Source organism: Sporosarcina soli, assembly GCF_042655805.1.
GTDB classification, from domain to species: domain Bacteria; phylum Bacillota; class Bacilli; order Bacillales_A; family Planococcaceae; genus Sporosarcina; species Sporosarcina soli.
This window is the reverse complement of the sequence record NZ_JBHSNO010000005.1, coordinates 1211103-1268773: the sequence shown is the minus strand read 5'-3', so window position 1 is coordinate 1268773 and position 57671 is coordinate 1211103. Positions and strand designations below refer to the sequence as shown.

General features: G+C 45.8%; 63 protein-coding genes (1 of these 63 only partly in view). 41 read left to right on the top strand and 22 right to left on the bottom strand.

Annotation, left to right across the window (positions count from 1 at the left end):
* Window positions 1–84: 84 nt before the first annotated feature.
* From ACFPRA_RS10130 to ACFPRA_RS10085, 10 genes are all read right to left on the bottom strand, one after another.
* A complete protein-coding gene (locus ACFPRA_RS10130; RefSeq protein WP_381433601.1) occupies window positions 85–915 on the bottom strand; it encodes a DUF3888 domain-containing protein in 831 nt (276 codons plus the stop codon).
* 354 nt (window positions 916–1269) lie between these two features.
* Entirely contained in the window at window positions 1270–1569 is a 300-nt protein-coding gene (locus ACFPRA_RS10125; protein ID WP_381433600.1) for a DUF5316 domain-containing protein, read from the bottom strand.
* Between the two features lie 366 nt (window positions 1570–1935).
* The gene (locus tag ACFPRA_RS10120; protein ID WP_381433598.1) at window positions 1936–2391 is read right to left on the bottom strand and encodes a YoqH family protein; all 456 of its coding nucleotides are present in this window, start codon (window positions 2389–2391) and stop codon (window positions 1936–1938) included.
* A 211-nt stretch (window positions 2392–2602) separates the two neighbouring features.
* Window positions 2603–2974, bottom strand: coding sequence for a peptidylprolyl isomerase (locus tag ACFPRA_RS10115; RefSeq protein ID WP_381433596.1), 372 nt, complete (start codon window positions 2972–2974; stop codon window positions 2603–2605).
* Between the two features lie 53 nt (window positions 2975–3027).
* The gene (locus ACFPRA_RS10110) at window positions 3028–3249 is read right to left on the bottom strand and encodes a glycosyl transferase (RefSeq protein WP_381433593.1); all 222 of its coding nucleotides are present in this window, start codon (window positions 3247–3249) and stop codon (window positions 3028–3030) included.
* A 229-nt stretch (window positions 3250–3478) separates the two neighbouring features.
* Window positions 3479–3997, bottom strand: coding sequence for a hypothetical protein (locus tag ACFPRA_RS10105; protein WP_381433591.1), 519 nt, complete (start codon window positions 3995–3997; stop codon window positions 3479–3481).
* Window positions 3994–4260, bottom strand: coding sequence for a hypothetical protein (locus ACFPRA_RS10100; RefSeq protein ID WP_381433588.1), 267 nt, complete (start codon window positions 4258–4260; stop codon window positions 3994–3996). The genes ACFPRA_RS10105 and ACFPRA_RS10100 overlap by 4 nt, the downstream gene beginning before the upstream one ends.
* A 133-nt stretch (window positions 4261–4393) precedes the next feature.
* On the bottom strand, window positions 4394–4621 hold the full coding sequence (locus tag ACFPRA_RS10095) for a hypothetical protein (protein ID WP_381433586.1): 228 nt from the start codon (window positions 4619–4621) through the stop codon (window positions 4394–4396).
* Between the two features lie 154 nt (window positions 4622–4775).
* The gene (locus tag ACFPRA_RS10090) at window positions 4776–5057 is read right to left on the bottom strand and encodes a colicin immunity domain-containing protein (RefSeq protein ID WP_381433583.1); all 282 of its coding nucleotides are present in this window, start codon (window positions 5055–5057) and stop codon (window positions 4776–4778) included.
* Window positions 5058–5172: 115 nt separating this feature from the next.
* The gene (locus tag ACFPRA_RS10085) at window positions 5173–5472 is read right to left on the bottom strand and encodes a hypothetical protein (RefSeq protein WP_381433579.1); all 300 of its coding nucleotides are present in this window, start codon (window positions 5470–5472) and stop codon (window positions 5173–5175) included.
* 244 nt (window positions 5473–5716) lie between these two features.
* On the opposite strand from ACFPRA_RS10085, the gene ACFPRA_RS10080 reads away from it, so the two are divergent.
* From ACFPRA_RS10080 to ACFPRA_RS10055, 6 genes are all read left to right on the top strand, one after another.
* Entirely contained in the window at window positions 5717–6319 is a 603-nt protein-coding gene (locus tag ACFPRA_RS10080; RefSeq protein ID WP_381433575.1) for a hypothetical protein, read from the top strand.
* A gap of 64 nt (window positions 6320–6383) precedes the next feature.
* Entirely contained in the window at window positions 6384–6875 is a 492-nt protein-coding gene (ybaK, locus tag ACFPRA_RS10075; protein ID WP_381433572.1) for a Cys-tRNA(Pro) deacylase, read from the top strand.
* A gap of 35 nt (window positions 6876–6910) precedes the next feature.
* Complete coding sequence (locus ACFPRA_RS10070) at window positions 6911–7543, top strand: YczE/YyaS/YitT family protein (RefSeq protein WP_381433568.1); 633 nt, start codon at window positions 6911–6913, stop codon at window positions 7541–7543.
* 87 nt (window positions 7544–7630) lie between these two features.
* Window positions 7631–8698, top strand: coding sequence for a hypothetical protein (locus ACFPRA_RS10065; protein WP_381433565.1), 1068 nt, complete (start codon window positions 7631–7633; stop codon window positions 8696–8698).
* 20 nt (window positions 8699–8718) lie between these two features.
* Window positions 8719–9951 carry a glycine C-acetyltransferase gene (locus ACFPRA_RS10060; protein WP_370642940.1) on the top strand — a complete coding sequence of 411 codons (1233 nt, stop codon included), beginning with the start codon at window positions 8719–8721 and terminating at the stop codon, window positions 9949–9951.
* 295 nt (window positions 9952–10246) lie between these two features.
* Window positions 10247–11191, top strand: coding sequence for an L-threonine 3-dehydrogenase (locus tag ACFPRA_RS10055; RefSeq protein WP_381433562.1), 945 nt, complete (start codon window positions 10247–10249; stop codon window positions 11189–11191).
* A 534-nt stretch (window positions 11192–11725) separates the two neighbouring features.
* On the opposite strand, the gene ACFPRA_RS10050 is transcribed toward ACFPRA_RS10055, so the two are convergent.
* From ACFPRA_RS10050 to ACFPRA_RS10030, 5 genes are all read right to left on the bottom strand, one after another.
* A complete protein-coding gene (locus ACFPRA_RS10050; RefSeq protein WP_381433560.1) occupies window positions 11726–13078 on the bottom strand; it encodes a YjiH family protein in 1353 nt (450 codons plus the stop codon).
* 610 nt (window positions 13079–13688) lie between these two features.
* Complete coding sequence (gene bshB2, locus ACFPRA_RS10045) at window positions 13689–14369, bottom strand: bacillithiol biosynthesis deacetylase BshB2 (protein WP_381434861.1); 681 nt, start codon at window positions 14367–14369, stop codon at window positions 13689–13691.
* Between the two features lie 17 nt (window positions 14370–14386).
* Entirely contained in the window at window positions 14387–14737 is a 351-nt protein-coding gene (locus ACFPRA_RS10040; RefSeq protein ID WP_381433558.1) for a YojF family protein, read from the bottom strand.
* A 206-nt stretch (window positions 14738–14943) separates the two neighbouring features.
* Complete coding sequence (thiD, locus tag ACFPRA_RS10035) at window positions 14944–15777, bottom strand: bifunctional hydroxymethylpyrimidine kinase/phosphomethylpyrimidine kinase (RefSeq protein WP_381433555.1); 834 nt, start codon at window positions 15775–15777, stop codon at window positions 14944–14946.
* 63 nt (window positions 15778–15840) lie between these two features.
* Entirely contained in the window at window positions 15841–16107 is a 267-nt protein-coding gene (locus ACFPRA_RS10030; protein ID WP_381433552.1) for a hypothetical protein, read from the bottom strand.
* A 111-nt stretch (window positions 16108–16218) separates the two neighbouring features.
* Between ACFPRA_RS10030 and ACFPRA_RS10025 the strand changes: the two genes are divergently transcribed.
* The 4 genes from ACFPRA_RS10025 (at window position 16219) to ACFPRA_RS10010 (ending at window position 18661) form a co-directional block, all read left to right on the top strand.
* Window positions 16219–16986 carry a DUF4230 domain-containing protein gene (locus ACFPRA_RS10025; RefSeq protein ID WP_381433550.1) on the top strand — a complete coding sequence of 256 codons (768 nt, stop codon included), beginning with the start codon at window positions 16219–16221 and terminating at the stop codon, window positions 16984–16986.
* Window positions 16976–17665, top strand: a complete 690-nt coding sequence (locus tag ACFPRA_RS10020; RefSeq protein ID WP_381433547.1) for a uracil-DNA glycosylase — start codon at window positions 16976–16978, stop codon at window positions 17663–17665. Before ACFPRA_RS10025 ends, ACFPRA_RS10020 begins: the two co-directional genes overlap by 11 nt.
* Before the next feature lie 209 nt (window positions 17666–17874).
* On the top strand, window positions 17875–18138 hold the full coding sequence (locus ACFPRA_RS10015; RefSeq protein ID WP_381433544.1) for a YwdI family protein: 264 nt from the start codon (window positions 17875–17877) through the stop codon (window positions 18136–18138).
* Between the two features lie 142 nt (window positions 18139–18280).
* Window positions 18281–18661, top strand: a complete 381-nt coding sequence (locus ACFPRA_RS10010) for a DUF423 domain-containing protein (protein ID WP_381433541.1) — start codon at window positions 18281–18283, stop codon at window positions 18659–18661.
* Between the two features lie 50 nt (window positions 18662–18711).
* Here ACFPRA_RS10010 and gerQ read toward each other — a convergent pair whose 3' ends face one another.
* The 3 genes from gerQ to hemQ all read right to left on the bottom strand — a co-directional run bounded on the left by gerQ (window position 18712) and on the right by hemQ (window position 20693).
* A complete protein-coding gene (gerQ, locus tag ACFPRA_RS10005) occupies window positions 18712–19059 on the bottom strand; it encodes a spore coat protein GerQ (protein ID WP_381433538.1) in 348 nt (115 codons plus the stop codon).
* Window positions 19060–19083: 24 nt separating this feature from the next.
* Window positions 19084–19503: a cell wall hydrolase gene (locus tag ACFPRA_RS10000; protein ID WP_381434859.1), complete on the bottom strand. Its 420-nt coding sequence runs from the start codon at window positions 19501–19503 to the stop codon at window positions 19084–19086.
* A 440-nt stretch (window positions 19504–19943) separates the two neighbouring features.
* Window positions 19944–20693 (bottom strand): hydrogen peroxide-dependent heme synthase, encoded by a 750-nt coding sequence (gene hemQ, locus ACFPRA_RS09995; protein ID WP_381433535.1) that lies wholly within the window; start codon window positions 20691–20693, stop codon window positions 19944–19946.
* Window positions 20694–20869: 176 nt separating this feature from the next.
* Here hemQ and pta point away from each other — a divergent pair, with 176 nt between their 5' ends.
* Together pta and lipL are read left to right on the top strand one after the other, a co-directional pair.
* The gene (pta, locus tag ACFPRA_RS09990) at window positions 20870–21841 is read left to right on the top strand and encodes a phosphate acetyltransferase (protein WP_381433533.1); all 972 of its coding nucleotides are present in this window, start codon (window positions 20870–20872) and stop codon (window positions 21839–21841) included.
* Window positions 21842–21856: 15 nt separating this feature from the next.
* Window positions 21857–22696, top strand: coding sequence for an octanoyl-[GcvH]:protein N-octanoyltransferase (gene lipL / locus ACFPRA_RS09985; RefSeq protein ID WP_381433530.1), 840 nt, complete (start codon window positions 21857–21859; stop codon window positions 22694–22696).
* A gap of 390 nt (window positions 22697–23086) precedes the next feature.
* Here lipL and ACFPRA_RS09980 read toward each other — a convergent pair whose 3' ends face one another.
* Window positions 23087–23722, bottom strand: coding sequence for an RsfA family transcriptional regulator (locus ACFPRA_RS09980; RefSeq protein ID WP_381433528.1), 636 nt, complete (start codon window positions 23720–23722; stop codon window positions 23087–23089).
* A gap of 197 nt (window positions 23723–23919) precedes the next feature.
* On the opposite strand from ACFPRA_RS09980, the gene ACFPRA_RS09975 reads away from it, so the two are divergent.
* Both ACFPRA_RS09975 and ACFPRA_RS09970 read left to right on the top strand, forming a co-directional pair.
* Window positions 23920–25218 (top strand): HD domain-containing protein, encoded by a 1299-nt coding sequence (locus ACFPRA_RS09975; RefSeq protein ID WP_381433525.1) that lies wholly within the window; start codon window positions 23920–23922, stop codon window positions 25216–25218.
* 16 nt (window positions 25219–25234) lie between these two features.
* Entirely contained in the window at window positions 25235–25741 is a 507-nt protein-coding gene (locus ACFPRA_RS09970; RefSeq protein WP_381433522.1) for a YwgA family protein, read from the top strand.
* A gap of 52 nt (window positions 25742–25793) precedes the next feature.
* On the opposite strand, the gene ACFPRA_RS09965 is transcribed toward ACFPRA_RS09970, so the two are convergent.
* Window positions 25794–25979, bottom strand: coding sequence for a 2-hydroxymuconate tautomerase (locus tag ACFPRA_RS09965; RefSeq protein ID WP_239392321.1), 186 nt, complete (start codon window positions 25977–25979; stop codon window positions 25794–25796).
* A 67-nt stretch (window positions 25980–26046) separates the two neighbouring features.
* Here ACFPRA_RS09965 and ACFPRA_RS09960 point away from each other — a divergent pair, with 67 nt between their 5' ends.
* Window positions 26047–26595, top strand: a complete 549-nt coding sequence (locus tag ACFPRA_RS09960; protein ID WP_381433518.1) for a YwhD family protein — start codon at window positions 26047–26049, stop codon at window positions 26593–26595.
* A gap of 705 nt (window positions 26596–27300) precedes the next feature.
* Here ACFPRA_RS09960 and ACFPRA_RS09955 read toward each other — a convergent pair.
* Complete coding sequence (locus ACFPRA_RS09955; protein WP_381433515.1) at window positions 27301–29364, bottom strand: transglycosylase domain-containing protein; 2064 nt, start codon at window positions 29362–29364, stop codon at window positions 27301–27303.
* A 213-nt stretch (window positions 29365–29577) separates the two neighbouring features.
* Here ACFPRA_RS09955 and ACFPRA_RS09950 point away from each other — a divergent pair, with 213 nt between their 5' ends.
* From ACFPRA_RS09950 to ACFPRA_RS09855, 20 genes are all read left to right on the top strand, one after another.
* Window positions 29578–30021 carry a YwiB family protein gene (locus tag ACFPRA_RS09950; RefSeq protein ID WP_381433512.1) on the top strand — a complete coding sequence of 148 codons (444 nt, stop codon included), beginning with the start codon at window positions 29578–29580 and terminating at the stop codon, window positions 30019–30021.
* Window positions 30018–31685, top strand: a complete 1668-nt coding sequence (gene argS / locus ACFPRA_RS09945) for an arginine--tRNA ligase (protein ID WP_381433509.1) — start codon at window positions 30018–30020, stop codon at window positions 31683–31685. Before ACFPRA_RS09950 ends, argS begins: the two co-directional genes overlap by 4 nt.
* A 460-nt stretch (window positions 31686–32145) precedes the next feature.
* A complete protein-coding gene (locus ACFPRA_RS09940) occupies window positions 32146–32823 on the top strand; it encodes an adenosylcobinamide amidohydrolase (protein ID WP_381433505.1) in 678 nt (225 codons plus the stop codon).
* Window positions 32820–33779, top strand: coding sequence for an adenosylcobinamide-phosphate synthase CbiB (gene cbiB, locus ACFPRA_RS09935; protein ID WP_381434857.1), 960 nt, complete (start codon window positions 32820–32822; stop codon window positions 33777–33779). The genes ACFPRA_RS09940 and cbiB overlap by 4 nt, the downstream gene beginning before the upstream one ends.
* The gene (cobD, locus tag ACFPRA_RS09930) at window positions 33766–35424 is read left to right on the top strand and encodes a threonine-phosphate decarboxylase CobD (RefSeq protein WP_381433502.1); all 1659 of its coding nucleotides are present in this window, start codon (window positions 33766–33768) and stop codon (window positions 35422–35424) included. Before cbiB ends, cobD begins: the two co-directional genes overlap by 14 nt.
* A complete protein-coding gene (locus ACFPRA_RS09925) occupies window positions 35421–36248 on the top strand; it encodes a cobyric acid synthase (protein WP_381433499.1) in 828 nt (275 codons plus the stop codon). The genes cobD and ACFPRA_RS09925 overlap by 4 nt, the downstream gene beginning before the upstream one ends.
* 4 nt (window positions 36249–36252) lie before the next feature.
* A complete protein-coding gene (cobS, locus tag ACFPRA_RS09920; protein WP_381433496.1) occupies window positions 36253–37017 on the top strand; it encodes an adenosylcobinamide-GDP ribazoletransferase in 765 nt (254 codons plus the stop codon).
* Window positions 36990–37580, top strand: a complete 591-nt coding sequence (locus ACFPRA_RS09915; protein WP_381433493.1) for a histidine phosphatase family protein — start codon at window positions 36990–36992, stop codon at window positions 37578–37580. Before cobS ends, ACFPRA_RS09915 begins: the two co-directional genes overlap by 28 nt.
* On the top strand, window positions 37532–37933 hold the full coding sequence (locus tag ACFPRA_RS09910; protein WP_381433490.1) for a bifunctional adenosylcobinamide kinase/adenosylcobinamide-phosphate guanylyltransferase: 402 nt from the start codon (window positions 37532–37534) through the stop codon (window positions 37931–37933). Before ACFPRA_RS09915 ends, ACFPRA_RS09910 begins: the two co-directional genes overlap by 49 nt.
* Window positions 37933–38514 carry a cob(I)yrinic acid a,c-diamide adenosyltransferase gene (locus ACFPRA_RS09905; protein WP_381433487.1) on the top strand — a complete coding sequence of 194 codons (582 nt, stop codon included), beginning with the start codon at window positions 37933–37935 and terminating at the stop codon, window positions 38512–38514. Before ACFPRA_RS09910 ends, ACFPRA_RS09905 begins: the two co-directional genes overlap by 1 nt.
* 4 nt (window positions 38515–38518) lie before the next feature.
* Complete coding sequence (locus tag ACFPRA_RS09900; RefSeq protein ID WP_381433484.1) at window positions 38519–39004, top strand: ECF transporter S component; 486 nt, start codon at window positions 38519–38521, stop codon at window positions 39002–39004.
* A complete protein-coding gene (locus ACFPRA_RS09895; protein ID WP_381433481.1) occupies window positions 39001–39684 on the top strand; it encodes a hypothetical protein in 684 nt (227 codons plus the stop codon). Before ACFPRA_RS09900 ends, ACFPRA_RS09895 begins: the two co-directional genes overlap by 4 nt.
* 509 nt (window positions 39685–40193) lie before the next feature.
* A complete protein-coding gene (locus ACFPRA_RS09890) occupies window positions 40194–42344 on the top strand; it encodes a (Fe-S)-binding protein (protein ID WP_381433479.1) in 2151 nt (716 codons plus the stop codon).
* Window positions 42345–42533: 189 nt separating this feature from the next.
* A complete protein-coding gene (locus ACFPRA_RS09885) occupies window positions 42534–43739 on the top strand; it encodes an acetyl-CoA C-acetyltransferase (protein WP_381433476.1) in 1206 nt (401 codons plus the stop codon).
* Between the two features lie 167 nt (window positions 43740–43906).
* Window positions 43907–44758 carry a 3-hydroxybutyryl-CoA dehydrogenase gene (locus ACFPRA_RS09880; protein WP_381433473.1) on the top strand — a complete coding sequence of 284 codons (852 nt, stop codon included), beginning with the start codon at window positions 43907–43909 and terminating at the stop codon, window positions 44756–44758.
* Window positions 44759–44773: 15 nt separating this feature from the next.
* The gene (locus ACFPRA_RS09875) at window positions 44774–45910 is read left to right on the top strand and encodes an acyl-CoA dehydrogenase (protein WP_381433470.1); all 1137 of its coding nucleotides are present in this window, start codon (window positions 44774–44776) and stop codon (window positions 45908–45910) included.
* 153 nt (window positions 45911–46063) lie between these two features.
* Window positions 46064–47203 (top strand): acyl-CoA dehydrogenase, encoded by a 1140-nt coding sequence (locus ACFPRA_RS09870; protein ID WP_381433466.1) that lies wholly within the window; start codon window positions 46064–46066, stop codon window positions 47201–47203.
* Between the two features lie 14 nt (window positions 47204–47217).
* Window positions 47218–47844 (top strand): TetR/AcrR family transcriptional regulator, encoded by a 627-nt coding sequence (locus ACFPRA_RS09865; RefSeq protein ID WP_381433463.1) that lies wholly within the window; start codon window positions 47218–47220, stop codon window positions 47842–47844.
* Between the two features lie 534 nt (window positions 47845–48378).
* Window positions 48379–48957, top strand: a complete 579-nt coding sequence (gene rpoE, locus ACFPRA_RS09860) for a DNA-directed RNA polymerase subunit delta (RefSeq protein ID WP_381433460.1) — start codon at window positions 48379–48381, stop codon at window positions 48955–48957.
* A gap of 284 nt (window positions 48958–49241) precedes the next feature.
* Window positions 49242–50840 carry a CTP synthase gene (locus tag ACFPRA_RS09855; RefSeq protein ID WP_381433457.1) on the top strand — a complete coding sequence of 533 codons (1599 nt, stop codon included), beginning with the start codon at window positions 49242–49244 and terminating at the stop codon, window positions 50838–50840.
* A gap of 95 nt (window positions 50841–50935) precedes the next feature.
* On the opposite strand, the gene ACFPRA_RS09850 is transcribed toward ACFPRA_RS09855, so the two are convergent.
* Window positions 50936–51454, bottom strand: a complete 519-nt coding sequence (locus ACFPRA_RS09850) for a DUF2529 family protein (protein WP_381433454.1) — start codon at window positions 51452–51454, stop codon at window positions 50936–50938.
* 306 nt (window positions 51455–51760) lie between these two features.
* Here ACFPRA_RS09850 and ACFPRA_RS09845 point away from each other — a divergent pair, with 306 nt between their 5' ends.
* The 6 genes from ACFPRA_RS09845 to rho form a co-directional block, all read left to right on the top strand.
* Window positions 51761–52120 (top strand): response regulator, encoded by a 360-nt coding sequence (locus ACFPRA_RS09845; RefSeq protein WP_381433451.1) that lies wholly within the window; start codon window positions 51761–51763, stop codon window positions 52118–52120.
* Between the two features lie 424 nt (window positions 52121–52544).
* Entirely contained in the window at window positions 52545–53402 is an 858-nt protein-coding gene (locus tag ACFPRA_RS09840) for a class II fructose-bisphosphate aldolase (protein WP_381433448.1), read from the top strand.
* Between the two features lie 415 nt (window positions 53403–53817).
* Window positions 53818–54465: a fructose-6-phosphate aldolase gene (gene fsa / locus ACFPRA_RS09835; RefSeq protein ID WP_381433445.1), complete on the top strand. Its 648-nt coding sequence runs from the start codon at window positions 53818–53820 to the stop codon at window positions 54463–54465.
* 135 nt (window positions 54466–54600) lie between these two features.
* On the top strand, window positions 54601–55878 hold the full coding sequence (locus tag ACFPRA_RS09830) for a UDP-N-acetylglucosamine 1-carboxyvinyltransferase (protein ID WP_381433442.1): 1278 nt from the start codon (window positions 54601–54603) through the stop codon (window positions 55876–55878).
* A gap of 73 nt (window positions 55879–55951) precedes the next feature.
* A complete protein-coding gene (glpX, locus tag ACFPRA_RS09825) occupies window positions 55952–56917 on the top strand; it encodes a class II fructose-bisphosphatase (RefSeq protein ID WP_381433439.1) in 966 nt (321 codons plus the stop codon).
* Window positions 56918–57118: 201 nt separating this feature from the next.
* On the top strand, window positions 57119–57671 hold the 5' portion of the coding sequence (gene rho, locus ACFPRA_RS09820) for a transcription termination factor Rho (RefSeq protein WP_381433435.1). Its footprint extends 731 nt past the window's final position; the window shows 553 of its 1284 coding nt (coding positions 1–553); its start codon is at window positions 57119–57121; its stop codon lies beyond the right edge, outside the window.

Sequence of the window (57671 nt, the reverse complement as noted above, 5' to 3'; positions counted from 1 at the left end):
GATTTTTTTACAACCTATTCGAAAGTGGGAGCAGGCGCAGAATAGGGTGGATCTCTTTCTTTTCGGGTTAGTTGAATAAGTGAATTAATCAGTAGGCTTAATTTTACCCCATATATACCATGGTAATTTGTAATCCATTTTCTTACCTTGTTTGCTAGTTTTATCTGTTACTTTCCAATTACCATCTTTCTTTTGTACTTGATAATTTACATTTGTCCCATCAGACTTTTTAAAGAGTATATAACCTGTATTGCCTTTTATAAAGGTTACAGGATCAATAACATTTTTGTTGGGGATTTTTCTCTCAGGAAGCAATATGTTGATTACGATTTCTTCCCCAATATTAAGAAGGGATTTAAATTCATTATTTATTTCTGCTTGGTATTGCAATTGATTGAATGTGTGAGAAGTGTAAGACTCTAAATTCAAATTAAACGACTGTTTTATATCTGAAAGTGTTGCTTTATAAAATTCATTTATATCCTTTTCTAATTCATCGCCCTCATGTTGAAAACTAAGGGGTTTAACCCCAAATGGACTGATATTAAAAGTCATTGTTTCCTTACCATAAGGAGGGTCATGTGCATGTTCAAATGTTGTGACTTGGACTTCTGCATTAAAATCAAAACTACCCTCATGCTCTCTTGTAATACTCAGAATTTTAACATCCTCATATTGTTTGGGATAGCCATAATAATTAATAATTTCTTTGTCTACGGAGGGGAATAGTGTTGTAATCAAAGTATCATAAATAAGTTTATAATCAGGTTGCTCACTTCGGGCATCAAGATTTCCTGAAGTTAACAAAAGATCCTTGTATAAGTCCTCATTCGAGGGGAGGTCCGCAACCACTTGATGGTTATTCATATGGATACTAAGAAGAACAAAAGATAGTATTACCAGGAATTTCTTCATCGAATGCTCCTTAAGATATATTTAACTTGCTTCAGCAGAAGTCCCCCACTTCTATAGGTGGTGGGATGAATGCTAGAAATGCATTCCATTCAGTGGGGGTTCAAACCCCGGCTGAATCAAGTTAAGCCTCCGGCGGATGTCACGGATTTTGAAAGGAGTTAATTGAGCAAGCTCAATTCAAAATCCGGACGCAATAACGCCGAGGCGTTATTGATTTAAAGAGTATTTTTCCCAGAAGTCATTAAATTATTCTTCATCTGAACTGTCCTTTAGTTGAACAGGAAAAAGAGCCGTCTAAGCTGCTCAACAAAGAAGATCGCTCCATTTGAATAGCATAATCGGAAGTCTCAAACCTTAGTTAGTTAAATAATAAAGTAAAACGGCTATTAGAACACTGGGTAAACCAAGAAGCATTGAGTTTAATGTAATTCTGTTTCGTTCCTTCCTGTCTTCTGCTGATTCAGTAGCGAAATTTGCCCTCATTCTGTCTCCACTTACAATTGAACCAGACATTACCATCGAAATACCGATAAAGATGAAACCTATACTTCCTGTAAGCAAATAAGCTTTTTCAATTCCCCATAGAAAAATTGATATTAAAATTCCGATTAGTGATAAACCTATTCCATACAGAAGATACCTCAAGTTTCTCACCCCTCAACTTAATTATACGGTTAACCATCAATTTCGTTTCATCCTCTGTGGTGTAGCGCAAAATTAGAGCTACACCACAGAGGATGAAAATGTCTACAGAACGTGTATTGAATACTGCGGCTGGGAGAGGAAGATCGATCAACAATGGTGCCATGGAGTTCATCCTTTTGTCTGACTCCAACGACTTGGGCTTCAATTGAATGACAAAGGCACTCCTGAATAATCTGCATCGCTACCTAACATACAGAAGGGGGTAGATAGCTTTCGTGAAGTTTCCATCCTATGCAAATGACAACAAAATAGTCGAATTCCTGTATGGCAAGGAATTCGACCCTTCATTTTCGTTCCTGTATAGTACCAGTTAGTTCAACAAGGTTTCAGTATTTTTTCCAGTACAATAGGACCTGTTTTCTTGGTCGTTGTATTGACTGTCCGAACTTTCATGCGAGTAGGTCGCATCATAGGCGAAACTTCATCCAAATTACCGGCCCAAGTAGTTTCTCCATAGTTACTTACTGGGGACAATGGGAAAATCCAACTGATTTCCTTTGGGATATACGCTAATACTTCATAACCATCATAATCCCCGAAACTAGATGGTTCTGGTAAATGGAGGGCATGAACACTTAGACTTGTTCGTTCATCGTTGAACTTTCTTTCAATATTATAGATCAGTGCTACTCCTCTGGCATTTTTAGGTGCGCTTTTTGTTGGTTCAAGTATTGCTGAACAAGGTGGTAACTCTTCGATTTTATTTTCAGAGTGTGTTGGTGAGGAGAGAATTACTAAAACGAAGATAAGGCTAAAAAGCAATTTTTTCAATTCGGATCCTCCATAAATTCGATTAGTATTATTATTCCCCCAAACACCATATTTATTGTATTCAATCGTTCGTTGTTGAACTAACCCGCAACTTTGGTCGAACAAAAAAAGAGCTGTCTAAACAGCTCAACGATCTTCGAGTAAAGCACCATTGGAGAAAAAAGTGACGCTTCTACAACAATCATGCCCAATAGTGGAAAACTAATGCGGATTATAGAACCGTTACGTTATCAATGGACATTTCTTCGCCATTCACTAGCACCAGAATTGTGTCGTGCTTCGAGTCAGTCGTTAAATAATATACATTCCGTTTTATATTTTCATCATGTGGATTCAGTTCGTTAAATAGTATATTTACTACATTGTTTTGTGGGTCTAAGCCGGACTCTATTTCTCCGTTTGAATGAAAAATAACATAAGTACCTTTTGCACCATCATTAATGATTTGGAGTTTGAAATCGGAATCAATATGCTCTTCAATGTTTTGAGGTACATTTTCAATTTCACTAAAACTCAATGTTGACGAATTACAAGCTGACAAAATCAACACAACAAAAAAAACTGAAGCAAACATTTTTTTCATGCCTTCACCTCGTATATTAGTAGTCATTAAGACGAATTACGTGGAACAGAACCTTAATTTTCGCTAGTTTCCGCAGAAATTAAAACAGCTTTTTTATTTTTGAGAATTTCGTAACTGATAAAATAATCTTTGTTTTCTTCAAAAGTAAAATCATTAGTGGAGGAAATATCTATTTCTGTGATTTCTCCTCCCCAATTTTCTATGACGATTGAATTCTTATTTACTTCATTAACAATTGCAAACTCTGCAACTGTAGTATTGCTACTACCAAACAATAAAGAGCCGTCTAAGTAGCTATATGATCTTTCACTAAAGCACCAGTTGAAGAAGCAAATTTTCTTCTATTACAATTATCATAGCCATATTAAGTAGAAAAAAATTAAATTAACTTCCCCGTTTTGGATAAGATAACAAGAAAAACTGAGGTTGATTTTGTTTGGAGAAAAACATTACTAATTGTGCCAATAATAATGATTTTACTCATAATGACAGTACCTAGATAATCTATTTAATGATCAGTTCCTTAATCGTTATATAAAGTCGCCTTGCTATATCCATTATATGAGTTCTGATATTTTGTATTTCATTTAAACTAGAAATCTTTATTTGAAGTTCTGCTATTCCTTTTAAATTTCTGGTTTTTATATCCTCTTTTTCTATATCAAAATCTTGCATAAGCTTATTTGTAAAACTAGTTATTTTATCGTTATTTTTTTTCCCAACATAAAATAAAATTTTAATCCTATAACTTCTAATGGAAATTAAATACTGATTCAAGGCCCAAATAAAATCCTCTTTTTCAGAATCATAATGGCTTGGATCTCCAAATTGTTTGGCTTGCCCACAATGTTGACAAATTGCTAGATAACGGACATGACGTACACCGACACCTGGTTGTTCAACATTCACAAAAACTTCATAGGGGATATACACATCCTGTGAACAAAAACTACAAATAACGGGCTCATTAAAAATCGTAATACGACTTTTTTGGGGGCGTAGAGATTCATCCATACCACTCATTCTTTTGTCACTTCCGTGTATTCAATAATAGTTACATGTTGTTGTAACGTATGATCAAATCGATTCTTTTCTTGAAACATCCGGATATCACCACATGATGTGCAGGAAAATGTTTGCAATGTGAGCTGTTCTGTTACTGGTTCCTCTAAAGGATTTAAATCCATATAAACTTCACGATGCAGAAATTCATCGTGCTGACAAAATAAACAAATTAGCTGCTTGTCACGAATTTTTATTCGATACGTTCCTCTTCTTCTGACCATTCCTTCACCCCTAAATCAAAATACTACCTTTACTACGTTTGAAACGAATGGGGGTTCCAATTTTAAGTAAATTCTCTATTTGTAATAAGAAAAAAAGGCTTTACTCCTTCTTGAAGTAAAGCACCCGTTCAGTTTAAGAACAGCATATTACAGCCTTTTCCATTTCTTTTTCATTTACTAAAACGCTACCATTATCATCAATAATAAAGTCAATCTTGGCATTAGTAAGCCTTTCTATCGCTGAATCAATGCTTTCTTGAGTTTGCGTTGATGAATCAACCCATACGTCATAGCTTTTTTCTTGCGAACAGCCTATTAAGAGAACACTAATTACGGTAAAAAGAATAAATGATTTTTTCAAAAACCCACCTCTTTTATTATAGTTAGTAACCGCATAGAATTTAACGCCATGGGTGGAAAAAAGTTCCTAAACTAAACAGCCCCTTTGGTTCAACAAAAAGAGCCGTCTAAGCAGCTCCGATCTTCAAGTAAAGCACCTGTTAGTTGAAGAAACTCTAACGACTATGTAACAGGTTATTTAATTTAATTAATGCTTCATTTATTTCTTTTCTTAGTTGTTGTTCTGATATTTCGAATGTAGTCTCTTGTCCAGGAAGGCAATCATGCCAGTAACAATCTGCTGATTCAAATACCCCATTCAGAATTTCAAATAAGGGTTTGGCCATTATATCATCCGATTCTTTAAACACTTTAAAATATTGTGTTTGAAATTCATCTGCTGATAACTTCTCTTCTAAAAAATCCACCATCAATTTTTTGTATTTGTTTACGTCCATTTTTCCCCCCCATAATAAGTAACTTTTAATTTTCTTCTCTCTACTGCTTTCTTATTATACTAACCCCTTTAGTAAGATAAGAAAAGGGTGTTTAACCCCTAATTGAGCTGAGGTTTTATTGTGCTAATTGGAGAAAGTAATTCCTTATATCTGTTGGCAATTCATCAACTGCAAGCACTTCTAATTTTTTTGTACCTGGTGAAGTCATGACCACAAAAGTTCTTTCGTCATATTCAAAAAAAGTGAATTGACCTACACGATTTGGAGACGTATCCAAACTATTTATAAATTCAAAATCCGCTTCCTTGAAATTATCTTCATACCCATCTAACATTAACTTCTTTGCGTCTTCAAAGTCATCTGCAAATGAAATTGCTTTAATAAAACCACAATTCCAACAAATAAACCTATCCAATGCTTCCTTTTTTATTGCATATTCACGCCTTCAATTATAAGTATAACCTTTTTCTTTTGATAAATTAGTAGTGATATAGTTTTAGGTTTATTATCTGAGTATCTACTGTTCTCATAATGGTAAAAAGCACTAGTTTAAAAATTCATTAATGCTAGCACTTTCGTTGCGTTTATTGTTTCAATTATAGCGGTTATAATAGAAGAACTAGAATTTTGCGAATATGATTCAACGGAGGTGAGGATCCATGAATGCTGTGATGACCTATGCCAGTGGAAGGGATCCATTGCAACGATATGATGCGGTCCGGCGTAAAAATGCGGAAGCCGCTTATGATCGCCATGCCCGTTACAACGGGGAAAACCAGAAAGTGTTGAAGGAACTTGATGCTTTATTGACAGGTGATAGCGGACCTGCCGCCACGACCCAATCAGATCGTCAACCCCCTCAAACACTTGACGCCGGTCAAGTGAAACAAGTGACGTTTCCGGTGGGGAAGACGCTCGAGGAGACGATCGATTTGTGGCGAGGTGTGCGGGCGGATGCGCTGTCGCAGATGGAACCGTCCACCGCGGATTACCAGCTTGCTGCAACCGCTTCGGCGAAAATCATGCAGACCGAGGCACAGATTGCACTGGAGAAACGGGCGCAATCGGAAGTTGAAGCGGAACTGTTCCATGAAGAGTTGCAAACGGCTAGCGTGGCATCCGGGGACCTTCCCTCTCTTGACCGGGAAGTGCTCCTACTGCAGAAACGATATGATCAAGCCATTTCGTCGTACTCTTTCCATGTACAGATGAAACGAAATGGGTTTGAAATCGAACGTCCGAGTTTTTATAAAATCGCATAAATGATCCGAGGAGGTTGCCTGCCAATGGCGACCTTTTCATATTTGGAAAAGGAGTTAATAGTCCATGGCAAAACAACAGAAAAAAGTGAAAACCAATGCGGTACGCATTTTAGATGGAGAAGGGATTCCTTACGAGCTTAAAACGTACGAGGTCAATGACGGATTGCTCGATGGCGTTTCCGTGGCGGATAAGACCGGTCAGGAAATGGAGACGGTTTTCAAGACGCTCGTGACGATTACAGGGCCCCAAGAACTTTTTGTTTTTCTAGTGCCCGTCGCCAAAGAGCTGGATTTAAAAAAAGCGGCACGGGCGGCAGGAGTGAAAAAACTGGAGATGCTCCCGCTGAAAGAGCTGACAAAAGAAACGGGTTATATGCGGGGTGGCTGTTCGGCGGTCGGGATGAAAAAGAAATATCCGACATTCATTGATCAGTCCGCTGAAAAGCTAGACTATATGATTGTCAGTGCCGGAAAAATCGGCTTGCAGATGAAACTGTTACCGGAACATTTGGCACAAGTGACGGATGCTACATTTCATGATGTACTAAAAGAGTGAGAGGATGTCTGAGAGTTAAAGAGAGAAGGGCGTGTATGAGAAAAGTTTTATTATGGAGATGGGCCTTTTATTTGGTTGGGATGCTTGTCCTTTCCCTAGGGATCTCCATGACTATTAAAGGGCAAAGGCTTGGCATTGGACCTTGGGATGTCCTGCATGTAGGGTTATTCAAAAACTTCGGATTGTCAATTGGCACGTGGAGCGTTTTGACTGGGTGTATCATTGTCATCTCTACGGCTGTTGTGTTGAGGGAATGGCCGAAAATCGGCACATGGTTGAATATGGTGTTGGTCGGGGCTTTTATCGATTTATTCAACTGGATGATTCCCGATATGACTGCGATTTGGGCGCAAATGATCATTTTTGCGGGAGGAATTATCGTACAAGGAATCGGGGTTGGCATTTATATTTGTCCGAATATCGGCGCTGGCCCACGCGATAGTCTGATGCTTGTACTCGTCCAAAAAACAGGTGCCAGTGTAAAGAAAATCCGGACAACGATCGAAGTTTGTGTGGCCATTATCGGTTGGTTATTCGGCGGACCGATCGGCTTTGGGACGGCACTGATTGCATTGTTTTTAGGGCAGGTCGTCCATTATACCTTGCCGCAATGCCGGAAGCTATTAGTTAAAATCATCCATGAGGAGAATGAAAGACTACTATACTGAAATTTTTTTGAAGCATAGGCGATGGAGCCGTGCTTTTTTTTATTGACTGGGCATAGGCTAATCGTATGTAGAGAAAGGATGATGTGCATGTATGGAACAATAACCCAATATATGGGGACAGCCTATACAGGTCTTGGAATCTCCCATAAGTACGATAAATTGATTGCCAATGCGGCCAAAACGGTTTTTCTGAAATGTCCTCCTACCAATACCCTTTCCGATGTGTTAAATGAAACGGCTGCACTTTATCTTAAACGGGGGTTTGACGTTGATAAATTCATGAGTCCTATTCAACCGGATAAAACGGATGCAATCTATGTGAATGGACCGAACTTGCTTGTTTTACAGGCATCGCATCCTGTTGCCCTCGAACCATCGGATTTGGGTGGCAAACATTGCGTCATCAGTTTTTATGATATGTACGATGAAAGTCTGCTGCGCGAGAAAAATGGTGTCATCGTCGAAAAGCTGTCGGAATCGGAAACCGCACTCGAAAAAGCACTCCAGACACTATCTGAAGCGAAGAAGATCCATGATGATTGGGAAGCGGTCAATATCGAGCGCATGATGTGGGAGTTCCATGAAGAACGCATACGAGCTTTGAAAGAAGAGCTGTTTGGCAATATTCGATTGAATAAGTCGGCAGGTGTTTCCCATCGGTTGATCGGTTCATTGACTTCGGCAGGGGCGCAAGATTTCATTCCATCGATTACTAGAGATTTGGAGCGGCGCATGCTCATTAAAGGACTGCCGGGAACAGGGAAGTCGACGCTGATGAAAGCGGTGGGCGCTGAAGCGGAAGAGCGGGGATTCGATGTGCTCTACGGTTGGTGCGGCTTGGATCCGTCCGGTGTCGATCTCATTCAAATCCCCGAACTGTCGGTTTGTCTTTTCGATGCGACCAAACCGCATGCGTATGATCCTGAACGTACGGGAGACGAAATTCTCGACCTCGTGCAAATGTGTGAGGAAAATAAAGAAGCCGATGAAAAGATTAACGTGATCAGTGGCATCTATGCCGAAAAAATGCTCGATGCTTCCGGTTATATGCAGGCCTATGCACAGGCTGAAAATAGTATGAAAATCACGATGGATACCGCTGTTAAACAGCCCGTCTTTGAAAAGAAAGCGATCGCGTTATTGAATTTGATCTGACTTCATTCCAGAGGGGTCGTATGTTACTATGGAGGCATCACCTGTTTGAAAGGAAGATTCCATTGTCTAACATACTCAATACTTTTTTAACGGAAAATTTAGCAGAGCTCCGCAATCAAGGACTCTACAACGAAATTGATCCAGTAGAAGGCCCGAATGGCCCGAAGATCAAAATCAAAGGAAAAGAACTGGTGAACTTATCTTCCAATAATTATCTTGGCCTTGCGACGGATGAAGACCTAAAAAAATTAGCGATTGCAGCGACTGAAAAATACGGTGTCGGTGCAGGGGCGGTCCGGACTATTAACGGAACGCTTGATATACACGTGGAATTGGAGAAAAAACTGGCGGAATTCAAAGGGACGGAAGCGGCAATTGCCTACCAATCGGGCTTTAACTGTAATATGGCGGCTATTTCTGCGGTCATGACGAAAAAAGACGCCATTTTGTCCGATGAGTTGAATCATGCTTCCATCATCGACGGCTGCCGCCTGTCTGGTGCAAAAATTATCCGTGTCAATCACCAAGACATGGATGATTTACGAGCAAAAGCGAAAGAAGCGACAGAATCAGGTCTATATGAAAAAGTGATGTACATTACAGATGGCGTCTTTTCGATGGACGGCAACATTGCGAATTTGCCGGAAATCGTTAAGATCGCCAAAGAATTCGATTTGATCACCTATGTGGATGATGCGCACGGTTCGGGCGTCACTGGAAAAGGGAAAGGGACTGTGAAACATTTCGGTTTGGAAAAAGAGATCGACTTCCAAATCGGTACACTTTCCAAAGCAATCGGTGTCGTCGGCGGTTATGTAGCGGGTTCCCAAGACTTGATTGATTGGCTGAAAGTCCGTTCCCGCCCATTCTTGTTCTCAACAGCACTCCCGGCAGGCGATGTCGCTGCTATCATGGGCGCGCTCGATAAGATTACAGCGTCCACAGAGCTGCATGACAAACTATGGGAAAACGGAAACTACTTAAAAGAAGGACTTGCAAAATTAGGCTTCGATATCGGTGTATCTGAAACGCCGATCACGCCATGCATTATCGGTGAGGAGAAGTTAACACAACAGTTTTCAGCACGTCTGGCGGAAGAAGGCGTCTACGCAAAATCGATCGTCTTCCCGACAGTTGCCAAAGGAAAAGGCCGCGTCCGCAACATGCCGACTGCAGCCCATACAAAAGAAATGCTCGACGAAGCGCTCGCGATCTACGAAAAAGTAGGAAAAGAGCTCGGCGTCATTTCATAATTACGAGAAATCCTGGATAGCCTATGTGCTGTTCGGGATTTTTTGTTGAGGCAAAGTTCAAAGAATCATGCGCATTTTTACTGAAACGAACACATACTAAGATAAACGAAAAATTGTTGAAATTTCCTATTCAAGCGTACTCACTGGAAGAAGTTGTTTTTCACTATAATTTTGTTGTGTTTTTGGAGAGAACGAATTATAGTATATTAAGGTTATAATTAAAGGGTTTTATATTGAATATAAAATTAATGTCCTTCCTAAATATACATATGTTTAAAGTGAGGAGCAGTTGAAAATGAAGAAAATCATGGTAACAGGCGCGCTTGGTCAAATCGGTTCAGAGTTGGTTGCGAAGCTTCGCGCGGAGTACGGTTCGAATAATGTATTGGCAACGGATATACGGGTATCGGATAACAGGGAAGAGGGGCCGTTTGAAAGACTTGATGTGACTGATGCGGATAACATGCACGCGCTTGCAAAAGATTTCGGGGCGGATACGATGATGCATATGGCTGCTTTATTGTCTGCAACTGCGGAGAAAAATCCATTATTCGCTTGGAATCTCAATATGGGCGGATTGATGAATGCGTTGGAAGTATCCCGTGAACTGGATTTGCAATTTTTCACACCGAGTTCAATCGGCGCTTTTGGACCGTCCACGCCAAAACAAGGGACACCGCAAGATACGCTTCAACGCCCAACGACGATGTATGGGGTTAATAAAGTTGCAGGGGAATTGCTCTGTGATTACTACTTCCATAAATTCGGGCTAGACACACGGGGTGTCCGGTTCCCGGGACTCATTTCTTATGTAGCACATCCAGGCGGAGGAACGACCGATTATGCGGTTGATATTTATTACAAAGCATTGCAAGAAGGAAAATACACATCCTATATTGCGGAAGGCACCTATATGGACATGATGTATATGCCGGATGCGCTGCAAGCGATTGTTGATTTAATGGAAGCGGATCCTTCAAAACTCGTTCACCGCAACGCATTCAATGTCACGGCGATGAGTTTCGAACCCTCTCAAATTGCAGCCGCCATCCGTAAACAAATTCCAACCTTCGAAATTGACTACGACGTCGACCCGGAACGCCAAGCCATCGCTGACAGCTGGCCCGACGCCATTGACGCAACCGCAGCAGTGGAGGAATGGGGCTTCAAAGTGGACTATGATTTAGACAAAATGACAGCCGATATGCTGGAAAAATTACAATTGAAACTGAAAGCTTGAAAAGAAGGCCTCGGAACTGGTTCCGAGGCCTTAACTTTATGGAAGGGGGTGTATTCTGTACTTTTGGGGCGCTCATAATCTACTTTAAACGATCAAACTACCGCTGGCATGCTCATAACTTGCTTCAAGCGATCATGCAAAATAGTGTGCGCTCAAACGAGGAAGTAAGTGCTCATAATTTGCCTCAAGTGATCAAAGCGTGAAATGAGTGATCAAAGTTATATTCAAGTGATCAAAGCCCGAAGTGTGCGCTCAAAGTAATCTCCAAGTGATCAAAGCTCGAAGCGTGCGCTCAAAGTAATCTTCAAGTGATCAAACGAGTTAGAGATTGCTCATAGCTCGCATCAAGCGATCAATCAAAGTAGTGGGGGCTCATAGTTCGTTTCAAGTGATCATACAAAACTAGCAAGCGCTCAACCCCAATTCGAAAGCGCTCATAACCTCCCACCAAGCGCTCAATCTCCACCCACAACCGATCACAACTCCAACTCAAAAAGCCTCCGCAACAATGTGCGGAGGCTTTTGATTTCCAATTTAAAATACAAGATGTGCGACACCTGCTACGATTGGTAGTGCAATAAGTGTACGCAACAAGAAAATGAAGACGAGGTCCAAGAAGCTGATTGGGATTTTTGATCCGAGCAGGAGACCACCGACTTCGGACATATAGATGAGCTGAACCACAGAAACTGTGGCGATGACGAAAAGGGTCATCGGTGATGTAATGGAGCCGTCCGCTAAAATGACGGGTAGAAACATGTCCGCAAATCCGACTACCATTGTTTGTGCGGCTTCGGCAGCTTCTGGAATCCCGAGGACAGTTAAAATCGGTTCGAACGGTTTTCCGAAAAACTTGAAGACGCCTGTATATTCCGCAAGAATGAGTGCGACCGTTCCGAATGCCATGACGACAGGAGCGACGCCGATCCACATGTCTAGCACATTTTTCGAACCATCTGTGAAAATTTTTCCGAGGTTCCGACTTTTGTCGGCCGTTTTCAGTGCATTTTCAAGACCGTGACTGACCACGTTATAGCCTTCTGGGAGCCGTTCTTCGTCACCTGTAAACGGTCTTCCATCAACATACTCATTTTTTTTGCCGGCGAGTGGATAGATGCGCGGCATGATAAAGGCCAAGAGCAGTCCCGTGAAAATGACGGTTGCGTAATATTGTGGGAAGTAGGAAGACAAGCCCACTGTATCGATAATGACAATCGAGAAAGTAATGGAGACGACGGAAAAAGTGGTACCGATATTCGCCGCTTCCCTTTTTGTATAAAAGCCTTCCTCATATTGTCTACTTGTCAATAAAACACCGATTGTTCCATCGCCGATCCATGACGTCAACGCATCAATGGACGAGCGACCCGGCAACTTGAAGACGGGACGCATAATTTTCACCATCATCGTTCCGAAAAATTCAAGCAATCCGAAATTCAAGAGCAAGGGCAATAGCATCCCTGCAAAGAAAAATATCGTGAATAAAAAGGCTACAAGCCCATCTGATGACAGAAGTAATCCGCCCGTATTTTCACTCCAAACGGCTTCAGGTCCGATTTGGAATGTCACCATTACTGCAAATACAGCGCCGAGGGCACGTGTGATTGTCCAAAACGGTGAAACTTTAAATAGACTGACGACAAACGACGGTTTTGCGTGATCCGTTTTTACGAATAAAAACAACACGGAACCGATCGCTGCAATGACGATCACAATGAGAGCAGCCATTGGCATAATAGGCTCAACGACAGACGATAATAGATCAGCTAACTTCGCAATGGGGACTTTCCATTCTTCCCCAAACTTTAATGGAATCATAAACAAAATGACACCGATAATCGACGGAATCAAGAAATAGAACCAAGTGGATAATGAAAACTTGTTCACAGTATGCCTCCTACTAAATTCAACGAACGAAATGTATAACTTGAATATTTATACATACTAGCCTTTTTCCAGCGCTTTGTAAATAGTACCTCATCTATTTCCATTTTTAAGTCTATTTAGTATATAGAAAAGCGCAGGACGCCTGCCTATTAGAGGCACGCAGTCTAAGGGCGCGGCGTCCTGAAAGAAAAGTGCCTTAATTTCTGCAAAGAACGCAGAAATATGGCAAATCGAACCCTTCGCTGTTCGATTCGCAACGACTGCATGATCCGCATCGTGCGGACCTCAGGCATAAGACGGAAAAAGAAGGCAGTCTAGAACCGCCGCGTCCTGCGGCAACGACTGCATGACCTACATCCTGTAGGCCTCCGAGGTGTTTTTTGCCTCACAGCCAAAATGGCTTTCAAAGCTGCCAGCCTAAGTTCGCCACTTCCTGTAAGGTGCCTTAATTTCCGCAAAAAACGCAGAAATATGGCCAATCGAACCCTCCGCTGTTCGATTGGCAACGGCTGCCTGACTCACTTCCTGTGAGCCTCAGAGCGTCTGGCGTCCGGAGCCTGGACAATTGAAAAAAAGTTGCAACCAATAGGATTGCAACTTTAGCAGGCGATTATTCGAAGTCATTCGACCATTGATAACTGTAGAAGCGTTCGTTGTTGAGCCATTTTAGTGTCTCTGGATCTTGATCCGCCAATTTTTTCTCTGTTTCGCGCATCATCCAAACGGTTTGGGATGCGTGAGCCTTTAATGTGGCGAGCTTCTTGTCCGCCATGGCGGAAACATCATGGATGATATCCGGTTGACCGAGCACTTCGACGGTGTTGTTGGCAAAAGCGAGTGTGTAGAGGGCTGGCCGCTCTGTCTCCGGGATCCGTCTTACTGCGCGTACGACCGCTCGTGCTGTCGCATCATGGTCAGGGTGAACGGCTAGGCCGGGATAGAAAGTGATGACAAGTGACGGGTTGGTTTCGTCGATTAAATCAGTTATGAGTTGTACCATCTTTTCATCATCTTCAAATTCAATTGTTTTGTCCCGGAAACCCATCATGCGCAAGTCTTCGAGACCCATTGCTTCGCATGCCTTTTGGAGCTCTTCTTTCCGGATTTGAGGCAATGTTTCACGGTTTGCGAATGGGGGATTACCGAGGTTCCTTCCCATTTCTCCGAGTGTCAGGCAAGCGTAAGTGACGGGCACTCCCATTTCGCGATAAGAAGCGATGGTGCCGGAGACGCCGAATGCTTCGTCATCGGGATGGGGGAATACAACGAGTACGTGACGTTCTTTTTTGATCATGCATCTATACCTCCTTAATAAGTGAACGGTGTTTCGCTAATTTCAAGCGCCACCGCCAGTTTTCCGTCGCTGTCCAGTCCGGCCATGAGGAGCCGTCCATATTCGTCGAGCTTATAATGGGTGATTCCTTGAGCGTAAATCCAGCCGGACGGCAATTTCAAGCCGATGCGGTGTGGCGAATCACCCGCCACTTTTCCGAGTTCATATTTGACCACGATATTGCGGATGAACGCCCCCGCATTGAAAAATCCTTCATTGATATGCGTGGCATACGAGCCGTTTGTCGTTTCAAGATGGATATAGACATCTTTATTGGCAAATGAAGTAATTAGTTCCTGTAAATGATCAGGTTTTACTTTTTTCATGCAAAAAATCCTCCTTTACACTGCTACATAGCTTCTTACTAGTATATAGAAGATAAACGTCGAATGCGATTCAGGGGGCTTGAGAGGGGAGGCAATCAAACTACTGCTAAGTGCAATCAAACCTTCAACACATGCAATCAAACTACTGCCGAGTGCAATCAAATTGAAAAAAGGCCGAGAAATCAATTCCCGGCCGCTTGGATGACTTATACTTCAGTTGTTGTAATTTCCGGGGCACCGAATCGGTTTTTAGCACCGTGCATAACCGGGCCAACATAGTCGTTCAGTTTCCAGCCGTTTGCAATCGCAGCTGAAACGAATTTTTTCGCTTCGAAAACCGCATCGCTTACTTCGAGGCCGTTGGCAAGATTCGCCGTAATAGCCGCTGCGAATGTACAGCCTGCACCATGGTTGTAAGGTGCTTCCGTTTTTTCTGCTTCCAGCAATGTGAATGTATTTCCATCATAGAATAGGTCTGCCGCTTTGTCATGATCTAGCTGCTTTCCGCCTTTGATGACAACGTTGCGTGCGCCCAATGTGTGGATTTTCTGTGCAACTCTTTTCATATCTTCGATGGTGCGTGGCGTTTTCATCCCCGCAAGTTGACCTGCTTCGAACAGGTTTGGTGTGACGATTTCCGCTTTCGGTAGCAGGAATTCCACCATCGCGTCGACAGTTCCTGGATTGAGGACTTCGTCTTCCCCTTTACATACCATCACCGGGTCGATTACAACATGGTCAAGGCCTGATTCCGCAATAGCATTCCCAGCCGTTTCAATCACTTCTTCTGTGCTCAGCATGCCTGTCTTAATGGCATCGATGCCTGTCGAAAGAGCTGTTTTGATTTGGGCTTTCAACACGTCGATCGGCAATGAGTACACGCCGTGCGACCAGTTGTTATCGGGATCCATCGTCACGACGACAGTCAAAGCCGTCATGCCGTATGTTCCGTGCTCTTGGAATGTTTTCAGGTCGGCCTGGATTCCCGCGCCGCCTGAAGTATCTGAACCTGCGATTGTTAAAGTCTTTTTCAACGTCATAGTGGGAACTTCTCCTTTTATCTGGAATAAACACTGATTTCATCTTATCAAATAAATCAAAAATTACAATTGTCGAATATTATCCGCTTGTATCAGTCGAATAATGGAATACGTGAGCAAGGCGGCAATACTGAAAATGACGATGGCAGCGATTAGATGTCCATTTATCAAAAGCCCAACAGAAAGGGCAAACAGCACAGTAATGGCAATGCCGAAAAGAACAAGAAAAACGATCAAACCGGCATTTTTAGTGCGTTCTGATAAGTTGTTTTCCTGTTTTGTGGCTTCTGCTATTTTTTTTAATTTCTCCTGTAATTGCCAATTTGCCAACTTGAACACCCCTCTACCATCGTACCATTCCTTTCTAGTTGTTTGAACGGAAATTTTCCTATACTCTTAATGTAGAAGATATTGTCGGAGAAAGGGGAAAAGAGGGTTGAGATGGCGAAAGATAAGAAGCTGGAAGAAATAGAGCAATTGTTGAAAGAATTGAAAGCGTCCAAGGAAGAGACCGCTGTGACGATGGATACGGTGAGAAGGCGTCCATTCGGTTTTTGGCGTGGATGGAAACTGTTATTTTCAATGTGGAAACGAACCTACCTGATCATCGCGCTCCTCATTTTGCTACTGATCCTATCGTTGCCATTTGTGGCATTTTATATGTTGAAACAAGGCAGTACATTTACCGAACAGAAAGGTGTGTTCCTTGAACAGATCCAAGACTTGAAAGAACTGGCAACCGCAGAAGCGTATACGAAAGTGATCATCGAACGGCAAGATAATACGTTGTTCGGGCAAAGTATCGGCCTGAATCTGCCGGGGACGAAACGGCAGTTACTCGTCGTCATTCCGGGCTCGGTGAAAGCGGGCGTCAATCTAGCCGAGCTGACGGAAAAAGACGTGACCATCGATGAGGAGAACAAGACGGCGAAGCTGACATTGCCGCCCGCCACTTTTTTAGGAGGGGCCGAAATTTACTTTGATCAAGTCGAAGTGTACTCGTATGAAGGGCTGTTCCGTGAAAAAGCGAATATCGAAGAAGCGTACGAGCTTGCGGCAGAAGCGAAAAAGCTCATCTTAGAAGAGACAGCCGGACAAGGTGTGTTACGCATGGCACAGCACAATGCAGAAAAAACATTGCGCGAGATGTTTTCATTCGCAAGCTATGAGGTAACGATTGAATTCAAGGAGTCGAGGAATGTTGAGTAAAAATTTTTTCGGGAATGATTGGGATACCATTCTAAAAGACGAATTCGGGAAGCCGTATTATTTGCAACTGCGTCAGTTTTTGAAAAAAGAATATACGGAACAAATCATTTATCCGCCGATGGACGATTTGTGGACTGCTTTCAAGCTAACCCCTTACAATGATGTGAAAGTGGTCATTTTGGGGCAAGATCCTTATCACGGACCAGGACAAGCGCATGGGCTCAGTTTTTCTGTGAAGCCCGGCGTGAAAATCCCACCTAGTTTGCGAAATATGTTCAAAGAAATGGAAGCGGATATCGGTTGCCGGATTCCGGGAAATGGTACGCTTACAGGTTGGGCGGCACAAGGGGTACTGATGATGAATACGGTTCTAACTGTGCGACAAGGAGAGGCGCACTCGCATCGAGGACAAGGATGGGAAAACTTCACAGACGAAGTCATCCGCCAGTTGTCGGAACGGGAACAGCCGATCATCTTCATCCTTTGGGGACGCCCTGCGCAGGAGAAGAAAAAATTGATTGATACAACACGCCATGCCATCATCGAATCCGTCCATCCGAGCCCGCTCTCCGCAAGCCGAGGATTTTTTGGGAGCCGCCCTTATTCAGCAGCGAATCGGATTCTGGAAGCGTGGGGGGAAACGCCGATCGACTGGTGCCAAACAAGTCTCAGCCATTGACGTGAACAGTCCGGCTGTGAAAAGAGGTGATCCGCGATGCCGGTGAATTGCTTTCAATGTCGCCATTTCTTTGTGACATGGGATCAACGGAATCCGCGCGGTTGCAAAACATATGGCTTTAAAACGAGGGAAATGCCGTCTATGGTCGTCAAACGATCTTCTGGCATGGACTGTTTGAAATTCGAACAGAAGAAAAGGGAGGAAAGACGATGATTCCTTATAACCGGATTATGGAAGAAATGGAGCGGCAATTGCATGTAGCGAAACGATCGGGCGATGAGCAATCAATGCGCGAAGCGTTATCTGCTATCCGATCACTTTGCGAAGTCGCGCTTGGCGGGGAAGTGAGGCGGGAAGAGAAGATTGTCCCGAGAATGCTACCAACCAGTCAAACTGCTCAATCCATTTCTTCACTGGAAAGCAAGCCGCTCGTGGAAGAAGATGCAAATGGCGGTTCGATTTTTGATTTTTGATAGGTGGAAAGTCTTTGTTCGCTGATAAAGCTGGCTAAAGCGCTGATAAATGATGTGGGAGCGCTGATATAGTGACCCGGAGCGCTGATATTGCCGGTGGGAACGCCGATATTCTTAAAATCACAAGAAAGTAGGAGAAATCATGCCATTTTTCATTATTGCAGGAGCTGTAAACGCAGCGATTGCCGTTGCATTGGGAGCATTCGGTGCGCACGCACTCAAAGAAAGACTATCCGAACGCTATTTAGCCATTTGGGAAACCGCAGTTCAGTATCAAATGTTCCATGCGCTTGGATTGATCGCCATCGGGATTCTGATGAGCTCATCGCTGCTTGGCGCGACGACGCAACTCAGTTGGGCAGGATACTTGTTGCTTGCCGGAATTATCTTTTTCTCGGGTAGTCTTTATATTTTAAGTCTGTCCGGCATCGGGGTTCTTGGTGCCATCACACCGATCGGCGGCGTTGCGTTCATCGTTGGATGGATTATGCTCATCGTGGCAGCTGTCAAATATACACAATGAATGCAAAAATCTTCCGCATGCCAGATCAGGCAGACGGAAGATTTTTTTATTCACGGCTGTTGTGGGAAGTATCTCACTTCTTGATCGAACTCGGCATAATCGAAATAGATCATCGGGAAAAGGAAACGGTGTCCCGTTGCTTCATCACTTAAAATGACATGGTCACGGCCTGCAGCTTCTACCATACCTCTAACCGTTTTTGTATTTTTACCACTATCCAACGCATGCTCGAATGAAAAGTGGAAAGTGCCAGGAAGTCCTCTGTTTAAACGTAAAATATTCTCGATGTATGATTCTTCCCGGCCAGGTATGCCAGGAGGCCTCCCGCTCGGAATTGTCACTTGTGGCGGTGCGACATGTTGATTTTGATAGGTAGGATTCCAATAATATTGGACCATTTCTTCATCCTTTCCAAGTTAAATTTAGATCATGGGGCAGTCTTGCGTCGTTGGAGAATAGAAGCAGTGCGACTTGAATCTACCTGTGTTCCATTGGTTATACCATTGGGCAGGACAATCTCCCGCAGGCATGAAAAACCATAAGGAACGTTCTCCAGGGGTGAAGCGTTCGCCGTTGATGACGCGTCTTGCTAAGTTTCGATCATGCTCACGGGCACGTTGGTAAAAGTAGCTTTTGGTTGTCGCTTCAAAGCCTCCTGGACGTTGGAAAACCATCTGTTGCAACGTTCGGATATCGCCGAAATCGAGACAGTCCGCGCGTACACGATTCACCCCGACATTGCCGACTAACAGCATACCTAAATTTCCATCCCCCTCCGCTTCGGCGCGCATCAGGCGTGCAAGCAGATCCAATTCAGCATCCGTGTACTTAATCACTGCCACGGCACAACCCCCTTGCATTCACCATATGCAGCTTGGTCATCCATCATGACCTGAAAGATTAATTTCGCCTCGGCGAAATTAAGGCACACTCCTTTTAGGACGACGCGAACTTAGACTGCCTTCTTTAACTCCTTTCAAAATCTGTGACATCCGCGGGCCTACAGGATGTAGGTCATGCAACCGTTGCCAATCGAACAACGAAGGGTTCGATTTGCCGTATTTCTGCGTCCTTTGCAGAAATTAAGGCACTTTCTTTCAGGACGCGGCGAACTTAGATTGCCTTCCATTCTTCGTTCAGCGGGCGTTTGAACATTCACTAAACAAGAAACAAAACTAGATTCATCTCGCCACATAATGAGATGAGATCATTTGCTGAATGAAGATAAAAAAACGGTAAGCTGGCCGAGGCCAATTTACCGTTTGGTTATAGCTGAATTAAGTTAGATTTGGAAGAAGGTTTCTTTTTTATCGCCATCCAAAATCGTCCCAACAAAGAATGAACCGAATTCGCCGTAGCGTGCACTCACTTCGTCAAAACGCATTTCGTAGACAAGTTTTTTGAATTGAAGAACGTCATCTGAGAACAATGTGACGCCCCATTCGTAGTCGTCAAAGCCGACAGAACCTGAAATGATCTGTTTCACTTTACCTGCATAGCTGCGACCGATCAGGCCGTGACTACGCATCAGTTCTTTCCGCTTGTCCATATCAAGCATGTACCAGTTGTCTTCGCCATCACGCTTTTTGTCCATCGGATAGAAACAGATATACTGGCTGCGTTGCAGTTCCGGATACAGACGTGCACGGACATGCGCGTTTTGGTATGGATCTTCATCCGATTGACCTGCTAGATAGTTCGACAATTCAACGACCGAAACATAAGAATATGCCGGAATCGTAAAGTCCGCAATAGCGAGTTTGTTGAATTCGGTTTCCAGTTCTTGCAGTTCGTCCATTGTCGGACGTAATGTCATCAGCATGAAGTCTGCTTTTTGTCCAACGATTGTATAGAAAGCGTGTGCGCCTGTTTTTTCATCGTCCGCTTTTTGAAGTTTTTCAAGATAGGCCAAAAATTCATCTACGGCTGCTTGGCGTTCTTCTTTTGACACTAATTTCCATGATGCCCAGTCCATCGACCGTAAATCATGTAAAACATACCAACCATCGAGTGTTTGTGCTGCTTCGTTCAAATGAATTCATATCCTTTCACAATGAATTTATTTCTACACCCAGTGTAGCATAGTTCGCGGAAAGAACGCCTCTAATAAGCCCGTTGTCACGAATTTGCCATGAAGTCTCCTACTGTTATCAGATCGGAAAATCGTGTATGCTAGAAAAAGAAATCATTCGGGAAGGCGGACATAAAATGACAGATTTATTCACAAGTATAAAAGAGAAATTGAGTGGTCGTGACAAGACGATCGTGCTTCCGGAAGGAATGGATGTCCGTGTTCTGCAAGCGGCGTCACGGCTGCATCAAGAGGCGCTTGTGAAGCCGATTCTTTTAGGGAATGAAACCGAAGTGAAGCAAGTAGCGGCCGAGGCCGGGATTGATAGCACGGGGATTGAAGTGATCGATCCTGCCGGCGTTTCTTATTTCGAAGAACTTGTTGAAAAGTTTGTCGAACGCCGTAAAGGAAAAGTGACAGGGGAACAAGCGCGTGAGCAACTGACAGATGTCAATTATTTTGGCACGATGCTTATTTTTACAGGACGGGCGGATGGCCTGGTCAGTGGTGCGGTTCATTCGACGGCAGATACGGTGCGGCCTGCGCTTCAAATCATTAAGACGAAGCCGGGCGTTTCGCGGACGAGTGGTGCGTTCATCATGATGAAAGAGGAGGAGCGTCTCGTCTTTGCGGATTGTGCCATCACCGTTGCACCGACTTCCCAGGAGCTGGCGGAAATCGCAGTTGAAAGCGCCAAAACGGCTAAATCATTTGGCATCGAACCGCGTGTAGCGATGCTGAGCTTTTCAACGCAAGGATCCGCAGTGACGGAAGAGACTGAAAAAGTGTCGAAAGCGGCAGAAATCGCTCGATCGCTTGCGCCGGAATTGACATTGGATGGAGAGTTCCAGTTTGATGCAGCGTATGTACCGGCTATCGCGGCGAAAAAAGCGCCAGATTCTGTCATCCAAGGAGATGCGAATGTTTTCGTTTTCCCATCGCTGGAAGCGGGGAATATCGGCTATAAGTTGACGGAGCGCCTCGGGGGATATGAGGCGATTGGTCCGATCTTGCAAGGCCTGAACGCGCCAGTGAACGATTTGTCACGCGGCTGCTCCGCAGACGATGTGTACAAGCTCGCCTTAATCACGGCTGCGCAAAGCCTATGAGTAGGAGACGTTGATATGTCATATTATGAATCATTTTTGACCATCCCCGAGTGGCGTTTCGTGGATGAATCGATGACTTCACGCGCACGCTCTGCGTTGGAATCGTTTGCGATGGATGACACGCTCTGTCATCTTGTTGGGCAACAGATGAGCATGCCGACCATTCGCACGTGGATTCATTCTCCAACAGTGGTCCTCGGCATCCAAGATCATCGGTTACCGCATATCGGAGACGCCATTCCGGTGTTGGAAAACGCAGGCTACAACGTCATCGTACGCAACTCAGGCGGCTTGGCGGTTGTGTTGGATGAAGGGGTGCTGAATCTATCGATTGTCCTTTCGGAACAGGACTCGGCGATCGATATATCGACTGGTTACGAAGTGATGCTCGCCTTTATCCGCATGCTTTTTCCAGAAGTGGGCGATCGGATCGAAGCTTATGAAATCGTCGGCTCCTATTGTCCCGGCACCTATGATTTGAGCATCGACGGCCGTAAATTTGCGGGCATTTCCCAGCGCCGTTTGCGGCAAGGCATCGCTGTTCAAATTTATTTATGTGTTGAAGGAAGCGGGGCAGAGCGTGCCGAAATCATCCGGGATTTTTACGATGTCGGTTTGCAAGGGGAAGAAACGAAATTCACTTACCCATCCATCAAACCGGAAGTCATGGCTTCCCTCTCCGAACTATTGGCGATGCCACTCACCGTAGGAGAAGTCAACATCCGAATCCAAATGCTATTGCGCCAGTTGGCCGAAAACATTGTGATGAGCGGTTTAGATACAGAAGAATTGGAACTTTATACATTCTATTTAACACGCGTCCTCGAACGAAATAAAAAAATGCTTACACGTTAATCAATTACGCCTCGGCGTAATTGCGTCCAGATTTTGAATTGAGCAAAGCTCAATTAATTCCTTTCAAAATCTGTGACATCCGCGGGCCTACAGGATGTAGGTCATGCAACCGTTGCCAATCGAACAGCGACGGGTTCGATTTGCCGTATTTCTGTGTTCTTTGCAGAAATTAAGGCACTTTCCTTCAGGACGCGGCGATCTTAGGTTGCCTTCCATTATTCGTACAGCGGGCGTTTGAACACCCGCTAAATAGGTAAACAAAACTGCAAACACTCGCCACCTATAGAGGTGGGGGGTCTTCTGTAGCTGACGCTTCGCTTTCAGTACAAAAACGTTTGCTGAATGAAGATAAAATAGTGCAATCGGTCTTCAATTGAAAAAAACCGCTGATCAATGATTCAGCGGTGGTTCTTTAGAAACAAGGTTTCCGTTTTGTTCCATTTTGAAAATGGGTGCACTGCGATCGGCGTCGTCATCCAGTGTAACGAGACGACGAGCGCGGTTCATGATTTGAACGAATTGTTCATAATCGGCGCGCAATGTTTTGTTTTCTTGCTTGAGCTTTTCAATCTCTTTTTCAAGACTCTCATTTTTTTCATTTGCTATTTTAGCGGTTTGTCTCCAACGAAGAGATTCCGAATCGCCAGCGCCTGTATGATGCAGACGAACGAGATAAGCGATCACCGTATCTAGCGACAATGCCGATAGGGGAACAGGGGTCTTCTGGTCCTCTTCTCCACCTTGTGAAGGTGTGTATAGCTGCTGTCCGCGGCGTTTGAAATCTTTGCCGAGAACGCGCATTGCCTGCTTGCGCTCTTTTTTTGCTTCCGCCAGCTCTTTTTCATAGTCGCGTCGGACGACGGCATTCCATCTGAATCCGCAAGCGGCTGCTGTTCGGTTGAGCAAATCACCGACTTCTTCGAACGCGCTCAGCTGTGTACTTCCTTCGCGGACATGCCGCAACACCGTCTCTGCCAATAGAGTGTCATTTTCTTCAATCCAAGCATCCTGTCTAACTTTCACCATTTCCGTGCCTCCTGCCATATGTTCATAGTTTCTTTCTACGGTCAGTTTGGACAGGTTTGCGTTTCTTTATTCATATGGAAACAGCATTCTATCTCTTTTTTTTGGAATGTATCATTTTCACCTTTCGACGCTACGGTTTTTTGATTATACTTGAGAGAATGAGTTGACTTTGAATTGTATTTGATTGGAGGTGCACAATGGCGTATAAAGATGAAAAACTGTCCGAAGAAAAAGTGTTCAAAGATCCGGTGCACCGCTATATCCATGTGCGGGACAAGGTCATCTGGGACGTCATTGGGACGAGGGAGTTTCAGCGCCTTCGCCGGATCAAGCAGCTTGGGACGACGTATTTGGTCTTTCACGGCGCGGAACATAGCCGTTTCCATCATTCGCTAGGCGTCTATGAAATCGTCAGAAGGATTGTGGATGATGGGTTTGATGGTAGACCGGAATGGAATCAGGAAGAGCGGCTTGTTACGCTGTGCGCAGCACTTTTACATGACCTTGGGCACGGTCCTTTTTCGCATGCATTTGAAAAGGTGTTCGATCTGGATCATGAAAAGTTTACGCAAGCCATTTTACTAGGGGATACAGAAGTGAATGCTGTGCTAACCCGTGTGGCGGATGACTTTCCACAAAAAGTGGCCGATGTCATCGGGAAAACGTATCCGGATAAACTCGTTGTCAGTTTGATATCGAGTCAGATTGATGCGGATCGGATGGATTATTTGCAGCGCGACGCTTATTTCACGGGTGTATCTTACGGTCATTTTGATATGGAACGGATTTTACGGGTCATGCGGCCTGCGGAGGAGCAGGCGGTTATCAAATATAGCGGGATGCATGCGGTGGAAGATTACATCATGAGCCGTTACCAAATGTATTGGCAAGTGTATTTCCATCCCGTTTCGCGCAGCGCAGAAGTGATTTTGACGAAAATTTTACATCGTGCGAAACATTTATATGAAAGCGGGTATATCTTTAAACAGGAGCCTGGTCATTTTCGCTCGTTTTTTGATCGGACATTTGCGCTTGAAGAATATGTCGCTTTGGATGAAAGCATTTTGCTCACTTATTTTCAAATTTGGATGAAGGAAGACGATCCGATATTATCGGATCTTTGTTACCGTTTCATCAATCGGAAGCTGTTCCAATATGCGGAATTTGATCCCGCGACGGAATACCGTAAAATCGGTGAACTTGAGCAGCTATTCAAAAAGGCAGGTATCGATCCAGCATATTATTTGTTGGCCGATTCTTCCTCGGATTTACCTTATGACTTCTATCGACCGGGCGAAGAGAATGAGCGATTGCCGATCTATTTGCAAATGCCAAATGGCGAGTTGAGTGAGTTGTCGCGGTCTTCGGATATCGTCGATGCCGTTTCTGGAAAGCGACGAACCGACCATAAATTATATTTTCCAGAAGATTTATTGGAAGCGGGGAAAGAGACAAACCCGTTATACGGAAGGATTTTAAAGTTATTGAAAGGCTGAGAAAGGGGTGGCTCTCTTGTTGCAGGAGCATGCCAAAATTGTGCAATTTGTAGCCAGGGCACAGGAAGTGACCGGTCGGAAAAAGATGCAGAAAATGATTTATATCGCTAAAAAAATGAATTTCCCATTTGCGGAAAAATATGAGCTCCATATGTACGGCCCATATTCCGAAGAATTGACACTGCGAATCGAAGAATTATGCGAGATGGGCTTTCTTGCGGAAGAGTGCATGGACAAGGGGTCGTATGTCCAATACAAATATAATGTAACGACCGAAGGGAGCCGTTTTCTTGAAACGGCCCACACGCCTCCCGAAACGCTTGGGACATGCATTGATTTGATGAACGGGAAAAGCTCCCGTTTTCTTGAACTGGTATCGACACTGCTTTACTTCGATCATCTTGAAAAGGACGAACAAATTGCCAAGGTCCATATTGTGAAAAATAAACTGAACTTCACCGAAGAAGAAATGACTGCGGCATTCGATTTTATTGAAGAGTTACAAAACTATGCGATCCATTGAAAAAAAGCTGACCTGGAAGAATTCATTCCAAGTCAGCTTTTTTCGCGAAATCTTATAGGTCGCTTTTACGTTTTCCAGCATGTGCATAATTACTTTTTGACATTTCTTCGATAATGACATGAATCGCTTCAATCGGTGCACCTGTCGTTTCCGCAACGACATCCGTTACTTTTTCGCACAAGGCACGTTTTTGTTCCTCTGTCCGACCTTCGACCATCTTCACAGTTACAAATGGCATTCCATTTCCCCCTTTCCGCAAAAATCCGGTATAGTATAGATAATATCAGACTTGGAGGGGTAAGCGAATGGCAAATGAGCAAAAACCAAAACAAAAATTGGGCTTCACGATTATAAAAGATGATCCAACAGACGGGCATGGCGGATTTGGGATTGGGTCATTGTCACTTGAAAATGTATCTCCCGTCATCATCGACGTCGAAGAAGGGATTGCGCGCATTGAAATCGGAGCGATGCATGCCCGTAGTGACACAGAGCGTGGCATCAAGTTCACCGCGAACCGGGAGGATTCGGAAGGTGGCAAGCCGTACTGGCTCGTCTGGGTCACGATTGATTTTAAAGAGGAAGGCCCTTATTACGCGGGTGTCACAGCATGCGAAATGGTCGTCAATCGTGAAAAGCGCCGCGGTTACAAAATACTTGCCGACCACGTCAATCGCATGGACAAATCGATGAAACGTCAAATTATCGTTGATCATATGGATGATAAATCTAAACGTATTCTAGCTGAATTCTTAGCAGGCCATAATCAAGAAATGTGGCAGCGCAGTGAACCGAAGTTATTCACCGACCTTGGACTGGAATCTTCAGATTTATCCCGCTTTAACGGGCAGTAAGACTCCCACCTCAAGGCTAAAGTAAAGCGATAAGGATAGGTGGGAGATCAACTGCCCGTAAAAGCCCCATTGGTTCAACTAACAATCAGTGGGGATGGGGAACCCCCCCACTGATTGAAGTTTCACTTTATGAACAATTTGTGACAAATATCGCATACTTCGGCATCCGAGGTTGAATGTCACTTAGAAAGGAAGTACACTGAAACCATAGCTTGCAATTGGAGGCTAGGACAACCGGAATTGTGCGTTTCCTATCGGAGCCGTATCAAACAAACCCAAGCATGATACATTATTCGACAGGACGCCTTGCCCGGTAAAAAAGCTTTCCTTTCCTGAAGTTGCTCAGGAAAGGAAAGCTTTTTTGATGTTTGAGGAATGAAAAAAACTTTGTAACTAGAGGGACTCTAGGCATTCAAGTACCCGTATCGCCCAAACTTTAAAAGGGGTCGCTCAATCCAGTGCCCGTTGCGCTCAATTTTCAACGTGTGTGCTCAGAGTGTAGCCTGTCGCGCTCAAACTTCCGTGGGAGCGCTTAAACTCCAGCAGTGGCGCTCAAAGTATTGCCATCCGCGCCCAAACTCCAAAGGGAGCGCTCAAAGTATTGTCATCCGCGCTCAAACTTCAAAGGAAGCGCTCAAACGTCACCGTGGGCGCTCAAAGCAAAGCCAACCGCGCTCAAACCTTCACCGCAAACGCTCAATTCACTCATTCAAAAAACGAAAATGGAAACAGTTCGAACTTTTTATTTTCGCCTTCTTCATCCGAAGAGTAGCGTTGTTCGCGCAATGTTTTATCTGTGCATAGTTTTTGTGGCATATCTTTTTCTTTTACATAGACTAGTCTTTGTCTCTCGCATTCATTAACTGCGATGCCGCCTGTTTCGACGTCGACGATGACGCTGCTGACGCCATCCGGTGGGATGAAGGGTTCGGCTGGTTTGCCACTATGCACTTTTTCCATGAAATCGATCCATATTTTTTTGGAAGCGGCTTTGTCTTGAGAGTCGGTCAATTGCTGGCCGACGTCGAATCCGGTCCAGATGCCAGCTGTCAGTGACGGTGTATAGCCGATGAGATATTGATCTGAAATCGTTGTTCCGGATTTTGCTGCGTAAGGTCGTGTTTGCTTTTGGCGCATGGACAGCCCTGTCGCATACGTATAATCATTGAAGACGGGGTCGAACATGCCGGTCATCAAATGGGTGAGCACGAAAGCGTCTTGTTCTGAAAGAATATGTTTTTTACTTTGTTTCGGATGTTCGTATACTGTTTTCCCCTCGGCATCTGTAATTGATAAAATGGTCGTCGGTTGAATATCTACTCCGCCGGAAGCGATCCGATTATAAGCGTTAGTCATATCGAAGAGGGTCACCTCGGATGTGCCAAGTGCAATAGCAGGGGATTCCGGGAAATCAGTGTGAACGCCGAGTCGATCCGCCATTTTGCTAAACTTCTTATAACCGATTTCCTCCAATGTTTTGACCGCGAAAATATTATCGGAAATGGCAATGGCTTGCGCAAGGGAAATGGGTTGTCCAGCAAATTTTCCATTGACGTTATTCGGTTCATAAGTGGAGCGGCCATCATCATAGGTGAAAATGGTTTTTTCAGTCGACATGAAGGTGAGTGGGTTGAATCCGTCTTCCAATGCCGCGGCATATAGAATGGGCTTCATCGCCGAACCGGGTTGCCGATTTGCTTGCGTTACCCGGTTGAAGGGGCTCTCGGTGTAATCGACTCCGCCGACCAATGAGGTGATCGCGCCTGTTCCGGGTTCAATGGACATGAAACCGACTTGCAACTCGCTGTCCGGCATCCATTTGTCTACCATCTCTTCAGCGGTTTGTTGGTGATGCTGATCTAATGTTGTCCGTATGGTCCAGCCGCCTTCAGCCGGATGCCGTCCTTTTGAAGCGAGAATCTTTTCTGCTTCGCGCCACACTTCATCTAAAAAATAGGGAGCGACCCGCTTGGCATCGACCCATTCACGCGTTTTCAACGCAAGTTGTTCATTGGCTGCACGTTCTTCTTGCCGCGCTGTAATATACCCCTGATCTTCCATCAAGGAAAGCACAAGCAATTGACGTTCACGCGATCTTTCGGGGTTTTCGATCGGTGAATAAATGGATGGCCCTTTCGTAATGGCGATGATGGCCGCGGACTCTTCCAATGTCAAATCTTTAGCAGGCTTGCCAAAATAAAACTTGCTTGCCGCTTCCACACCATACATGCCATGGCCGAAGTAGACCGTATTCAAATAGCCTTCCAAAATGACATCCTTGTCATAAAATATTTCCATCCGATAAGCGTAGAGCGCTTCTTGGATTTTACGTGTCCACGTCTTTTCGAACGTCAAATATAAGTTTTTGGCGTATTGTTGCGTGATCGTGCTGGCACCTTCTACTTTTCTTCCAGCTTTGGCGTCTCTCAAAAGGGCGCCGGCTATCCGGCGATAATCAAATCCGTTATGTTTATAAAAATTCTTATCCTCAACTGCTACGGCTGCATCGATTAGAAAAGGGGACATATCATCGAGATCGACCCAATACCTGCGCTCGGCCGAAAATCGATCGCCGATTTGGTTGCTATTTTTATCGAGGAAGACGGACGCTTTCGGCACACTTAAAGAAGGTGCACCAGCAATTTGTGCATACAGTCGTAGCGCGAGGAATAAGGTCAGTGCAGCGGTCAGCATCGTCACCGTTAACAGCATCAACCGTCGTAACGTCGATCGCATCTTTTTCTTCTTCACATATTCTATACGTCGCATACCATCCCGTCCTGTCCGTTTCTTATACATCACAACCAGTATGCGACGCCTGAGACGAGATTAAACGACAATCTGCTAAAAACATCTAACATTGGATAGATTGAAATGTAAGCGGGAAAAAGGATATAATAAAATGATATTCAGGACAAAAGTACAGGACGCATAAGAACAACGAGCGTCTAATCTGTAGACAATTGAAAAGGCGGTGAACGTATGGACTTGCAGGATCGTGTACGCACTGTCGCAATCCGGCTCCATTCGTCAATTCAGCATCCTGGACAGGACAAGGAAACACATGAGATGCACTTGACAGGAGAACTGATCGATAAAAAAGGGATAACCTATTTGAGATATGAAGAGAAACAAGATGGAAGTCGAGTGTCAACGACCATCAAATTTGGAGAGGAAGAATCGCTTATTCTCCGTGGTGGTGCCGTGTCCATGCGATTGCCTTTTGCGATTAACGAAGAGCGGATGGGGACGTATGGAAGTGGGCCCGCGACATTTGATTTGCTTGTCAAAACAAACGGGCTAGAAATTTCTAAGAATGCAGACGATACCGGAGGACGTTTTGATGTGCAATACGAATTGCACGGGGAAGGCGCATTGCTCGGTACATATGAACTAACGATTACATATATGGAGGGAACACAATGAACGCGGTAGAACAAATTCAACACGAAGTGAAATCAGCATTGCGCCAAGCGGTGATCGAAACAGGACTTGTAGAAGAGGCAGCACTTCCGGATGTCATGCTGGAAACACCGAAAAACAAAGACAATGGCGACTATGCTACGAACATCGCGATGCAATTGACAAAATTGGCGAAAAAGCCGCCGCGTGCAATTGCGGAAGCGATTTTGGAGAAATTGGACACGTCCTCGACAGCCATCGAATCTGTTGAAATTGCAGGACCAGGTTTCATGAACATCCGCTTGAAAAAGGATTATTTAGGGGAAATCGTCAAAACGGTGCTTGAACAAGGCGAAAATTACGGTCGTTCCAATTCAGGAGATGGCGAAAAGGTTCAAGTGGAATTCGTGTCGGCCAATCCAACCGGCGATTTGCATCTGGGCCATGCGCGTGGGGCATCCCTCGGCGATTCATTGTCCAATGTCCTTGATTTTGCAGGCTATGCGGTTGAACGTGAATACTATATCAACGACGCAGGTAATCAAGTGCATAACTTAGCGAAATCCGTAGAAGCTCGCTATTTCCAAGCGCTCGGTATGGATGTGGAAATGCCGGAAGACGGTTACCAAGGCCCGGATATCATTGAAATCGGTAAGCAATTGGCAGAACAATATGGCGATCAATATGTCAATGTTCCGGAAGAAGAGCGCTATACATTTTTCCGTCAATATGGACTTGATTTCGAATTGGAGAAATTGAAAAAAGACTTGGCCGATTTCCGGGTCATGTTCGATAGCTGGTTTTCAGAAACCTCTCTTTATGGGAATGGTAAAATCGATGTCGCGCTGGAAAAATTACGTGCAAACGGCCATGTATACGAAGAAGACGGTGCAACTTGGTTCCGCTCTACGACATTCGGGGACGACAAAGACCGCGTGCTCATTAAAAACGACGGGACTTATACGTATTTGACACCGGACATCGCCTATCATGAGGACAAATTGAACCGTGGTTTCGATAAGCTTATCAATATTTGGGGTGCGGACCACCATGGCTATATTCCGCGTATGAAAGCAGCCATTGAAGCGCTCGGTTACGACCGGGATACGCTGGAAGTCAGCGTGGCGCAAATGGTGCAGTTATATAAAGATGGCGAGAAATTCAAAATGAGTAAACGGACTGGGAAAGCCGTTACATTGCGTGAACTTGTAGAAGATGTCGGTCTAGATGCTGTCCGCTATTTCTTTGCGATGCGTTCGGGCGACTCGCAAATGGATTTTGACCTTGACCTAGCCATTTCCCAATCGAATGAAAACCCGGTGTACTACGCTCAATATGCGCATGCACGGATTTCCTCGATTTTACGTCAAGCCGGAGAAACAGGATTGTCCGCATCCGTGGAAAACGTCTCTTTATTGCAAGCGGAAAAAGAGCTAGAATTGCTGAAGAAAATTGGCGACTTCCCGAAAGTCATTAGTGATGCAGCAAGAATGCGTACACCGCACCGTGTGGCAACGTATATCCAAGAACTTGCCGCAGCATTCCATAGTTTCTACAATGCGGAAAAAGTATTGGATCCGGACAACCGTGAACTGTCTGAAGCGCGACTTGCGCTCATTACAGCAACGCGGACGACGATTGCAAACGCGTTGAAATTGATTGGCGTTTCCGCGCCTGAAAGAATGTAAGGATGTAGCCGCTGCACAGTTGTGTGGCGCTCAGCCTGTTGACAAACGCTCGCATCCGTTGTTGAGGCCCACAGGAAGTAGGTCATGCATCCGTTGCCAATCGAACAGCAGAGGGTTCGATTTGCCTTAATTTCTGTGCTCTTTGCAGAAATTAAGGCACCTTCTTTCAGGACGCGGCGCCCTTAGGATGCCTTCCTTAATCGCTCGTCCGCTCATGAACTCTAGTTCGATTCGCGTCTTCGCTCGACTTCGCACGGGCTCGCAGGATGCAAGTCATGCAGGCGTCGCGCTCTTAGCCTGCCTTCCACATGACAAGCGTTTTCAATCAGGCTGAGGAAATGCCTAATGACGAATTACTTCATAAAAAAGAGTGTATGCAAAGTCATAAATGGCTTGGCCTGCACTCCGGCCGCTGCACAGTTAGTTGTGTGGCGGTTTTTTCTTAGAAAGGGGAAGGTCGATGAAGGTGGAAAAAGAGCATTTTACGATTTCATCTGAATATGTCGCTTTACATGTACCAGAGCCTTTGCGGACATTATCTTCTGCCGTCCATAATGCGGGATTTGGCTGGTATCGGACATTTGTCAACCGGCATGTCGATGCCGCCTACAATAGTGACGATGCCAAAGCTGAAATGGCGGAATACCTTGAACAGCAAGGATTTTCCGTAATGGACACGGTCGGGATGATGACCGCGGTGACGACAGAACACGCGGAAGTCGAGGCGTACGAAGGTGATTTCGGTAAGGTTTTAATTGCGGTGACGGCCGGTGTCGGCAATGCGGTCGATGTGTCCGCTTCCTTGACCCGAGATCGCCAATCGCGCATCGGAACGATCAATACGTGGATCATCGTCAATGGTCATTTAGCCGATGAAGCGTTCATCCAAGCGATCATCACGGCGACGGAAGCAAAGTCGAAAGCATTGCAGGTAGAATCCATTACCGACCCGCTCACCGGTACCATTGCGACCGGTACATCGACGGATAGCGTGCTCGTGGCTGCCACGCAACAAGGTGCAACGATTCCGTATGCAGGTCCGATCACACCGCTTGGTAAACTGATCGGCCATGGCGTTTACGAATGTACGGTGCGCGCTATCCAAGTTTACAAACGGGCGAAAGGATGGACGACATGATCCCTGCACATTTCATCGCGATTGCGATCGGTTTGTTACTCGACCGGATCATCGGCGATCCACCCAATTGGCCGCATCCTATTCGCTGGATCGGCACGTTCATTTCGAAAATGACCGCCTTGTTGAATAAAGGACGATTCCGCACTGGAAAAGGAGCCTTATTGCTGTTCATAACGGTCGCACTCGTTTTCAGCTTTGCATTTTTACTTGTCGGCTTTGCCTATCAATTCCATGTCTATCTTGGTATTTTAATGGAAAGCGTACTCATTGCCATCGGACTGGCGCAAAAAAGTTTACGAGACGCCGCACTGACGGTCTATGAACCGCTTGCGAAGAGGGATTTACTCGAAGCGCGCGAAAAACTAGCTTGGATTGTCGGGCGGGATACGGAAAAATTACAAGAGCCAGACATTGCACGCGGCGCCATTGAGACAGTTTCGGAGAATACGGCGGATGGCATCACCTCTCCGCTATTTTGGGCATTTTTGCTCGGCGCACCGGGCTTATGGATGTACAAAGCTGTCAATACATTGGACTCAATGGTCGGTTACAAAGATGAACGTTATGAGCAGTTCGGTAAGTTTTCAGCCCGGGCGGATGATCTGTTGAACTTCATTCCCGCACGGATCACGGGGATGCTCATCCTGTTGTACACGCCCAATGAAGGGAAACAATCTTTCTTGAAACGCTTTGCCGGTTGGAATCGAGATGCAAGGCGCCACCCGAGTCCGAACAGCGGATTTTTGGAAGCAGCTACGGCTTGGCAATTGGGTGTCAAGTTAGGTGGAAAAAATACATATCGCGGTCAAGTATCCGAACGACCGGAAATCGGTCCGGGTATCGTACCGCTTCGCGCCAACCATATTAAATCGGCCATCACCGAAATGCATCTCGTAACGTTTGTCTTTTGGCTGGTGATGACCGTGATTGGAGTGTCTTTCTATGCGATTGCCTGAACACGGTGCCAATCCGCACCACGTCTATGAAAGAGTTGGAATCGATGTGCCGGAACGGGTACTGGATTTCAGTGAAAACGTCAATCCGGCAGGTCCGCCGTCGAACATTCAACAAAGATGGCCAGATTTCTTGGGGCAATTAAGTGCCTACCCCGATCCACAAGGGGAACCGTTTTTATCGGCGACGGCCGAATTCCACGGTGTGTCAAAAAACGATGTCTTCGCCGGAAATGGAGCAGCGGAACTGCTTGCGCTGATCGCGGAACGTTATCGTGGCAAGCGCGCGGTCGTTGTCCATCCGACTTTCTCCGAATACGAAGCGACATTGACGGCTAAGCATGTGGAAATTGTCCGCGTCACGGCAAGTGCAGCGAACGCTTTCCGGTTGCCGGTCCAAGACATTATGCGGGCGATGGACGGGGCAGCTGTCCTTTATTTATGCACGCCAAACAATCCGACCGGCATACTGCCCGAACAGCATGAATTGGCAACCATCATTCGTCATGCCAAAGAGGTAGGATGTGAAGTCGTCTTGGACGAGGCGTTCATCGATTTTGTCGATGAATCGTTGTCCTTCATTGCACAACTAAAAGAAAATCCACATGTTCTCGTCGTCCGCTCAATGACAAAAATGTACGCCATTCCGGGAATCCGTCTCGGCTATGTCATTGCTGATCCCGCTATCATCCAAGAAATCAAAGCGCTAGCACCGCACTGGAATGTCAATGGTATCGCCGCACAGATTGGGACAGCTTGCTTACAAGAAGAAGCATATAGACAACAGGCGATCGACTATAGCAATAGGCAACGTGAAAGCATGAAAGCCTTTCTGCAAGCGCAAGGGTGCATCGTCACAGATTCCGTGACCAATTTTCTGTCGTTCAAACCGCCGGAAGGACAAGAAGCGAAAGAGCTGTACCAGATGTTATTGGAAAAAGGGATCGTTCTCAGACATACCGAAAATTTCCGAGGCATGGATGGTGAATGGTTGCGGATTGGCATGAAAAACGAAGCGGATATGGCCGTATTACAATGCGTTTTAGAGGAATTACTTTCATCTCTCGCATCTACAAAATTGACGTTCATTAGCGGCGGTGTCCGCAGTGGGAAAAGTGGCTATGCTGAACAATTGCTGCTAGACAAGGCGCGGCAACATGGCGGTCGGTTCGTCTACATCGCTTCCGGCACAGCGACGGATCCCGAAATGCAAGCGCGCATTGCGAGACATCAACAGGATCGGGCTATCCAAAATTGGACGACAATGGAACAGCCAATGCAACTGGAAAACATCTTACCGAACATCCAATCAGGTGATCTTGTGTTATGGGATTGCGTGACCACTTGGCTGGCCAATGAATTATTCGATGGTTGGGAAACGGGAACTCCCTGTATCAACCAACCCGGCTGCATGGAACAAAAATGGAGCCGGCTGGAAGCAACACTGGACGCACTGTTGGAAAAGGTGGCACATCTTGTCATTGTATCCAACGAAGTGCAAGACGAATGGCCAGCAGGGAGCATCGAAACGGAAAGATACCGTCAATGGATCGGTCAGATTCACCAGAAACTGGTGGACAAAGCGAACACGGCGATTGAAATGGACTACGGTATCCCTACGTTTTGGAAAGGAGGGACAGGCCGATGAATGGATTGATTGTGCTAGGCACCGCATCGGATTCCGGCAAGACGATGATCTGTACGGCGCTCTGCCGGATTTTGGCAAATGAAGGCGTACGCGTCGCACCGTTCAAATCGCAAAATATGTCCCGCTTTTCCACGACAACGGAAAAGGGGGAAGAGATGAGCCGTGCACAGTTCCTACAAGCGGAAGCGGCACGGACTACCCCATCGATCTATATGAACCCGATTTTACTGAAACCGGTTCCCGGCATGAAATCGGAAGTGCTCATTTTAGGTGAAAAGTTTGGCTCTGTTGTAGGCATGACATATCGCGAACAATTTTTCAAACGCGGTGTGGAAGCGATTCGAACATCTCTTGCTAAACTAGCAGAAACGTACGAAACGGTCATTATCGAAGGGGCGGGAAGTCCGGCCGAAGTGAATTTGAATGACCGGGAAATCGTCAATATGCGCGTTGCGGAAATCGCGGATGTCCCCGCGATTTTAGTGGCGGATATCGACCGTGGAGGCGCCATTGCCTCGATTGTCGGCACATTACAATTGTTGCCGCCAGAACACCGTTCACGCGTCAAAGCGATCATTATTAATAAATTCCACGGAGATGTTTCCTTCTTCCAAGAAGGCATCGATTTCATTGAATCCTACACAGGCATTCCGGTGGCAGGCGTCATTCCATTTAAAGCGAATCATGGCATTGAAGAGGAAGATGTCGATCGACCGGTAGCGGTTGCACCCGAGGGCGTCGATGTTTACGACGAATGGGCGTCGCATGTGAAGGCGCACTTGAATTGGCCGCTCATGAAGGACATTTTATCGGGACGGGAGTGAGGATATGACAGGCATTTGGTTGGCGCTACAATTTTTCACATCCGTTCCGATCAAAAAAGAATTGCCGCTTGGTCGAAAAGAAGTGACAGTCATGTATATGACTCTACCATTTGTTGGAGCTGCAATTGGACTGGGCATGTATACAGTGTCCGTTACCATGCATGAATGGCTTGGCATGGGGCCGCTTTTGACCGCGGTCTTCATCGTACTCACAGGCATCGTGTTAACGGGCGGATTGCATCTGGATGGCTGGGCCGATATGGGGGATGCTTTCTTCTCTTACAAGGATCGAGAACAGCGACTTGCCATTTTGGAGGATCCGCGACTCGGAGCATTTGGGACAATCGCGCTTGTGTTATTGATTGTTGTGAAAATCGCATTGTTCAACGAGCTATTGTTGCGCGACAATAGTTCGTTGATCTTGTTGATGACCATCCCCTTGCTGGCAAGAGCAGGAATGAACATGTATTTCGCAACGGAGCGTTTGGCGAAAAACAAGGGGATTGCTTATTTTTTTCAAGAGAAGATGTCAGGAAAAACAGTTGTGGTTAGTTCGTTAATCATTTCGGCTGCTGCTTTGCTTCTACTCGGGATAACAATGGGAACATTTTCTGTTCCGCTTGCTTTGGCGATGCTACTTCTCGTGGGCATTTTTCTTTATCGGAAATGGTCGATTCGGCATTTTGGAGGGGTAACCGGTGACTTATGCGGCGCATTCATAGAAGGGATGGAGGCATTATTATGGCTGACCGTTTTGTGCTTTTCTTGATTCGCCATTTGCCGACGCAGGGGAATCGAGAGCGAAAATATATCGGGTGGACGGACGAACCGATACTCGAAACGGCAATCGAACAGCGTTGTTTGATCGCCACCTCAACCGTTTTCGGCAGCGATCTCGTACGGACTCGGCAAAGTGCTGCGGTTTATTTTCCGGCCGCAACATTCATAGCTGATTGCCGTTGGCGTGAATGCAATTTTGGGATTTTTGAAGGAAAAACGTACGCAGACCTTGAAAAGGATGAGGACTATCGAAGATGGATAGAGGATGCGGAAAGGAATCGGCCACCGGAGGGTGAAAGTTTAGCACAAGTGAAGACGAGGGTTCTGTCCGTGGTCAAGGAAATGCCTAACGGCGCGGTCGTCATGACGCATGGCGGTCCGATCCGTGTCCTGTTAACCGCTTTTTCACAGGAGAACAAAGCATTCTGGTCATGGGACATCCCGCATGGCGCGGCATATCGGCTGGAATGGGACAGTGAGAAAGTGTTCAGGGAGGGAAGAGCATGCACATCTATATCGGCGGTGCCCATAACGGCAAACGGGCTTACGTAAAAAAGAGACTAGCCTCCCGGGAAAGTGAATGGTTTGATGGAAACTTGCCAGACGGAAGGGATGCTGAGAATAGTGACCGTGTCCTTGTCCTGGCAGGTCTTGAAAAATGGTTAGCCACTGTGGATCTATCGGAGGAAGAAGCGATTGCCCAGGTGATGGAAGTGATCTGCAACCGGGAAGTCATTCTTATTTTGACCGATATCGGCCGGGGAATCGTACCGATCGATGGGAAACAGCGCCAATTGCGTGATACTTGTGGACGGCTCTACCAACGGCTGATCGGCGAAGCGGAAGAAGTGACGCGCATCTGGTACGGCATTCCACAAAACCTAAAGAAAAGGGGAGAAGGATAATGAAAATTTACACACGTACAGGAGATAAAGGGAAAACGAGTTTAATTGGCGGCCGCGTCGACAAAGATAGTCTACGTGTCGAAGCCTATGGCACAATAGATGAATTGAATTCATTCATTGGAAAGGCGATGACGGAACTCGATCCGGGCATTTTCAAGGATTTGCTGGAAGACTTGGAAACGATTCAAAACGAATTATTCGATGGCGGCGGTGATCTCGCCAATGTCATGAAAGAACGCCATTATAAATTGGGGGAGGAACGGATCGAAGTAATGGAGCAGCGCATCGATCAGCTAATGGAAGAAGCACCACCCTTGGAAAAATTCATCCTGCCGGGAGGTTCACCGGCTGCCGCAACACTTCATATTGCCCGGACTGTGGCAAGGCGGGCAGAACGGCAAACGGTGACGTTGATGAAAGCGGAAGAAGACGTTCCAGCTGTCGTGCAGCGCTATTTAAATAGACTTTCGGATTATCTTTTCGTGGCGGCGCGTATTGTCAACGCACGACTCAATGTCCCGGATAACGAATACGTCAGAAGCGCGAAAGTGTTCCGGACGGATACAAAAAAAGGCGAGTGACAAGATGAAACTACAAAGACTCACATTGACAGCAATGTTCGCGGCGCTCTGTGCCATCGGCGGGCTTATCAAAATTCCATCCGGCATCGGTTCCTTGGCACTGGATACCGTTCCGGCTATCGTATCGGTCGCCTTTTTACCACCTGTTTTCTCAGGCACGGCATCGCTACTTGGCCATTTGGCATCCGCGATGTACGCAGGGTTTCCATTAGGTCCATTTCATCTGCTAATAGCATGTGAAATGTTCGTCATCATTTACCTTTTTGCACGCCTGCACAAAGCGGGGCATCATGTGTTGAAATGGCTATTTTTCATCATTGCCAATGGCTTGCTTGCACCATTGCCGTTTTATTTCCTTGTCTCTCCGGCGTTTTTCTTTGGCGCATTGCCCGCTATCTTCGTTGCGACGATCTTGAACGCTAGCGTCGCTGCCCTCGTCATTCCAGCGCTTCGGCATATTTCTCCTAGTAGGGTGGGGATCCAACGGTGAGGAATGCAATCGACGTCGGCAACGGGTTGATCATCACGACGGATAATTCAGGCGGCATCGGTGAAAAGCCGGGGGACTTGGTTGCTGTACCCGATCGGCTCACCGCCTTTTTTGCCGCCCGTGTTGCCTTGCTTGAGCAATGGGCGGCGCACGCCGAACCGATTTCCATCCTGCTGCATAATTTCAGTGGAAGCACCAGTTGGGAAAAATATGTGGAGGGCATCCATGATTTATTCACTGAAGCAGGTCTTCAAACGCCGCCAATTAGCGGCAGTTCAGAAACGAATATGACGCTCCTGCAATCCGCGATGGCTGTCACAATCATCGGTCGAACGATTGAACAACCAATTGGTGAAGAAGTGCAATGGTTCACATATGGCACACCCCTCGTCGGGAATGAAGTGCTAGACCGCGCTGATGAAGTGGCATCCTTGCGCGTATTGAAAGAAGCGATGGAAATTGGACTCATCCAACAACTATGGCCTGTTGGATCACGGGGCATATTGGAAGAAGTCCGCACGATGACGAGCAATGAAACGGCAAAAGTCGAATCCGGACTGGATATCACAAAAACCGCCGGACCATCCACCGTCGTCCTCCTTGCCATCCCAACAACCAAACGAGAAGAAGCCAAAACATTTTTTGGCACACTACTTAGGGAATTAAACATCTACATTTGACACCTGCGCCACCCGCGCAGGTGTTTTGCATGGAAATTAATCAAAGAAATAGCATCCAATCAATCATAACTTCCACCGAAACGCTCAAACTCCGTTGTGCACGCTCAATCAAAGCTTTGTGGTGCTCAAACTGGGGGTGCGGCGCTCAAAATTTTACATCGTTCGCTCAAACTTCGTCTAAGGCGCTCAAATAGGCAATGCGACGCTCAAACTTTGTCTCAGACGCTCAAACAGACAGCGCAACGCTCAAACTTTACATCATCCGCTCAAACATGACCATGCAACGCTCAAACCCCGCTCCCCACGCTCAAACTCACAGCAACAGCGCTCAAAAATCCCCTCCCCAATTGCAAGAATCTCCCCAACAGCAAAGAATTCTCTATTGACTGAATGATCATTCATAATTAAACTATAGATTAAAGAATAGACAGAATAATAATTCTTAGGTAATTCATTCTGAACATTCAAACGATATGGGTATTTGAACAACAAAAAGGGGGAGTAGACGAATGGGAGGATTGCTCATTGCCAACTGGATATTGTTTCTTCTAGTGACGGCATATGCATTAGCATTATTCACCTATTTGATCAAAACACGCGTTCAATTTATCAAACTTGGGCGCAAAGAAGAGTTTGATCAAAATGTAAAAGAACGGCTTCGGAAAATCTGGGTGTATGTTTTCGGACAGAAGAAATTGTTGAAGGACAAAAAGAGTGGAGCCATCCATGTCATGTTCTTCTATGGATTCATTCTTGTGCAATTCGGAGCGATCGATTTGATATGGAAAGGGTTGAAACCGGGGTCACACTTGCCGTTCGGTTCGGTGTATCCGGCATTTACATTCTTTCAGGAAATAGTCGCGCTCATGATTCTCGTTGCGGTCGTGTGGGCATTCCATCGCCGTTATATCGAGAAATTGGTTCGCTTGAAGCGGGGTTGGAAATCTGGACTTGTCTTGATTTTCATTGGGGGACTCATGCTTTCAACATTACTGGCGAACGGTATGAATATGATCTGGCAAGGGCATGAAACAACTTGGTCGGAGCCGGTTGCTTCAACCATCGCTACCGTATTTAGCTTCCTGCCGGAAACGGGGGCGGCGGCTGTTTTCTTTGCTGCCTGGTGGGTGCATTTACTCATTTTACTGACTTTCCTCGTTTACGTGCCGCAATCGAAGCACGCGCATTTGATTGCAGGACCTGCCAATGTGTATTTTCATAGACTTGATCATGCGGGTACGTTGAAGCCGATCGACTTTGAGGCATTGGAAAATATAGAAGATGAAGAGGAAATGCCTACGCTTGGTGTGGGGAAGATCACCGATTTCACGCAGTCGCAAATGATCGACTTCTACGCTTGTGTAGAATGCGGGCGCTGTACAAATATGTGTCCAGCTGCAGGGACAGGCAAAATGCTATCTCCGATGGACTTGATTACCAAACTTCGGGACAATTTGACGAACCATGGAGCGCTTGTTACCAAGCAGAAACCATGGGTACCGACTTTCGCTTTCAATCATACGAAAGGGAACCAGATTGCACTGGCTGCAGGACTTGAAGGCGCATCGATGGATGATATTTACAGCCCGTCCCTCATCGGGGACGTTATTACAGAAGAAGAAATTTGGGCATGTACGACTTGCCGTAACTGTGAAGACCAATGTCCGGTTATGAACGAACACGTCGATAAAATCATCGATCTGCGCCGTTATCTCGTTATGACGGAAGGGAAAATGGATGCGGACGCTCAGCGCGCGATGACCAACATCGAACGTCAAGGAAATCCGTGGGGTCTGAATCGTAAAGAAAAAGAAAACTGGCGTGACGCCCGTCCGGAATTGCATATTCCAACGGTGAAAGAAATGAAAAAAGCGGATGAGGAATTCGAGTATCTATTCTGGGTCGGCTCGATGGGTGCTTTCGACAACCGTTCGCAAAAGATCGCCCTGTCATTTGCCCATCTATTGAACGAGGCAGGCGTCAAGTTCGCGATTTTGGGTAATAAAGAAAAGAACTCCGGTGACACACCGCGCCGTCTAGGGAATGAGTTTTTATTCCAAGAACTGGCGACTGCGAACATCGGCGAATTCGAAAAAGCGGGTGTCACAAAAATCGTCACCATCGACCCGCACGCGTACAATATTTTTAAAAATGAATACCCAGACTTCGGATTCAAAGCGGAAGTCGTTCACCATACGGAGCTATTGCACGAACTCGTAAGCCAAGGGAAACTAAAGCCGCAACATGCCATTAACGAAACGATCACCTTCCATGATTCCTGCTATCTCGGCCGTTACAACGATGTCTATGATCCACCGCGCGAAATTCTGAAATCTATCCCGGGGGTCAACCTCGTCGAGATGAAACGGAACCGCGAAGAAGGCATGTGCTGTGGAGCGGGTGGAGGTCTGATGTGGATGGAAGAAGACACGGGGCATCGCATTAACGTTGCCCGTACGGAACAAGCACTCGAAGTGAGCCCGGGGATCATCTCATCCGGTTGTCCATACTGTCTGACAATGCTCTCCGACGGAACGAAAGCGATTGAAGTGGAAGAATCTGTCGGCACTTATGATATTGCGGAACTACTTGAGCGTTCCATTTTTGGAGAAGAGGAAGAACAGCTTGTCGAAGAACAAGAAGAGACAGTCTTGCAATAAGAAAGTGAAATATTGCGGAACAATCAGTATTATCATATAATTGGAATAGGGAGTGTAAATACTCCCTATTTTCATAGAAAAATATTGAACGAGCGTTCAGTCAAATAGGGCTTTTCTATTGTAGGCAATAGCCAAAATGAAATCATACAATGAATGAAAGCGTTACCATGTGATTTGGAGGCGAAGGGAATGGCGAGAACAGTTATCGTGGATGGAGCACGGACACCTTTTACAAAATTTGGAGGAGCATTACAGAGCATGACAGCAAGCGATCTTGGGGGGATTGCCATCAAAGCGGCATTGCAGCGTACTGGAGTGAAGGAAGAAGAGATCGATGAAGTCATTTTCGGAACGGTTTTACAGGGAGGGCAAGGCCAAATTCCGTCCCGCCAAGCGGCAACGAAGGCCGGATTGCCTTGGTCCGTCAAAACGGAAACCATTAACAAAGTCTGTGCATCCGGTATGCGCAGTGTGACGCTCGGCGATCAGCTCATCCGACTGGGGGATGAAGAAGTCATCGTAGCGGGTGGTATGGAATCCATGTCCAACGCACCGTACTATTTACCAAAAGGTAGGTTTGGTTTGAAAATGGGCGACACCGAGCTCGTGGACGGCATGATCTACGATGGGCTCTCTTGTTCATTTTCCCCGGACCGGGTCCATATGGGGACATACGGCAATCGGACGGCCGAACAACTCGAACTGTCACGCGAACAGCAAGATGACTGGGCGTTGCGCAGTCATGAACGGGCAACGAAAGCAATCGAAGCTGGGCTTTTCGCAGAAGAAATCGTCGCGGTCGAAATTCCGCAAAGGAAAGGCGATCCGATCAGGGTCGATACGGATGAAGCGCCACGCCGCGATACATCGCTCGCGTCACTCGCAAAATTACGTCCCGCCTTCGGAAAAGACGGCACCATCACGGCGGGCAATGCACCCGGCGTCAATGACGGGGCATGTGCACTCGTGTTGATGAATGAAGAGCGTGCGCAACGAGAAGGGAAAACCCCGCTTGCAACGATTATCGCTCATGCAGAGCTATCCATCGAACCGGAGAATTTCCCGCAAACACCCGGATTGGTCATCAATAAACTGTTGCAAAAAACAGGAAAGAAACTGGAAGAAATCGATCTTTTTGAAATCAACGAAGCATTCGCGGCTGTTGCACTCGCCAGTTCGCAAATCGCAGGGCTTGATCCTGAAAAAGTGAATGTTAACGGTGGGGCTGTCGCACTCGGACACCCGATTGGCGCAAGTGGAGCACGGATCATTTTAACATTGGCTTATGAATTGAAACGCCGTGGGGGCGGCATCGGTATTGCGGCAATCTGTTCAGGCGGCGGGCAAGGCGACGCCATTATGATCGAAGTGGCTGGCACTCCACACAACCATTGATGGGAATAGACCTTTAGTCACCACTTGCAAGCAAACTCCTAGCGATTGCAATCAAACCGATGGCGAGCGCAATCAAACTCTTAACGAGTGCAATTAAATAGTTGATAAGTGCAATCAAACGTGCCAGCGACAGGCACGACAACAAATCAGACGGGGGAATGGAATAAATGGAAATCAACAAAGTAATGGTCATTGGGGCGGGCCAAATGGGGAGCGGTATTGCCCAAGTATGCGCACAGGCAGGCTTCGCTGTGAAATTGAATGATATGAAAGAGGAGTTCTGCCAAAAAGGGCTGGGGGTCATTGCGAAAAATCTCGCACGCAACGTTGAAAAAGGCCGCATGACGGAAGAGGAAAAAACGACGATCCTCGCTCGCATCACCCCGTCACTCGATTTGCAAGATGCATCGAACGTCGATATCGTCATCGAAGCGGCTGTAGAAAATATGGAAATCAAGCGCTCGATCTTCGGCAGGCTCGATGAAATTGCACCACAACACGCAATTCTTGCGTCCAACACTTCTTCATTGCCGATAACGGAAATCGCAGCCGCAACAACGCGTCCCGAAAAAGTGATCGGGATGCACTTCATGAACCCAGTTCCGGTCATGAAGCTCGTGGAAATCATTCGCGGTCTTGCAACGACAGACGAGGTCTATCAAGCGGTTGAGGAGATGACCGTAAAACTATCCAAAACACCGGTAGAAGTGAATGATTTTCCAGGCTTCGTTTCAAACCGCATCCTCATGCCGATGATCAACGAAGCGATTTACACATTGTACGAAGGCGTCGCCACAAAAGAAGCGATCGATGAAGTGATGAAGCTGGGCATGAATCATCCGATGGGACCGTTGCAATTGGCAGACTTTATCGGTTTGGACACTTGCTTATACATCATGGAAGTGTTGCACGAAGGGTTTGGCGATTCAAAATACCGCCCATGTCCATTGCTTAGAAAATATGTATCGGCCGGTTGGTTAGGGAAAAAGTCCGGTCGCGGTTTCTACATCTACGAATAAAGGAGTTCGGATGCTATGGATCTACGATTCACCGAAGAACAACAGATGATGCGTAACATGGTCCGAAATTTTGCGAAAACGGAAATTGAGCCCTTCATTCCAAGGATGGAGGCTGGGGAATTTCCGCGCGAGCTATTACACAAGATGGGGGAGCTCGGTCTGATGGGTATCACTGTCCCGACCGAATATGGCGGTGCCGGGATGGACTTCGTCTCGTATATTAGCGCTATCCATGAACTGTCTAAAGTGAGTGCAGTGGTAGGGGTCATTCTTTCTGTCCATACTTCGGTCGGTACGAATCCGATCCTATACTTCGGGAATGAAGAACAAAAAGATCGCTACTTACCTAAAATGGCAAGCGGCGAATACCTTGGGGCGTTCTGTTTGACGGAAGCATCCTCCGGTTCAGATGCCGGCTCTTTGAAAACGAGGGCAGTGAATAGAGGGGATCATTATGTGTTGAATGGCTCCAAAATGTTCATCACCAACGGCGGGGAGGCGGAAGTCTATATCGTCTTTGCATCGACGGATTCCTCTAAAGGGACGTACGGTATTTCAGCATTCATCGTCGACAAAGATGCACCGGGGCTCAGCATCGGAAAAGATGAGCAGAAAATGGGGCTTCACGGATCGCGGACCGTCGAATTGTCCTTCGACAACTGTCGCGTTCCAGTGGCAAATAGGCTTGGCGAAGAAGGGGAAGGGTTCAAAATCGCGATGGCGAACCTCGATGTCGGAAGGATTGGCATTGCCGCCCAAGCGCTCGGTATTGCGGAAGCGTCTTTGGAGGCGGCTACGGGTTACGCGCAACAACGTGTCCAATTTGGCAAGCCGATTGCCGAGCAACAAGGGGTCGGTTTTAAACTGGCGGATATGGCAACGGCAGCTGAAGCGGCAAGACTACTCGTCTACCGTGCCGCCCAGCTTCGTGCAGAGGAATTGCCGTGTGGAAAAGAAGCTTCCATGGCCAAACTATTCGCCTCCCAAGCTGCTGTCGATAATTCGATTGAAGCGGTTCAAATTTTCGGCGGCTACGGCTATACGGAAGAGTATCCCGTGGAACGTTTTTTCAGAGACGCCAAAGTCACCCAAATTTACGAAGGCACAAGTGAAATCCAACGCATTGTCATTAGCAAACATGTATTAAAGTAGGTCTATAGTCCATGGTTGAAACCAAACTGTTGAAACATGCAATCAAATGCTCAAAGAGTGCAAACCGAACAACGAAGAGTTCGTTTTGTATAATTCCTGCGTCCTTTGCAGGAATTATACAATAAGTGCCATATAAGTGAAGGGGGAAACGATGTGAATTTCAAACTATCCGAAGAACATGAAATGATTCGTAAAATGGTTCGTGATTTTGCGGAAAATGAAGTGGCGCCAACCGCCGCAGAACGTGACGAGGAAGAGCACTTCGACATGGGGTTATTCAACCAAATGGCAGAGCTCGGTTTAACGGGGATTCCGTGGCCGGAAGAGTATGGCGGTATCGGCAGTGATTACTTGGCCTACTGCATCGCCGTCGAAGAGCTATCCCGCGTCGATGCATCGATCGGCGTAACATTGTCCGCACACACATCGCTGGCGGGCTGGCCGGTATTCAAGTTTGGAACGGAAGAGCAGAAACAGAACTATTTACGACCGATGGCAGAAGGGACGAAAATCGGTGCATACGGCTTGACTGAGCCGGGTTCGGGTTCTGACGCGGGCGGAATGCGTACAACGGCGAAGCTAGACGGCGACGACTATATCTTGAACGGCTCCAAAATTTTCATTACCAACGGCGGCATCGCGGATATCTACATCGTTTTCGCAGTGACCGATCCGGATTCCAAGCATAAAGGGACAACTGCCTTCATCGTGGAGAAAGATTTTCCGGGTTTCTCCGTCGGAAAAAAGGAGAAAAAACTTGGCATTCGTTCATCTCCGACGACGGAAATCATGTTCGACAATTGCCGTGTACCGAAAGAAAATAGGCTCGGCGATGAGGGGCAAGGCTTTATCATCGCAATGAAAACATTGGATGGCGGACGGAATGGCATTGCCGCACAAGCGGTCGGCATCGCGCAAGGTGCGTTGGATGCAGCAGCCGATTATGCGAAAGAGCGCGTTCAATTCGGGAAACCGATTGCGGCAAATCAAGGAATCGGGTTCAAGCTGGCAGATATGGCGACAGCGACGGAAGCTTCGAGACTTCTTACATACCAGGCAGCTTGGCTAGAGTCCAACGATTTGCCGTATGGAAAAGAGTCCGCCATGGCGAAACTGATGGCTGGAGATACGGCGATGAAAGTGACGACGGAAGCAGTCCAAGTATTTGGCGGTTACGGCTATACAAAAGACTATCCAGTCGAGCGCTTCATGCGTGATGCAAAAATTACGCAGATTTACGAAGGCACACAAGAAATTCAACGCCTTGTCATCTCCCGAATGCTTACAAAATGATCGGGAGGTATACCATGGAAACGAAACGAAAAGTGAAATCATCAGTCAAAGACGAAATCCTCGTCGAAAAAAGGCGGGAGCAAATTATCCGCGGCGCTGTCAAACTGTTTAGGGAAAAAGGATTCCATCGAACAACGACCCGTGAAATTGCCAAAGAAGCGGGCTTCAGCATTGGAACGCTTTACGAATATATCCGGATGAAGGAAGATGTGCTCTATCTTGTTTGTGATGACATCTATAATGAGATGCATCACAGGCTCTCGTCCCTCCCGATTCAAAAAGGGACGAAAGAAGGGCTACAAGCGGCCATTGAACAATATTTCTACTTGATTGACGATATGGCGGATGAATTTCTGGTCATGTACCAAGAATTGAAATCATTGCCGAAAGATGCCTTGTCCTATGTCCTGACCAAAGAAATGGGAATGGTTGCGTTATTTGAAAAAATCCTTCTCGCCAGTTTGAAGTCAGGCGAGCTACGTATAAAGGAAGATGAAGTCAATATGGCTGCTCATCATATCGTCGTACAAGGACAGATGTGGGCATTTCGCAGATGGACGTTGCATAAAAACTATAAAATCGAGGACTTCATCGCTCTACAGACAGACCAACTGCTATATGGAATCAGCAGGGAGAATTGAGCAAAAACATAAACAGAAAGCCGTGCAAACAATTGTTTTGCGCGGCTTTTCCGTATAGAAAGTGGCTGGTGAGGTAAGCTTGTAAAAACAGTCATTAATGTTGAAGCATTCAATATCATACATTACCAGTGGATGCAATTTCCATGTATAATAAAAGGGAATCGGAAAGAGGTGCAATATGAAGCCGTATCATCATGTGTTAATCATAGCTTCACTTGTCTTTCTTATAATTTTATTATATGGTGATGGTTTCGGGGCAATCCCTTTTTTTCTTGCTGCGCTATATCTCATTTCCATTTGTGTGAAGGAACTGCGACACTTCAAAAAGAGTAAAAGACTGTAGCATATTTAGGATTGCATTGTATATAATGATAACTATGTCTATGTTCATTCAGCGGGTGTCCAAGCACCCGCTGAATGAACATAGAGCCTCCGGCGGATGTCACAGATTTTGAATTGAGCTTTATTTAATTCAAAATCTGGACGCAATTACGCCGAGACGTAATTGATTTACAGAGAAAGGACGTGCGTGAAATGAATATCCGTGAAATGACGACAGAACAACTTTCAGAAGAATCCATGATAGACATCGCATTCGCGATTTTGACAGAAAAACAAACACCACTCACATTGCCGGAGCTTATGGATGAAATCCGTCAGCTCATCGGCGCGACAGAAGCTGAAATGAAAGAGAGACTGCAGCAGTTCTATACGGACATGAACATTGATGGAAGATTTCTTGCGATCAATGACAATCGTTGGGGGCTTCGTGAATGGTATCCGGTCGAGCAAATCGAAGAAGAGACGGCTCCAGTCGTTAAAGTCCGTAAAAAGAAAAAGAAAAAAGCTTTATTGGATGAAGACGATGAGGAAGAAGATGAAGAGGAAGAAGACGAGTTATTCGACGAAGATTTCGATGAATTGATCGATGAAGACGACGAGGATGACGAAGAAGAAGAAGAGGAAGAAGACGACGAGGAATTGGTCGAAATCGAAGAGGACCTTCTTGAGCCGGACGATGATCTTGAAATCATTCCAGACGACGAAGACCTTGATTTGGATGATGAAGAGGACGAGGAAGAAGACGACGAAGAAGACGACGATTTTAAATAATTTTACTTGACTTCGTTCCTTTGACGCTATAAGATTTTACTGGGCTCCTTAAAAAAGGACACATGAATCAGTGCATATGCGCTCCTCCTGTAGGCGATAACTACAGATGGAGCGCTTTTTGATTTTTAACTTGCTTTATCCTCTGGATAAAACAAGTTAAGCCTCCGGCGGATGTCACGGATTTTGAAAGGTATCAATTGCGCAAGCGCAATTCAAAATCCCGACGCAATTACGCCGAGGCGTAATTGATTGAGTAATCAATAAAATGAACGGAGGAGTTAGACATGACAAAATATATCTTTGTAACAGGTGGCGTTGTTTCATCATTAGGAAAAGGGATTAACGCTGCATCGCTTGGCCGGTTATTGAAAAACCGTGGACTTCAAGTAACCATCCAAAAATTTGATCCATATATCAACTTGGATCCGAGAATGATGAGTCCCTACCAACACGGAGAAGTGTTCGTCACGGAAGACGGGGCGGAAACAGATCTCGACCTAGGTCATTATGAGCGCTTCATCGACATCAAATTGAACAAGTTTTCAAACGTAACGATGGGGAAAGTGTATTCCTCCGTATTGAAAAAAGAACGTCGCGGCGAATACAAAGGCGCTACCGTTCAAGTCATCCCACATATTACGAACGAAATCAAAAACCTCATCAAACGTGCGGGGAAAGAGACGAATGCAGATGTCGTCATTACAGAAATCGGCGGCAGTGTAGGGGATATCGAATCCTTACCTTACTTGGAAGCCATCCGTCAGATGAAGACGGACCTCGGTAAAAATGACGTGATGTATATTCACAATACACTTGTTCCTTATTTGCAGGCTGCTGGCGAACTGAAGACAAAACCGACACAGCATAGCGTTAAAGAATTACGAAGCCTCGGTATTCAACCGAATATGATCGTCGTTCGAAGCGAATACCCGGTTCCACAAGATATGAAGGACAAGATCGCTCTATTCTGTAACATAAAAGCAGAAGAAGTAATTGAAGCATTGGATGCGGAAACGTTATACGAAGTGCCGTTGAGATTGCACGAACAGCATATGGATAACATTGTTGTCGACTTCTTAGACCTTAAAACGAAAGAACCTGATTTAACGGAGATCAAGGAACTTGTATCGCTCGTCAAGTCCCTTTCGAAAAAAGTCTCTATCGCACTTGTCGGGAAATATGTCGAGCTACAAGATGCGTATATTTCAGTAGTGGAAGCATTGCGCCACGCGGGTTACGGTTTCGACGCGGATATTGAAGTGAAATGGATCAATTCTGAGGAATTGAATGCACAAAATGCAGCAGAATTTTTAGCAGATGTCGACGGCATTGTCGTTCCGAGCGGATTCGGCGACCGTGGAATCGACGGGAAAATCGAAGCAGCTGCGTATGCGCGCATGAATGGAGTTCCATTCTTAGGCATCGGTTTAGGCATGCAGTTAGCGGCGGTAGAATTCGCACGCAATGTTCTGAACATCCAAGACGCGAATTCCACGGAATTCGATAAGGAAACACCAAACGCCATCATCGAAAATCATCCGGAAGATAACGGGAATGAAGAACATGGCGGTACAATGCGACTAGGCTTACACCCATGCAAATTGAAAAAAGGGACAAAAGCATACGAAGCCTACGGTGAAGAATTGGTTTACGAACGTCACCGTCACCGTTTCGAATTCAATAATGCGTATCGCGAACCATTCGAAGAGGCGGGCATGATCCTATCAGGTAAAAGCCCTGACGATCAACTGGTTGAAATGATCGAATTGAAAGACCATCCATTTTTCATCGGCTGCCAGTTCCATCCGGAATTTGCATCCCGCCCAACACGCCCACAACCACTGATCCGCGACTTCATCGGCGCAGCAATGGAAGGGAAATAAGAAAAGCGGAAGGCGCCTGCCTAGACGTCCGGAGCTAGACAATAAAAACGAGCACCCGCACGAAATATCATGTGGATGCTCGTTTTTAGTTACCCTTAATCTTCATCCGAAAGCATTTCATCATACGCCAATTTCACGGCTTCGTAGACAAATAAAGAAGCCATTGCATGTGGTTGAACAATTCGCTCGCCGTTGTCGCCAGGCAATAGCCCGCGTGTCAGACCGGTTGATACATAAGTGTACGCTAAATTTTCGAGCTCATTTTCCTCGTCAGGTTTTTCAGCTGCCAATGCAGCAAACGGGATGAAGCGATCAGCCAGTGAGCGTGCTAATTTCAGCGCCCACTCATCGGAAGAGGACCGGGTAAACAGCCAAACGCGATCGGCAGAACCGATCTCCATCCCTTCTTCATAACGGACCGCTCCATGTAATGGTTCAACGCCATATAATGCTGTCGCAATGACTGCTTCCATTTCATCGACCCCTGCTAAAATGACGCGCCCTTCACCAATGGTTGCCTGCGCAAGAAGTCGGGCAGTCTCTTCAATCGATTCTTCGCCATTCGCCGCGATGCGTTGAAAAAGACCGCCAATTTGTGTTGTTAATATTTTCAACCTTACCACCTCCCATCCATTATAAGTTGTTTATTTTTGAAAACCTACAATTACTACTTTTAACTTTCTAAAAAGCAAAAAATACAACAAAAAGGTTGTAAGACAAAAGTAATGCATAGCTTGTTCAATTTTTTCGTTAAATGAAAAGCCCGCGCTCCCTTTGCTGTTTGGCTAAAGTGTCTTGACAGTTAAAGTGAAATTTGAAATGGAATGATATTATTTCAAAAAAAAGCAGGAAAAATCAGATTGTTGTCAAATAAGTACTGTACAAGACAATGAAGATTGCCGGGAAGAAGGGATCGCAAATTGAAAAAGCTGTTGATCGTTGATGATCAAATGGGCATACGTCTTCTGCTCGATGAGGTATTCCGGCGGGAAGGCTTTGTCACACGTCTTGCTGCAAACGGAATGGAAGCGCTTCAATCAGTAGAGAAAGAGACGCCAGATTGTATATTGCTCGATATGAAGATGCCCGGAATTGACGGAATTGAAGTGCTGAAGAGAATTAAAAACGCTTGGCCAGAAATTCCCGTAATTATGATGACTGCATACGGCGAGATTGAATTGACCGATGATGCATTGAAAATCGGGGCAGTGAAATACTTTACAAAACCATTTGACATTTACGAAGTCCGTGATGCAGTTAGCGCATTATTTGAAAAGTGACAAAGCAGGCAGTGGTAAACACTGTCTGTTTTTGTTATGATATGAGTGGTATATAAGAGAAATCAATTACGCCTCGGCGTAATTGCGTCCAGATTTTGAATCGAGCTTGAGGCCCACACGATGTGGGTCATGCAAGCATTGCGAATCGAACAGCGAAGGGTTCGATTTGCCGTATTTCTGTGATCTTTGCAGAAATTAAGGCACTTTCCTTTTAGGACGTCGCGCATTTAGCTTGCCTTCATTTAACTCCATTCAAAATCTGTGACATCCGCCGGAGGCTTTATCTTCATTCAGCGGTCGTTTGAACACTCGCTGAACAGGAAAACAAAACGCATTCATCCTGCCACCTATAGAGGTGGGAATTTTCAGCTGAATGAAGATAAACATGTACAAAATCGATTCAATTATCCGAGGAGGAATTCGAATGGCGCTCGTATCGATGAAAGATATGATGATCAAAGGGAAAAAAGAAGGTTATGCAATTGGTCAGTTCAATCTGAACAATCTTGAATATACGCAAGCGATTTTACAGGCGGCACAGGAAGAGCAATCACCAGTTATTTTAGGTGTTTCTGAAGGAGCCGGACGTTATATGGGCGGCTTCACAACCGTTGTCAATATGGTAAAAGGTCTGATTCATGATTACCAGATCACCGTTCCGGTCGCCATCCATTTGGATCATGGCTCAAGTTTTGAAAAATGTAAAGAAGCGATTGACGCCGGCTTTACATCTGTCATGATCGACGCATCATCGAAACCGCTCGAGGAAAATATTGAAATAACAAAACAAGTTGTAGAATATGCACACGCGCGCAACGTTTCCGTAGAAGCGGAACTCGGTGTGGTCGGTGGACAAGAAGACGATGTCATTGCAGACGGAGTCATTTACGCTGATCCGGCAGAATGTAAAGAATTGGTCGACAAAACAGGGATTGACTGCTTGGCGCCGGCACTCGGTTCTGTACACGGCCCTTATAAAGGTGAACCGAACCTCGGTTTTAAAGAAATGGAAGAAATCTCAAGTCAATCGGATTTACCACTTGTTCTACACGGTGGAACAGGAATTCCTTTAAAAGATATCCAACGTGCCATTTCCCTTGGAACTTCTAAAATCAATGTGAACACAGAGAACCAAATCCAAGGAACGAAAGCAGTTCGTGAAAAACTCGCTGCAGATCCGGATGTCTATGACCCACGCAAATATTTGGCACCGATGCGCGATGCGATTAAAGCGACAGTCATCGAGAAAATGCGCGAATTCGGTAGCTCCCAAAAGGCCTAATCAATTACGCCTTGGCGTAATTGCGTTCAGATTTTGAATCGAGCCTGGGGCCTTACAGGATGTAGGTCATGCAGTCGTTGCGAATCGAACAGCACAGGGTTCGATTTGCCGTATTTCTGCGATCTTTGCAGAAATTAAGGCACTTTTCTTTTAGGACGTCGCGCACTTAGACTGCCTTCTTTGACTCCTTTCAAAATCTGGGACATCCGCCGGAGGCTTTATCTACGTTCAGCGGAAGCCTTCTGCTGAATGAAGATAACGCCTTTCGAAATACGACAGGAGAAGCATACCATTACATGTCTTCTCCTTCTTTTCGCATCATATATCTGCCAGAAATCGGCAGCTCATTCAATAAAAAATGATTTTTAATCGATACCATCATTGTCACGTTCATCATACTAAGGAGGATTCTGTCATGAAGTTTTTTATAGACACAGCAAACTTTGAAGAGATTAAAGAAGCACATAGTTGGGGTATCATTTCAGGAGTGACGACAAATCCATCACTCGTTGCAAAAGAGGATGTACCATTCCATGACAGATTGCGTGAAATTACGGCGCTTGTGCCTGGTTCAGTAAGTGCGGAAGTTATTGCCCTCGATGCAGAAGGGATGATTGAAGAAGGACGGGAACTCGCGAAAATCGCGCCGAATATCACCGTGAAACTTCCGATGACTCCAGAAGGATTGAAAGCATGTTCAGTCTTTGCCCAAGAAGGGATCAAGACGAACGTCACCCTCATTTTTAGCGCAAACCAAGCCCTTCTCGCTGCACGTGCAGGAGCGACATATGTATCTCCATTCCTTGGTAGATTGGATGATATCGGTCAGGATGGTTTATCACTGATCTCAACAATTGCGGATATTTTCGCTATTCATGATATGAAAACGGAAATCATCGCTGCTTCCATTCGTAGTCCTCAACATATCACAGACGCTGCACTAAACGGAGCCCACATTGCAACAACACCATTTAACGTATTAAAGCAATTATTCAACCATCCATTGACAGACAAAGGAATCGAAGCGTTCCTTGCAGACTGGGAAGCAAGAAAAAGTAAATAATAAAAAGCCGGAAACCTCTTGAATGGAATAGAGGTTTCCGCTGAAATTCGGTTGTTTCGCAACACTTCCATAGGTTTTGGCAAAGGGGTCTTATCTTTATGATTGACCGTTACTGTAGGTTCAAAGGAGAATCATATGGACGTTTATAAAATCAAGGGCGGCAAACCATTACAAGGGACGATCAAAGTGAGCGGTGCAAAAAACAGTGCCGTCGCGCTCATTCCTGCATCTATTTTGGCAGATTCCCCTGTAACGATCGATGGGCTTCCGGAAATTTCGGACGTACTGACGCTTCAGGCGTTGCTCGAAGAAATTGGTGGTCAAGTCCGTTTCGACAAGGGGAAAATGATCATTGATCCATCCGAAATGGTTGCGATGCCGCTTCCAAATGGCAATGTGAAAAAACTGCGTGCATCCTATTACTTAATGGGTGCCATGTTGGGACGATTTAAAAATGCGGTTATCGGTCTCCCGGGCGGTTGCCACTTGGGACCGAGACCGATTGATCAACATATAAAAGGTTTTGAAGCACTTGGGGCGAAAGTGACCAATGAGCACGGCGCCATCTATTTGCGAGCGGATGAACTGCGTGGAGCGAAAATCTATCTGGACGTTGTCAGCGTCGGCGCAACGATCAATATCATGCTAGCGGCCGTGCTGGCAAAAGGGCGCACCATCATCGAAAACGCTGCGAAAGAACCTGAGATTATCGACGTTGCGACTTTGTTATCCAATATGGGTGCGAAGATTAAAGGCGCAGGCACCAATGTCATTCGCATCGAAGGTGTAGAAAAGCTTAATGGTACGAAACATACGATCATCCCTGACCGGATTGAAGCGGGAACGTTTATGATCATGGCGGCCGTAGCCGGCAATGGAATTACAATAGATAATGTCATTCCGCACCATGTCGAAGCGCTGACAGCCAAACTTCGTGAAATGGGCGTCAATATCGAAGAGGGGGAAGAGCAGATTTTCATCCCGAAATCGAGGAAATTACAAGCCGTCGATGTGAAAACGCTTGTCTATCCAGGTTTTCCGACGGATTTACAACAACCTTTCTCGGTATTACTGACCCAAGCTGTCGGTTCTTCAGTCATTACCGATACGGTTTATTCGGCCCGCTTTAAACAGATTGACGAACTGCGCCGGATGAATGCGGATGGGCGGGTAGAAGGACGCTCAGCCATCCTATCGGGTCCAAAACCGCTTCAAGCGGCAACTGTCCGTGCATCCGATTTACGCGCCGGAGCTGCACTCGTCATTGCCGGACTTATTGCGGATGGCGAGACGGAAATTCAAGAAATCCAGCATATTGAGCGTGGATATAGCTCGCTCATTCCTAAACTTCAAGGGATCGGAGCGGATATCCGCAAAGTAACGATTCCTGAAAAGGCAGTTGTGAGCGAATAAATACGGCATCCGATGCCACGACAAAACGAGTTGAAAATTTACGGGTTGTTCGTAAAATATAGGAGGAACACAAATGGAACGCAGTTTATCAATGGAATTAGTGCGTGTAACGGAAGCGGCGGCTGTATCAGCATCGCGCTGGATGGGACGTGGTTTGAAAAACGAAGCGGATGATGCTGCAACAACAGCAATGCGCACAGTTTTTGACACGATCCCGATGCAAGGAGTCGTCGTTATCGGCGAAGGGGAAATGGACGAAGCGCCAATGCTTTATATTGGAGAAGAGCTTGGAACAGGAATTGGTCCAGCGGTGGATGTTGCAGTTGATCCACTTGAAGGGACGAACATTGTCGCGGCGGGTGGCTGGAATGCGCTCGCGGTTCTGGCGATTGCGGACAAGGGAAATCTCCTCCATGCACCGGATATGTATATGAACAAAATCGCTGTCGGTCCTGAAGCCGTTGGTAAAATTGATATCGATGCATCGGTGACAGAAAACCTTCATGCAGTCGCAAAAGCGAAAAACAAAGAAATCGGTGACATTGTTGCCACTGTCTTGAACAGAGAACGTCATGCTGCCATTATCGAAGAAATTCGCGCAGCAGGGGCGCGCATCAAACTTATCAACGACGGTGACGTTGCTGCAGCTATCAACACTGCATTTGACGAAACCGGCGTGGATATCCTATTTGGACTGGGCGGTGCACCAGAAGGCGTTATCGCTGCAGTCGGCCTGAAATGTTTAGGCGGCGAAATCCAAGGTAGACTCGTACCATCCAACGAGGAGGAAGTTCAACGTTGTAAGAAGATGGGCATTGACGTCAATAAAGTGCTCCGTATGGAAGACCTCGTCAAAGGCGATGACGCGATATTTGCTGCAACAGGCGTTACGGATGGCGAACTGCTCAGCGGAGTACAATTCAAGGGTGGTTATTGTGAGACACACTCACTCGTCATGCGTTCAAAATCCGGCACAATCCGCTTTGTGGAAGGTCGTCACAGCATGAAGAAAAAACCTCTACTCGTTATGCAAGACTGATAGACCTCGATGCCCGGCATATAGTCGGGCATCTTCACCTATACAACAGGAAAAAATGGTACAATAAGAACCCGCATAAGTAGCGGAGAGAAGAGAACTGATTAACACATCCAAGAATGTTAGAAGAAAACCTTCCCGGAATCAACCCCTTCATTATTAAACCAATCCAAAAACCATTAATGTAAAGAGTGGTGCACACAAATGTCAATATTAACAATTTCGGCGCTGGAAAATATGACTTTGAAAGAGTTATACAGCCTAGCCAAACAATACAAAATAGCTTATTATGCAAAGCTTACAAAAAAAGAGCTAATTTTCTCGATCTTGAAATCGCGGGCAGAACAAGAAGGATACTTCTTCATGGAAGGTGTTCTTGAAATCATTCAATCGGAAGGTTATGGATTTCTTCGGCCGATCAACTATTCTCCGAGTTCGGAAGACATCTACATTTCCGCTTCTCAAATCCGTCGATTCGATCTTCGGAATGGCGATAAAGTAACCGGGAAAGTCCGACCACCAAAAGAATCAGAACGCTATTATGGCTTGTTGCATGTGGAAGCCGTCAACGGGGAAGACCCAGAAGTGGCCCGTGAACGAGTTCATTTCCCGGCTTTGACACCGTTGTACCCGGATCGCCATATTCATTTAGAAACAGCTCCAAATAATTTGTCTACCCGAATTATGGATCTTGTTTCTCCGGTCGGCTTCGGGCAACGTGGCTTGATCGTTGCTCCGCCAAAAGCGGGGAAAACGA

Bases quoted from the DNA above. Each gene is read 5' to 3' on its own strand.
- ACFPRA_RS10130 (WP_381433601.1), bottom strand. From the start codon at position 915: ATGAAGAAATTCCTGGTAATACTATCTTTTGTTCTTCTTAGTATCCAT.
- ACFPRA_RS10115 (WP_381433596.1), bottom strand. From the start codon at position 2,974: ATGAAAAAAATGTTTGCTTCAGTTTTTTTTGTTGTGTTGATTTTGTCA.
- ACFPRA_RS10105 (WP_381433591.1), bottom strand. From the start codon at position 3,997: ATGAGTGGTATGGATGAATCTCTACGCCCCCAAAAAAGTCGTATTACG.
- ACFPRA_RS10100 (WP_381433588.1), bottom strand. From the start codon at position 4,260: ATGGTCAGAAGAAGAGGAACGTATCGAATAAAAATTCGTGACAAGCAG.
- ACFPRA_RS10090 (WP_381433583.1), bottom strand. From the start codon at position 5,057: ATGGACGTAAACAAATACAAAAAATTGATGGTGGATTTTTTAGAAGAG.
- ACFPRA_RS10080 (WP_381433575.1), top strand. From the start codon at position 5,717: ATGAATGCTGTGATGACCTATGCCAGTGGAAGGGATCCATTGCAACGA.
- ybaK (WP_381433572.1), top strand. From the start codon at position 6,384: ATGGCAAAACAACAGAAAAAAGTGAAAACCAATGCGGTACGCATTTTA.
- ACFPRA_RS10070 (WP_381433568.1), top strand. From the start codon at position 6,911: ATGAGAAAAGTTTTATTATGGAGATGGGCCTTTTATTTGGTTGGGATG.
- ACFPRA_RS10065 (WP_381433565.1), top strand. From the start codon at position 7,631: ATGTATGGAACAATAACCCAATATATGGGGACAGCCTATACAGGTCTT.
- ACFPRA_RS10060 (WP_370642940.1), top strand. From the start codon at position 8,719: ATGTTACTATGGAGGCATCACCTGTTTGAAAGGAAGATTCCATTGTCT.
- ACFPRA_RS10055 (WP_381433562.1), top strand. From the start codon at position 10,247: ATGAAGAAAATCATGGTAACAGGCGCGCTTGGTCAAATCGGTTCAGAG.
- ACFPRA_RS10040 (WP_381433558.1), bottom strand. From the start codon at position 14,737: ATGAAAAAAGTAAAACCTGATCATTTACAGGAACTAATTACTTCATTT.
- thiD (WP_381433555.1), bottom strand. From the start codon at position 15,777: ATGACGTTGAAAAAGACTTTAACAATCGCAGGTTCAGATACTTCAGGC.
- ACFPRA_RS10025 (WP_381433550.1), top strand. From the start codon at position 16,219: ATGGCGAAAGATAAGAAGCTGGAAGAAATAGAGCAATTGTTGAAAGAA.
- ACFPRA_RS10020 (WP_381433547.1), top strand. From the start codon at position 16,976: ATGTTGAGTAAAAATTTTTTCGGGAATGATTGGGATACCATTCTAAAA.
- ACFPRA_RS10015 (WP_381433544.1), top strand. From the start codon at position 17,875: ATGATTCCTTATAACCGGATTATGGAAGAAATGGAGCGGCAATTGCAT.
- ACFPRA_RS10010 (WP_381433541.1), top strand. From the start codon at position 18,281: ATGCCATTTTTCATTATTGCAGGAGCTGTAAACGCAGCGATTGCCGTT.
- gerQ (WP_381433538.1), bottom strand. From the start codon at position 19,059: ATGGTCCAATATTATTGGAATCCTACCTATCAAAATCAACATGTCGCA.
- pta (WP_381433533.1), top strand. From the start codon at position 20,870: ATGACAGATTTATTCACAAGTATAAAAGAGAAATTGAGTGGTCGTGAC.
- lipL (WP_381433530.1), top strand. From the start codon at position 21,857: ATGTCATATTATGAATCATTTTTGACCATCCCCGAGTGGCGTTTCGTG.
- ACFPRA_RS09980 (WP_381433528.1), bottom strand. From the start codon at position 23,722: ATGGTGAAAGTTAGACAGGATGCTTGGATTGAAGAAAATGACACTCTA.
- ACFPRA_RS09975 (WP_381433525.1), top strand. From the start codon at position 23,920: ATGGCGTATAAAGATGAAAAACTGTCCGAAGAAAAAGTGTTCAAAGAT.
- ACFPRA_RS09965 (WP_239392321.1), bottom strand. From the start codon at position 25,979: ATGCCATTTGTAACTGTGAAGATGGTCGAAGGTCGGACAGAGGAACAA.
- ACFPRA_RS09960 (WP_381433518.1), top strand. From the start codon at position 26,047: ATGGCAAATGAGCAAAAACCAAAACAAAAATTGGGCTTCACGATTATA.
- ACFPRA_RS09955 (WP_381433515.1), bottom strand. From the start codon at position 29,364: ATGCGACGTATAGAATATGTGAAGAAGAAAAAGATGCGATCGACGTTA.
- ACFPRA_RS09950 (WP_381433512.1), top strand. From the start codon at position 29,578: ATGGACTTGCAGGATCGTGTACGCACTGTCGCAATCCGGCTCCATTCG.
- argS (WP_381433509.1), top strand. From the start codon at position 30,018: ATGAACGCGGTAGAACAAATTCAACACGAAGTGAAATCAGCATTGCGC.
- ACFPRA_RS09940 (WP_381433505.1), top strand. From the start codon at position 32,146: ATGAAGGTGGAAAAAGAGCATTTTACGATTTCATCTGAATATGTCGCT.
- cbiB (WP_381434857.1), top strand. From the start codon at position 32,820: ATGATCCCTGCACATTTCATCGCGATTGCGATCGGTTTGTTACTCGAC.
- cobD (WP_381433502.1), top strand. From the start codon at position 33,766: ATGCGATTGCCTGAACACGGTGCCAATCCGCACCACGTCTATGAAAGA.
- ACFPRA_RS09925 (WP_381433499.1), top strand. From the start codon at position 35,421: ATGAATGGATTGATTGTGCTAGGCACCGCATCGGATTCCGGCAAGACG.
- cobS (WP_381433496.1), top strand. From the start codon at position 36,253: ATGACAGGCATTTGGTTGGCGCTACAATTTTTCACATCCGTTCCGATC.
- ACFPRA_RS09915 (WP_381433493.1), top strand. From the start codon at position 36,990: ATGGCTGACCGTTTTGTGCTTTTCTTGATTCGCCATTTGCCGACGCAG.
- ACFPRA_RS09910 (WP_381433490.1), top strand. From the start codon at position 37,532: ATGCACATCTATATCGGCGGTGCCCATAACGGCAAACGGGCTTACGTA.
- ACFPRA_RS09905 (WP_381433487.1), top strand. From the start codon at position 37,933: ATGAAAATTTACACACGTACAGGAGATAAAGGGAAAACGAGTTTAATT.
- ACFPRA_RS09900 (WP_381433484.1), top strand. From the start codon at position 38,519: ATGAAACTACAAAGACTCACATTGACAGCAATGTTCGCGGCGCTCTGT.
- ACFPRA_RS09890 (WP_381433479.1), top strand. From the start codon at position 40,194: ATGGGAGGATTGCTCATTGCCAACTGGATATTGTTTCTTCTAGTGACG.
- ACFPRA_RS09885 (WP_381433476.1), top strand. From the start codon at position 42,534: ATGGCGAGAACAGTTATCGTGGATGGAGCACGGACACCTTTTACAAAA.
- ACFPRA_RS09880 (WP_381433473.1), top strand. From the start codon at position 43,907: ATGGAAATCAACAAAGTAATGGTCATTGGGGCGGGCCAAATGGGGAGC.
- ACFPRA_RS09875 (WP_381433470.1), top strand. From the start codon at position 44,774: ATGGATCTACGATTCACCGAAGAACAACAGATGATGCGTAACATGGTC.
- ACFPRA_RS09865 (WP_381433463.1), top strand. From the start codon at position 47,218: ATGGAAACGAAACGAAAAGTGAAATCATCAGTCAAAGACGAAATCCTC.
- rpoE (WP_381433460.1), top strand. From the start codon at position 48,379: ATGAATATCCGTGAAATGACGACAGAACAACTTTCAGAAGAATCCATG.
- ACFPRA_RS09855 (WP_381433457.1), top strand. From the start codon at position 49,242: ATGACAAAATATATCTTTGTAACAGGTGGCGTTGTTTCATCATTAGGA.
- ACFPRA_RS09840 (WP_381433448.1), top strand. From the start codon at position 52,545: ATGGCGCTCGTATCGATGAAAGATATGATGATCAAAGGGAAAAAAGAA.
- fsa (WP_381433445.1), top strand. From the start codon at position 53,818: ATGAAGTTTTTTATAGACACAGCAAACTTTGAAGAGATTAAAGAAGCA.
- ACFPRA_RS09830 (WP_381433442.1), top strand. From the start codon at position 54,601: ATGGACGTTTATAAAATCAAGGGCGGCAAACCATTACAAGGGACGATC.
- glpX (WP_381433439.1), top strand. From the start codon at position 55,952: ATGGAACGCAGTTTATCAATGGAATTAGTGCGTGTAACGGAAGCGGCG.